This window comes from Sulfitobacter sabulilitoris (genome assembly GCF_005887615.1).
In the GTDB taxonomy this organism is placed as follows: Bacteria; Pseudomonadota; Alphaproteobacteria; order Rhodobacterales; family Rhodobacteraceae; genus Sulfitobacter_E; species Sulfitobacter_E sabulilitoris.
The window spans coordinates 394,663-452,333 of sequence record NZ_VANS01000001.1; the positions used below are offsets into that span (position 1 = coordinate 394,663).

Consider the following 57,671-nt stretch of genomic DNA (forward strand, 5'->3'; position numbering starts at 1 on the left):
CGCTGAAGACCGCCTGCGCCGCCGCGCGCGCCGCGATCCGGCTGGCGCCGCCGGTGCTGCGCAGTGCGTCGCTGATCGTCACCGAAATCCCCGGCGGGGCCGGCGACAAGGGCCGCGCGGCGATCGAGGCGCGCACCGACGCTTTGGGTCTGACGATGGAGCAGGTCACCCTGGTCGCGCACCGCACCGACGCGCTGGCCGCCGCGCTGCGTTCCGCCGCGTCCGATCTGACGCTGATCCTGACCGGCTCGGCCACCTCCGATATCGACGACGTCGCGCCGTCCGCCCTGCGCGCGGCCGGCGGCCGGGTGGAGCGGTTCGGGATGCCGGTCGACCCCGGTAACCTGCTGTTTCTGGGCGATCTCGGCGGGCGCGCGGTCATCGGCCTGCCGGGCTGTGCGCGGTCGCCCGCGCTGAACGGGGCCGATTGGGTGCTGGCGCGGGTGGCCTGCGGGATCGCGGTCACCGGCGACGACATCGCGGCGATGGGTGTGGGCGGGCTGTTGAAAGAGATCCCGACGCGCCCGCAACCGCGCCGCAAGCGCCCGGCGCCCTGAGCATCCTGCACTATCGTGCACCAACGTGAAGATGTTCAAGAATTGTGTTCTCAAGTCGCGGCGCGCGTGTTTAACTTCGGAACAATTCAGATCTGTCGAAATAGGGGAGGACAGCATGACACAGGTCAAGATGACCGTGAACGGAAAAGCCGCGTCCGGCGATGTGGAAGGGCGCACTCTGTTGTCGTCGTTCCTGCGGGAGCAGCTGAACCTGACCGGCACGCATGTCGGATGCGACACCAGCCAGTGCGGGGCCTGCGTGGTCCATGTGAACGGCGAGGCGGTCAAGGCCTGCACCATGCTGGCCGCCGAAGCCCAGGGCGCCGAAGTGACCACCATCGAGGCGATGGCGAATGCCGACGGGTCGCTCAGCGTGATCCAGCAGGCGTTCCAGGATCACCACGGGTTGCAGTGCGGCTTTTGCACGCCCGGCATGGTGATGTCGGCGGCAGCCCTGCTCAAGGAAAACCCCAAGCCGACGGAGCGCGAGGTGCGTGTCTATCTTGAGGGCAATATCTGCCGCTGCACGGGCTATCACAACATCGTCAAGGCGATCATGGCCGCCAGCGGCCAGGACGTGAGCCGCATCGCCGCCGAATAGATCATCGTAACACGTGGAATCGCCCCTTGCGGAGAGGAGCCGCAGGGGAAGCCCGGTTCCACCTTTAGGGAGGAGAGACAAATGCCAAAGGACGGAGGCATCGGTGCCAGCTCGAAGCGGCGCGAGGACGTGCGGTTCCTGACGGGGACCGGCAATTACACCGAAGACATCAACATCAACGGGCAGGCGCATGTGTTTTTCCTGCGCTCTGACGTGGCGCACGGCACGATAACGTCGATCGACACAAGCACCGCGGCGGACATGCCCGGCGTCGTGCAGATTTTTACCGGCGCGGATTTCGAGGCGGTGGGCGGTGTGCCCTGCGGCTGGCAGGTGACCGACAAGCACGGCGACCCGATGCAGGAGCCGCGCCACCCGGTGCTGGCGCATGGCAAGGTCCGCCACGTGGGCGAACCCATCGCCGCCGTCGTCGCCGAGACGCTGGCGCAGGCGCGCGACGCCGCCGAGGCGATCGAGGTCGATATCGCCGAATTGCCCGCGGTCGTGAACATGCGCGATGCGCTCAAGGACGGCGCGCCCAAGGTGCACGACGACCTGACAGGCAACCTGTGCTATGACTGGGGTTTCGTGGAGGAGAACAAGGAGGCCGTCGATCAGGCGTTCCGCGATGCGGCGCATGTGACCAAGCTTGAGCTGATCAACAACCGCCTCGTGGCCAACCCGATGGAACCGCGTGTGGCGGTGGGCGACTATGCCCGCGGCACCGGCGATCACACGCTCTATACCACCAGCCAGAACCCGCATGTCATCCGCCTGCTGATGGGCGCCTTCGTGCTGGGGATACCGGAGCATAAACTGCGCGTCGTCGCCCCGGACGTGGGTGGCGGTTTCGGCACCAAGATCTTTCACTACCAGGAAGAGGCGTTTGTCACCTTCGCGGCCAAGGCGTGCAACCGCGCGGTCAAGTGGACGTCGAGCCGCTCGGAGGCCTTCATGTCGGACGCGCATGGCCGCGATCACGTCAGCACCATCGAACTGGCGCTCGACAAGGACAACAACTTTACCGCGCTGCGCACCGATACCTATGCCAACATGGGCGCGTACCTCAGCACCTTTGCGCCGTCGGTTCCGACATGGCTGCACGGGACGCTGATGGCGGGCAACTACAAGACGCCGCTGATCTATGTGAACGTCAAGGCCGTGTTCACCAACACCGTGCCGGTCGATGCCTATCGCGGGGCTGGCCGCCCCGAGGCGACCTATCAGCTGGAGCGGGTGGTGGACAAGGCCGCGCGCGAGCTTGGGGTCGATCCCATCGCGCTGCGGCGGCAGAACTTCATCACCGAATTTCCTTATGCCACGCCGGTGGCGGTGGAATACGACACCGGCGATTACGTGGCGACGATGGACAAGCTCGAGGAGATCGGCGATTTCGGCGGCTTCGAGGCGCGCCGGGCCGAGAGCGCGAAGAACGGCAAGCTGCGCGGCCTGGGCGTGAACTGCTACATCGAGGCCTGCGGCATTGCGCCCTCGAACCTCGTGGGGCAGCTGGGCGCGCGGGCGGGCCTGTTCGAGAGTGCGACGGTGCGGGTGAACGCCACCGGCGGGCTGGTCGTGATGACCGGCAGCCACAGCCACGGGCAGGGCCACGAGACGTCATTCGCGCAGGTCGTGGCCGAGATGATCGGCATCGACGAGAGCATGATCGAGATCGTGCACGGCGACACCGCCAACACCCCGATGGGCATGGGCACCTATGGCTCGCGCTCCATCGCGGTGGGCGGATCGGCGATGGTGCGCGCGACCGAGAAGATCATCAACAAGGCCAAGAAGATCGCGAGCCACCTGCTGGAGGCTTCGGAAAGCGATATCGAGTTGAAGGACGGCGCGTTCAGCGTCGCCGGCACGGACAAATCCGTGGCCTGGGGCGATGTCACGCTGGCGGCCTACGTGCCGCACAACTATCCGCTCGAGGATATCGAGCCGGGGCTGGAGGAGACGGCGTTCTACGATCCGTCGAACTTCACCTACCCGTCGGGTGCCTATTCCTGCGAGGTGGAAGTGGACCCGGAGACCGGCAAGGTCAGCATCGAGCGGTTCTGTGCCGCCGACGACTTCGGTAACATCATCAACCCGATGATCGTGACCGGCCAGGTGCACGGCGGTCTGGCGCAGGGCATCGGACAGGCGTTGCTGGAAAATTGCGTCTATGACGACAACGGCCAGCTTCTGAGTGCGAGTTACATGGACTACGCCATGCCCCGGGCCGATGACCTGCCGTTCTACGATGTCGATCACAGTTGCCAGACCCCCTGCACGCATAACCCGCTGGGCGTGAAGGGCTGTGGCGAGGCCGGGGCCATCGGCAGCCCGCCCGCGGTGGTGAACGCGGTGGTCGATGCGCTGCAGCGCGGCGGCAAGGATGTGACCCACATCGACATGCCGTTGACACCGTCGCGCGTCTGGGCGGCGATGCAATGACCTGAGTGGGCGGACCGGGGGCCAGCCCCCGGACCCCCGGAGTATTTATGACCAAAAGAAGCATGGGGCCGCGAGGACCCTGACGCTTCGGGAAGGACCAGGATGTATAATTTCGATGTAGAGACCCCGACCAGCATCGCGGATGCCGTCAAGGCGCTGGGGCGCGAGGAAGCGCAGCCGCTGGGCGGTGGGCAGACGTTGATCCCCACGCTCAAGCAGCGGCTGGCGAGCCCGTCGGTGCTGGTGTCGCTGACCGGGATCGCGGAAATGAAGGGCGTGTGCATGACCGACGACGGGCAGCTGGCCATCGGTGGCGCGACACCGCATGCGGTCGTCGCGCGCGAAGCGGCGCGCCATTATCCGGGGCTGGCCGACCTGGCGAGCCATATCGGTGACCCGGCGGTGCGCAATCGCGGCACCATCGGCGGATCGCTGGCCAACAACGACCCTTCGGCCTGCTATCCGGCGGCGGCGCTGGGATCGGGGGCGACGATCATCACCGACAAGCGCGAGATCGCGGCGGACGATTATTTCCAGGGCATGTTCGCCACCGCGCTGGACGAAGGTGAGATCGTGACCGAGGTGCGGTTCCCGGTGCCTGAGGTGTCGCATTACCAGAAGTTCGTGCAACCGGCCTCGCGCTTTGCGCTGGTGGGTGTGTTCGTCGCCAGGTTCGGCGATGGGGTGCGGGTGGCCGTCACCGGCGCATCCAACGACGGCGTGTTTCGCTGGACCGAGGCGGAGACGGCGTTGTCGTCGAATTTTGCCGCCGACGCGGTGAATGGCCTCGCGCTTTCGGGGGCCGACATGATCAGCGACCTGCATGGATCGGGCGACTACCGCGCCCATCTGGTGGGGGTGATGACCAAGCGGGCCGTGGCCGCCGCCCGCTAGCCACACCGCTCTGACACGGATTGAAGCGCCGCGTGGTCCCGCCGGACTGCGCGGTTTTTCGCTCGCGGAGCGGCGCTTTGCTGCGCGGTGGGAACGGCCGTGACCTTGGGGGCGTTCTATGTCCGATAGCGCGATGCTAAAGGCAGCGCATGCAATGAAAGGTCAAGACCCATGAAATCCATCCTCAACGCAACGACCGCCCTGACGGTTTGTGTCAGCATCAGTATGCCCGCAACCGGCTTTGCACAGGAAGGCGCCGGGCAGTGCCAGTTCACCGAAGAGTTGCCGACCGTGCCCTGTGTCCTTGGCGATGGGCAGGTGATCGGATCGATCGAAGAGTGGATGACGGCCAAGGCCGGCGGCGCAGAGGCCCAGGCGGCCGCGCAAGCGCAGCAGGAAGCCGAAGCACAAGCAGCGGCTGACGCGCAAGCGCAGCAGGAGGCCGAGGCGCAGGCAGCGGCGGACGCGCAGGCGCAGCAGGAGGCCGAGGCGCAAGCAGCGGCGGACGCGCAAGCGCAGCAGGAAGCCGAAGCACAAGCAGCGGCGGACGCGCAAGCGCAGCAGGAAGCCGAGGCACAGGCAGCGGCGGATGCGCAAGCGCAGCAGGAGGCCGAAGCACAAGCAGCGGCTGACGCGCAGGCGCAGCAGGAAGCCGAAGCACAAGCAGCGGCGGACGCGCAGGCGCAGCAGGAAGCCGAAGCACAGGCAGCGGCTGACGCGCAGGCGCAGCAGGAGGCCGAGGCACAAGCAGCGGCGGACGCGCAAGCGCAGCAGGAAGCCGAGGCGCAGGCAGCGGCGGATGCGGATGCCGCCAAAGACGAGCGCAAGGCAGCCCGCAAAGCCGAGCGTCAGGCCGCGCGGCAAGCCGAGCGTGAAGCTGCCGCAGCCGCGGCAGCAGCGGCGGATTCATCCGGTGCAGACAACGTCGAAGTGACGACGGAAGAGGTGGCGGAGGAAGACGTCCGCACCTCGAACCAGGAATTTTCAACCGACGTGACCGGAAATGCTCCGTCGGCCTCTGCCGAAAGCGACGACAGCGGTGGCTTGAGCAAGTTCGAAAAAGCTCTACTGCTGGGCCTTGGGGCGGTGGCGGTCGGCACCGTTCTGAAGAACGGCGACCAGGTGATGAGCCGTTCGGGTGACCGCGTCGTGGTTGAGCGCGACGGCGAGCTTCGCGTGCTCAAGGACGATGATGCGCTGCTGCGCCAGCCCGGCAACGAGGTACGCACGGAGACCTTCAACGATGGCTCGACGCGCAGCACGGTGACGCGCGAGGATGGCAGTCAGATCGTGACGATCCGCGGCCGCGACGGGACGGTGCTGAGCCGGACACGGATCGGCACCGATGGCGAGGCGACGGTATTGTTCGACGATACGGTCGCCGCACAAGAGGTCGTGGTGTCGGAGTTGCCCCAGGTGGAGGAGCAGAGCTTTGCCGCGTCGGACCAGAGCGAGAACGCCCTGCGCGCCGCGCTGGCCGCGGAATTGAACCGCGACAACACGCGGCGGTTCTCGCTCAACCAGGTGCGTGACATCCGTCAGGTGCGCGCTCTGGCCCCCGAAATCGAACTGGATGCGATCCGCTTTGAGACCGGATCGGCGGCGATCCAGCCCGAACAGGCGCGGGCCCTGGCCGAGATCGGTGGCGCCATCCGCGAGATGATCGCGGAGGATCCGCGCACCGTGATCCTGGTCGAGGGACACACCGACGCCGTGGGCAGCGCGACCTACAACCTCGCGCTGTCGGACCGCCGGGCGGAGACCGTGGCGCTTGCCCTGACGGAGTATTTCGATGTGCCGCCGGAAAACCTGATTACGCAGGGGTACGGTGAAGGATCCCTGCGCATTCAGACCGAAGAGGCGGAGCAATTGAACCGTCGTGCCGTGGTGCGGAACATCACCGCCTTGCTGCGGTGACGCGGCCCCCCAGGGCCAAGACCTTGGTGCCATGACAAGAAAGCGCCCCCGCGATCATCGCGGGGGCGCTTTTGCATCTGGACTGTCACGATCACCGGCGCGGTGCTCTTGACCTGTCACTTGGAGGGCAGGGGCCCGATCAGCATGACCATCTGACGGCCTTCCATCTTTGGAAAGTTCTCTACCCGACCGACGTCCTTGGTGTCTTCGGCGACCCGCTCAAGCAATTCACGACCCAGGTTCTGGTGCGCCATCTCGCGCCCGCGAAACCGCAGCGTGATCTTGACCTTGTCGCCGTTCTCGAGAAACTTGAAGACGTTGCGCATCTTGACGTCATAGTCGTTGGTGTCCGTGTTGGGGCGGAACTTGACTTCTTTGATCTCGATGATCTTCTGTTTCTTGCGGGCTTCGGCTTCGCGCTTCTGGGTCTCGTACTTGAACTTGCCGAAATCCATGATCTTGCACACAGGCGGGTTCGCGTTGGGCGAGATTTCGACAAGGTCGAGGCCAGCCTCTTCGGCCATTTCCATGGCGCGGGCGGGCGTCACCACACCGACGTTATCGCCGTCGGCGCCGATCAGGCGGATTTCCGGGGACCGGATCTTGTCATTGACGCGCGGGCCGGTGTCACGTTGGGGCGGCGCGTTGTGGGGTCTGCGAGCGATGGCTGTAGTCCTTTGGTTGTTAATACTTTCCGAGCCGCCAAGCTAAACCCGCGCGAAAGGCACTTCAAGCCGCAAAATAGGCCGGTACTGGCTGGAAATGGCCGAATAATCCCTTGAACCTTTCCATTTTGACGCTCATTTGACACCACAAGGGAACACGCCGCCGAAATCGACGCGGCCAAGGTCTGAAGGGATCAAGGACATGAGAAATCTGATTTGGATTATCGTAGCGGCCGGTATCGCGGGCGGGGCATACCTGCTCTATACCGGTCAGACGGTTCAGGAAGCCACGCAGGAGGCGTCGGATGCCGTGAATGCACCCGAAGCGCTGGAAAGCGCGACCGAGGCCGCAGGCGACGCGGCGGATGCCACAGGCGAGGCGGTCAGCGACGCGGTGGATGCGGCCAGCGAAGCCGCCGACGCGGCAGCGGCAGCGGCAGGCGATGCGGCCAATGCCCTGTCCGAAACCGCCTCGGACGCGGCGGACGCCGTCGAAAGCATGGCGAGCGATGCAGCCGAAGCGGTGAGCGAAGCCGGCGCGGGTGCGATGAACCTGGCCGAGGATGCGGCTGAAGCGACCGGCGACGCGGCGACAGAGGCCGCGACCGCAGTGGAAGAGACCGCCGAGACCGCCGCCGACGCCACGACCGACGCCGCAACGGACACCGTGCAGGCCGTTGAAGGTGCTGCGACCGACGCGGCCGAGGCGACATCGGAGACCGTTGACGCGGCGGCGGAGGCGGTGGACGAGACGGCGACAGAGGCTGCCGAGGCGGCAGAAGGCGCGACGGAGACCGTGACCGAGGAGACCGCTGACGCCGTGGACGCCACTGCCGAGGCTGACGCAACGGTCGACGCGCAGGGCACAGAGGCGACGGCGGAAGTGACGGCAGATGCCAGCGCCGACGTCACCGCCGAGGAGGCGTTGACCGTGGAGAGCTTCGACATGGAAAAGGTCGCCGAAATGATCGAGAACTCCGATCTGGGCGCGATGGAGAAAACCCTTCTGGCCAACGGTTTGCAGGCCGCGCAAGACAATCCTGAACTGCTCGAAGCGTTCTTGACCCGCGCGCGCGAGGCCTTGGGTATGCCCGCCAACTGAGCGGATCACCGATCCGGCGGACATGTCCGCCAGAGAAGGCCGCGCCCCCTTGGGACGCGGCCTTTTTGCTGCTTGAAGGGCCAAGGATCACTGTCGGCGGAGGGCGCTGCTTTGCCTGCCGCGGATAGCGTGCCTGGCGGGTGTGATGTGGGTGCCGACGGATCAAAGGGCGGCGGCGCAGGTGCGGCGTGATCCCGACACGGCCGCGGTCACGACACCGGCATGGTCATGCCGGGCCGCGAGTTGCCCCCGACAAGGCCGATCAGCCGACGAATGCCTTTTCGACCACGTAGTGTTTCGGGTCGGAATTCGCGCCTTCCTCCAAGCCGAAGCCTTCGAGGATCTCCTTGATATCCTTGTTGAACCCCAACGATCCACAGACCATCGCGCGATCGGTGTCCGCCGCGATCCCGTCAAGCCCCAGGTCGGCAAAGACCGTGCCGTCTTGCAGCAGCGTGGTGATGCGGCCCATCTTGGGGCTCTGCTCGCGGGTGGTGGTCGGGTAATAGACCACCTTGCCGTCCACCATCTCGCCGATCAGCGGATCGCTTTCCAGCCCGGCGATCAAGCGGCGGCCATATTCCAGTTCGGCGACGTCGCGGCAGGTATGGGTCATGATGATCTGGTCGAACTTCTCGTATGTCTCGGGCTCGCGCAGCAGCGATGCGAAGGGCGCAAAGCCGGTGCCGGTGGCGAACAGCCACAGCCGCTTGCCGGGCAGCAGCGCGTCATGCACCAGCGTGCCCACAGGCTTGGGTCGCAGAATGATCTGGTCGCCGGGTTGGATATGCTGCAACCGGCTTGTCAGCGGGCCGTCCTGGACCTTGATCGAATAGAACTCAAGCTCGTCGTCCCAGGCGGGCGACGCGATGGAATAGGCGCGCAGCAGCGGCTTTTGCTTGCCCGTCTTCGGGTCCGGATCGCCCATCAGGCCGATCATCACGAATTCGCCCGACCGGAACCGCAAGGACGCGGGCCGCGTCACCCGAAAGGAAAACAGCTGATCCGTCCAATGCTGGACAGAGGTCACGGTCTGCGCATCGGGCAGGGTGGCGACTTTGGTGGCGGCGGCTTGGGTCACGGGTGTCTGCTCGGTCATATGGATATCATCGCGCGGGTCTGCGCCCGCGGCTCCTTCTTAGGCAATGAGGGGGATGTGCGAAAGGGGGCAATCAGCCGCGCAGACGCTGCTGGTAGTCATGCGCTTGCCAGTCGCTGCGCGCCAGCCATTGCTCCTGCGGTTGGCGGGCAGCGAGGTCATCGGCGATCTCGACTTCGTCGAAGCCCGACCGCCGGGCCATCGCGTATTGATCGGCGATGACATGACCGCGCGCGCGCAGACGCCCGGTATAGCCGCGCAGACGCAACTGGCGGGCAATCGTGAAACCGCGGCCGTCGGCGGCAGAGGGGAAATCGATGCGGATCATCCGCACCCCCGCGCACAGCGGAATATCGGCGGGCGCCGCATCGGAGGGCACATCCAGCGCCATCGCATCATTGGCGGCCTCGAGCGATGTATAGCCCTGGGTCCAGTCGTCGGGGCCAAAGCCCGCATCGGTGACAATTACGCTCATGAATCTGCTCCTGTTCGCACCATTTTGCCGTTCACGAAATGGATGCCGCATTCTTCCTTGGATTGATCGCGCCAGCGGCCCGCGCGGGCGTCTTCGCCGGGGGCGACCGGAGACGTGCAGGGCGCGCAGCCGATCGAGGGATAGCCCTGCGCCACCAGCGGGTGCCGCGGCAGGCGGTTTTCGGTCATATAGGCCTGTACGTCCTGCGGTGCCCAGCGGGCCAGCGGATTGACCTTGATCCGGCCGGTGCCGTCCTCGACTTCGAAGAATTCCAGCGCGGCGCGGGTGCCGGACTGAAACCGCTTGCGGCCGGTGATCCAGCCATCGAAATCCGCCAGCGCCGCGTCGAGCGGTGCGGATTTTCGCAGCGCGCAGCAGGCATCCGGGTCGCGCTGGTGCAGGGTGCCCGCAGGGTCCTGATCGGCGATGTCGGCCGCGCGCAGGATATGCACCCGCCGCAGCCCCAGCCGTTCGGCCAATTCCTGCTGATAGACCAGCGTTTCGGCAAACAGCATCTGCGTATCGATGAACAGCACCGGCAAATCGCGGTTCACCATCGCCGCCAGATGCAGCAGCGCCACGCTTTCCGCGCCGAAGCTGGACACCAGCGCCAGGTTGGGCACCGCGCGAAGCGCCAGCCGCAGGACATCGGTCGCGCCGTGGTGGCGCATCTGGTCGTTCAGCGCCGCGACACGGTCGCGCAGCGCTGTGGTGGCGGCGGAGCCGCCGGCGGAGGAGGAGTTTTCAGCCAGAAGACGGCCGGGTTCGTCAAGCGGCATCGGCTTTGGCCTCGGCTGGATAGAGGGCGGATTTGAACGGGGAGAGGCCCAGCCTGCGATAGGTCTGCAGGAAGGTTTCCGATGGTTCCGTGCGCAGGTCGAGATAGGCCAGAACCAGCCGTTCGATGGCGGGAATGATCTCGTCCGCGGAAAAGCCCGGGCCTGCGCGTTCGCCGATGGCCGCATCCTGCGTTCCGTCGCCGCCCAGCGTGATCTGGTAGTTTTCCACGCCCGCCCGGTCGAGCCCGAGGATGCCGATATGGCCCACATGGTGGTGGCCACAGGCGTTGATGCAGCCCGAGATCTTGATCTTGAGCGGACCGACGTCGTGTTCCAGCTTGAGCTCGTCGAAGCGGGTCGCGATTTCCTGCGCGATTGGAATCGACCGGGCCGTGGCCAGCGCGCAGTAGTCCATGCCGGGGCAGGCGATGATGTCGCTGATCAGACCGATGTTGGCGGTGGCCAGTCCCGCGTCTTTCAGCGCGGCGTGCAGGGCGGGCAGGTCGCCGCGGTGCACATGCGGCAGGATCACGTTCTGTTCGTGGCTGATGCGCAGTTCATCGTGACCGTAGTCGCGGGCCAGGCTGGCCATCAGCCGCATTTGATCGGACGAGGCGTCGCCGGGTGTCGCCCCATGCGCCTTGAGCGAAATGGACACGATCGCATACCCCGGCGCGCGATGATCGCTGAGGTTGGTGTCCGCCCAGCTGCGAAAGATGGGATCGTTGCTGTAGGCGGCTTCAAACGGCGCGAGCGAGGCCGACTTGAATGCAGGGGCCGCGAAATCGGCTTCGATCGCCGCCAGCAATTGCTGATCGACACCCGAGAACTGCGGGCGGATCAGGGCGAAGCGCTCTTCGACCCGCGCGCGGATGTCGTCGAGCCCGTTTTCATGCACGGTGATCTTGATGCGCGCCTTGTACTTGTTGTCGCGGCGGCCCAGCAGGTTATAGACCGACACGATGGATTCAAGATAGGGCAGCAGGTCTTCGCGCGGCAGGAAGTCGCGCAACACCTTGCCGATCATCGGCGTACGGCCCAGGCCACCGCCGACGATGACCTCGAAGCCGGCTACGCCGTCACGCTCCACCATTCGCAGGCCGATGTCGTGCGCCTTGGTCACAGCGCGGTCGTTCGGGCTGCCGGTGACGGCGACCTTGAACTTGCGTGGCAGGAACTGGAATTCGGGGTGGTCTGTGGACCACTGGCGGATAAGCTCGGCCACCGGGCGCGGGTCGGCGATCTCGTCCGCGGCGGCACCGGCGAAATGGTCGGCCGTTACGTTGCGGATGGTGTTGCCGGAGGTCTGGATCGCATGCATTCCCACGTCCGCAAGCGCGTCGAGCATGTCGGGCACGTCGCGCAGCAGCGGCCAGTTGTACTGGATGTTCTGGCGGGTGGTGAAATGGCCGTAGCCCTTGTCCCACCGGTCGGCGATATCGGCCAGCGCGGTCATCTGGCGGCTGTCGAGCGTGCCATAGGGGATGGCGACGCGCAGCATGTAGGCATGCAGTTGCAGGTACAGACCGTTCATCAGGCGCAGCGGCTTGAATTCGTCCTCGGTCAGCGAGCCGTCGATGCGGCGTTCGACCTGGGCGCGGAACTGGGCGTTGCGTTCGGTCACAAATTCGGTGTCAAACTCGGTATAGCGGTACATGTCGGCTCCTTGATGCCCCTGGGCCGCGGGGGCCGGGGCGGATCGGGGATTGGGTGTGTCAGCGGCTGCGGATCAAAGCGGCGCGATGTCGTCTTCCTGCTTGCCGTGGCGATAGTTGCTGGGCCCGCGGGCGCGAAATGCCTCGCGGAAATGCGCAGGCGCGGGGCCACCGGCCTGCGGCACCACATCGGCGAGATAGGCGCCCACGACGCGGTTGATCTGCTGCGCGGCCTCGATCAGGCGCAGATCGGCATCAGCCTCGTCGGTCAGCACCTCGGCGTGATCCAGCTCACGGGTCCAGCCGCTCGCGGTCTGATAAATCACATCGCCCAGCAACAGATCGTTGGCGGTCACGACTTTGGGAGTGAATTCTCTGGCCATTATGCAAGCTCCTCGATGGGCAGGTCGGTCAATGCGGGGACGGCGGCGCGCGGGGCAAGGCCGTAGAATGTGAGTGCGGGGCCGGCCATCGCGGCGGCCTCGAGCGCGGCGGGCAGGGCGTCGAGCGTGGTGTCGAGAATGCGCTGTTCGGGGCGCGAGGCGTTTTCGATCACCGTGACGGGCGTGTGCCGGTCGGCACCGTGCATGATCAGCCGCCCCTGAATGAACCGGGCGGATTTCTTGCCCATGTAGATCGCCGCGACCTCGCCGGGGCGGGCCAACGCGCGCCAGTCGTGATCGGCGAAGCCCTTGGTGTCGTGACCCGTGAGAAAGCGCACCGAGGAATTGCGATCGCGTTTGGTCAGGCTTTGACCGATCGCGGCCACCGCGGCGGAGGCGGAGGTGATGCCGGGCACGATGTCCCACGAGATCTGATGCGCGTCCACCGCGTCGATCTCTTCGTCCAGGCGGCCAAAGACCGTGGCGTCGCCCGATTTCAGCCGCACCACCTGCGCACCGGTGCGGGCGTGTTCGACGATCAGCGCGTTGATGTCGGCCTGGGTCATCGAGGGGCCGAAGCCTTCCTTGCCCGCGTCGATCATCACCGCCTCGCGGCGGGCGAGTTCCAGAATGGGCTGGCTGATCAGGCGGTCGTAGATCACGACGTCGGCCTCATCCAGCACACGGCGCGCCTTGAGCGTCAGAAGCTCCGGGTCGCCTGGGCCCGCGCCGACGAAATGCACATGGCCGGGCCGCGCACCGCGGGTCAGGTGATCGTCGAGCAGCGCATCCAGTGCGGGACGCACGGCATCGGCACCCTGCGCCACGGCGCGGGGGCCGGCGGCGAAATAGAAGTCGCGCCAGAAATCGCGGCGCGGGCGGCCGAAGGGCAGCGCATCGGCCATCTTGCGGAATCCCTTGCCGATGCGGGCCAGCGTGCCCAGCGTGGCGGGCAGGCGCTGCTCCAGGTCGGCCTTGATCGCGCGGGCCAGCACGGGGGCCGCCCCTTCGGTGCCGATGGCGATGGTCACGGGGTCGCGATCGACGATGGCGGGGGTGATGAACTGGCTGTCGTCGAGGTTGTCCACGATGTTGACCAGCGCCCCGTCGGCGCGTGCAATGGCGGCGGTACGGGCGTCTTCGGCGGCGTCCTCGTCGGCGGCATAAAAAAGTGCGGCGCAGAGCGCATCGCCCGGGGCCATCGCGCGCGGGATCAGCGCAAGCTTGCCCTGCGCGGCCCATGTCCGGATGTCCTGGGCCGCATCGGGCGCAAAGACGGTCAGATGGGCAGTCGTCTTCATCAGCAGGCGCAGCTTGGCACTGGCAGCGTCGCCCCCGCCCGACAGCACGACGCGGCGCCCGGCGAGTGCGACGAAGATTGGGAAATGATCCATTGTTGAAACCGCCTGCTGTTCGTTTGACTTGACCCCCAATATAGGAAATATTCCCGATATGTCGCCAGATGCCGGATTGAATAAGGACGCATGTTCCGTTTATACGTCAAACCGGAACATAAGACTGCACAGGGCAAGGAAATCGGAATGAGCGTTCGAATTGACGAGACAGACAGGAAGATCCTGGCGGAGCTGCAGCGCGACGCCAGCCAGTCGCTGGACGACATCGCGACCCGCGTGGGCAGTTCCAAGACCCCGGTATGGAACCGGATTCGCAAGCTGCGCGATGCCGGGGTGATCGGACAGCATACCGTGATGCTGGATGCCGACATGCTGGGCTTCGAGGCATGCTTTTTCGTGCTGATCCGCACGTCCGAACATGAGGCCGCGTGGCAGCAGGCGTTCCTGAAGGCCCTGCAAGACCGCCCCGAGGTGCAGGAGGCGCACCGCCTTGCGGGCGATATCGACTATATACTCAAGGTGCGGGTCAAGAACGCGCGCGCCTATGACGCATTCTACCAGGCGCTGATTTCAGAGGTGAAGGTGTTCAACGTCACGGCGCTTTTGTCGATGGAGCAGTTGAAATCCACCACGATGCTGCCGCTGTGAGGTGATCCGCCGGCGCGGCTCGCGCCGCACGACATGCTGGCGGCGGCGGCACCGCGATACGCCGCGGCAGCGGTCGCGCGGCGGTCTACGCCGTGACGATCAGCCGGTCGAGCTTGTGAAAGTGGTAGCTTGCCGCGTAGCGCGGCGGTTCGGCCAGCGCGAGCCCCGGCAGGCGGTCGAACAGCATCGGCAGGGCGATCTGCATCTCGAGCCGCGCCAGCGGTGCGCCGACGCAGAAATGCAATCCGCCGCCAAAGGCCGCGTGGGCCTTGACCGGGCGCTGCGGGTCAAAGCGGTCGGGCTGGGCGAACACCCCCGGGTCTCGCCCCGCGGCCCCCAGCAGCAACGCAATCTGCTCGCCCTGCCGCAGGGTGCGGCCCGCGATCTCGATATCCTCGTAGGCATAGCGTGTGAACAGGTGCAGGGGCGGATCGTAGCGCAGCAACTCCTCGACCGTCGCGGCCACCGCATCGGGCGCGAGGGCGGCCCGCGGCGTGTCATGCTCAAGCATGGTCTTCACCGCGTTGCCGAGGCTGTGCACCGTCGCTTCGTGGCCCGCGTTCAGCAACAACACGCAGGTGCCTGTCAGTTCCGCCGCGGTGAGCGTTTCGCCGTCCTGCTCCGCTGCGATCAGTTCCGAGATCAGATCGTCGCGCGGATCGTTCCGGCGGCTGCCGATGTACCGGGTCAGGAAATCGGTGAAGTCGCGCGCGGCCGCATTGGCCGCGTCCTCGGTCGCACGGCTGCGGGGCGTCTGGTACATCGCGACCATCGCGTTGGACCAGCGCAGCAGGTCTGGGGCCATCGCTTCGGGCACACCCAGAAGGCGGGCGATGATGCGCACGGGCACTTGGGTGCAATAGGCGGGGATCAGGTCGAAGGGGCTTTGCGGCAGGGCTGTCAGCAGATCGTCGCAGACGGCGCGGATGTCGGGGGCAAGCGCCTTGATCCGGCGCGAGGTGAAGGCGCGCAGCACCAGGCCGCGCAGGCGCGTGTGGGTGGGTGGCTCAAGCTCGAGCATCGAGTGCCGTTCGAGCGCGTCCCAGTCGGCCAGGTGGACGGGCGCGCGACGGTCCTGATCGCGGGGCACCTCGCGGCCCAGGCGGCGGTCGCGCAACAGCGCCTGCACCGTCGCCGCATCGAACGCGGCGAGCATCCCGTAGTCCTGCCAAAGGTGGACCGGCCCGCGCGCGCGGGCGGCCCGGTAAAAGGCGTAGGGGTCTTGCACGAAGGCGGGGTCGAGCGGAGATTGGCGTACTGTCGTCATGCCCGACTTAAAGCCGGCAGGCTCTGGTCAATGCAAGGGGCACTTTGTAAGGTTTTGCCATGAAACGGAATGTCATCAAGAGCGGTCTTGTGCAGCGCAGCGCGATCGTGCTGGCGTTTCTGGCGACGGTGGCGACAATCAGTGCGGGCGTCTGGCGGCATGGCTACCTGCAGGCGCTGGGGCAGGTGGCGCAGCAGGGGCGCGCGGCGCTCGACCTCAACAGCGACCGACTGGTGGGCCAGGTGCAGCGCGCGCGCGAACTGGCCGTGCTGATGGCCGATCACCCGATGATGCCCGCGCTGGCGGCGGGGCGGCAAGGCGACCGGGCGGCGCAGTTGTTTCTGGAGGTCGCGGACAAGACCGCCGCGCTGGACGTCATGTTCGTCAACCGCGCGGGCCGGGTGCAGGCCGCCGCCCGGGCCGCCGCTGGGGCCGACCTGGGCGATCAGGATTATATCCGCCGCGCGATGCAGGGGGCGCTGGGGTGGGGCCACGGCGTGGACCGCCCGCTTGCGCCGCGCGCCTTTTACGCGGCGGCGCCCGCCTTTGACGCGGCGGGCCGGGTGCAGGGCGCGGTGGTCGTGGCCGTCGACATGACCAGCATCGAAGACAGTTGGCGCGGCAGCAATCCGGCGGTGTTCTTCACCGATGAGCGGGGCGCGGTCTTTGTGTCGAACCGGTCCGAACTGGTGTTCTGGGAGCGGCCGGAAAACGGGCCGGGGCTGGTCCCGCCCGAGGGGGCCGCGCCCGCGTTCGACAGCTACCGCACCGGCCCGCACGAGGTCTGGCAACTGGGCTGGGGGCCGTACCTGCCGCAGAACGCGCTGCACCTGACGCGGGCCTTGCCGGTGATCGGGCTGACCGGCGAGGTGCTGATCGATGTGGCGCCGGCGCGGGCGCTGGCCACCAGCCAGGCCGCCGCGGTCGCCGCGCTGTGCCTGGCGTTCGGGGCGCTGCTGTTTCTCGCGACGGAACGGCGGCGCACCCTGGCCGCGGCGAACGCCCAGCTTGAGGCGCGCGTGGCCGAACGCACCGCCGCGCTGTCCGATACCAACGCACAATTGCGCCGCGAGGCCACCGAACGCGAAGAGGCGCAGACCGCCCTCGCGCGCGCGCAGGCCGATCTGGTGCAGGCCGGCAAGCTGAGCGCCCTGGGGCAGATGAGTGCGGGCATCAGCCACGAACTCAACCAACCGTTGATGGCGATCCGGTCGTTTGCGGAAAACGCGGTGCAATACCTTGACCGCGACCAGCCCGACCGCGCCGCCGAGAACCTGGGCCGCATTTCCGACATGGCGCGCCGGATGGGGCGGATCATCAAGAACCTGCGCGCCTTTGCGCGCAACGACCATGAACCGCAGACCCGCGTCGATGCCGCGGCCGTGCTGCGCAGTGCGCTGGACCTGACGGCCAGCCGGATCGACCGGGCCGACGTCACCGTGGCCTACGATCCGCCACCCGGCCCCGTCTGGGTGCGCGGGGGCGACGTGCGGCTGGGGCAGGTGTTCGTCAACCTGATCGCCAACGCCGCCGACGCGATGGAGGGGCGCGCGACGCGGACCCTGCGGATCACGATCGAGGATGGCGCGCGCCCGGCCATTCATTTCGCCGACACCGGCCCCGGCATCGACATGCCCGACAAGATGTTCGAGCCGTTCTATTCCACCAAGTCGGTGGGCAGCGGCGATGGCATGGGGCTTGGACTGTCGATCAGCTATGGCATCGTGCAAAGCTTCGGCGGCGAGATCAAGGGCAGCAATACCGGCGAGGGCGCGTTGTTCACCGTCCGGCTGGATCCGATGCCCGCCAAGCCCGGAGAGGTGCGCGCCGCATGAGCCGCCGTGTGTTGCTGGTCGATGACGATGCCGCCGTCCGCGAGGCGCTGGTCCAGACGCTCGAGCTGGCGGATCTCGATCCGATCGCGGTGGGGTCCTTCGTGGCGGCCAAGGACCACATCACCCGCGGCTTCGACGGTGTGATCCTGTCCGATATCCGGATGCCGGGGCGCGACGGCTTTCACCTGCTGGGCTATGCGCGCGACGCCGATCCGGACTTGCCGGTGATCTTGCTGACGGGCGAAGGCGACATCCCGATGGCGGTTCAGGCCATGGGGCAGGGGGCGTTCGATTTCCTGGAAAAACCCTGTGCGCCGGGCGCCTTGCTGGCGGTTCTGGAACGGGCGCTGAAGACCCGCGCGCTGGTGCTCGACAACCGCCGCCTGCGCGCGCTGGTCCAAAGCGGCGATCCGGCGGCGCGGTTGTTGCACGGCACCTCCGATCTGGCCGAGGGCCTGCGGGCGCGGGTGCGCCGCGCGGCGCGCACCCAGGCCGAAGTGCTGGTGACGGGCGCGCCGGGGACCGGGATTTCCAAGGTGGCCGAGGTGATCCACCTCAGCTCCCAAAGCTCCGGCGGCCCCTTTGTGAAACGCGCGGGCGCGGGGCTGGCGCCCGCCGCGCTGCAGGACGCGCTGACCGCCGCGCGCATGGGCAGCCTCTTCATCGACGAGATCACGCAGTTGCCGGCACAAAGCCAGCTTACCCTGACCGAGGCGCTGGACGGCGCGCGCGAGACACGGCTGATCGCCGGATCGACGCGCGATCTGTCCGCGCTGGTCGAGACTGGCGAGATGAGTGCGGAGTTGTATTACCGGCTGGAAGTGATGCAGGTGCGGATTCCGTCGCTGTCCGAGCGGCCCGAGGATATTCCGGTGCTGTTCCAGCATTATGTCGCACAGGCCAGCGAACAGGCGGGACTGCGCCCGCCCGAAATTGCGCCGCAGGTCGTGGCGGGGTTGCTGGCGCGCGACTGGCCCGGCAACGCCCGCGCCCTGATGTCCGAGGCGATGCGCTTTGCGCTGGGTCTGGGAGAGGAGCGCGAGAGCGACGCGTCGCTCGGGTTGGCCGACCAGATGGCGCAGGTCGAGCAATCGCTGCTGGAAGCGGCCCTGCGCCGCGCCGGGGGTCAGGCGACGGCGGCGGCCGAGGCGCTGCGATTGCCGCGCAAGACCTTCTACGACAAGCTGGCGCGCTACGGGATTCGGGCAGAGGATTACCGGCGCTCGTGATTTGTGCGGAAATCCGCACAGGCTTGCCCGCAAGTGTGCGGATTATCGCACACGGAGCCGCGGGATTGCCGGCCTCCGCAAGCGGAGTGGGGCGCAATGGATTGAAAAGACGTCGATTAATCCGATCCGCCGGGTATCCGTTCACAATGTCTTGTCGGCGGGCTGACGCTGGTGTCATATGTCCAGCAGCGCCTTTGCACCGCAGGGGCCGACCGCAAACTTGCATCAGCAAGACCAAAAGTTTCTGGGAGGAAACCACATGAAATTTCTGACAGCCGCCGCAATGGCGCTGACGCTGACCGTCAGCGCCACAGCAGTATCCGCCGCATGCGACGATGGTGAAATCGTCATCAAGTTCAGCCACGTGACCAACACCGACCGTCACCCCAAGGGCATCGCCGCCTCGCTGCTTCAGGGGCGCGTGAACACCGAGATGGACGGCAAGGCCTGCATGGAAGTGTTCCCCAACTCGACACTCTACAACGATGATCAGGTGCTCGAGGCGCTGCTGCAGGGCGACGTGCAGATGGCCGCGCCGTCGCTGTCCAAGTTCGAGCAGTTCACCAAGGTGTTCCGCATCTTCGACCTGCCGTTCATGTTCAACGACATCAACGCCGTGGACGCGTTCCAGAACTCCGAAACCGGGCAGGCGATGAAGGAATCGATGGTGCGCCGCGGGTTGCTGGGCCTGCAGTTCTGGCACAACGGCGTGACCCAGATCTCGGCCAACAAGCCGCTGATCTCTCCTGAGGATGCCGCGGGCCTGAAGTTCCGGGTGCAGCCCTCCGAAGTGCTGAAGGCGAACATGGAAGCGCTTGGCGCGAGCCCGCAGCCGATGGCCTTTTCCGAAGTCTACGGCGCCCTGCAGACGGGCGTTGTCGACGGTCAGGAAAACACCTGGTCGAACATCTACGGCCAGAAGTTCTTTGAAGTGCAGGACGGCATCACCGAGACCAACCACGGTGTGATCGACTACCTCGTCGTGACCAACGTCGACTGGTGGGAAGGGCTTGACGCCGACGTGCGCGACCAGCTCGCCACCATTCTGCAGGAAGTGACCGAACAGCGGAACGCGGAATCCTTCCAGGTCAACGAGGAAGCCAAGGAAGCGATCATCGCCGCCGGTGGCACGGTGCGCAAGCTGACGCCCGAGCAGCGTCAGGCCTGGGTCGACGCGATGAAACCGGTCTGGAACCAGTTCATCGACGACGTGGGCCAGGAAAACATCGACGCCGCACAGGCGATCAACGCGTCAATGTAAGCCACGGACCCGGCGGCATCCCTCGGGGGGTGCCGCCGACCTCGCCCGAGCCTGTGTGCCCGGGCATTTTTTCGGCCCGATCCAGGACATCCGACCAAGCGGTCGTGCTCAACGACCGCGCGGGTGTCCAACGACGGGCCGACCGCTTGTGCGGGACCATTCCTGCAACACCAGACTCGGGGGACGCACATGTCGGTGCATCAAAAAGACCAGTCCGCGTTCGGTCGTTTCGTGACCGAGCTTGAGGAAACCTTTATCGCGCTGCTCCTCGGCGCCATGACGATCATCACTTTCATCAACGTCGTGCTGCGCTACGGCTTCAACACCGGGTTGATCTGGGGGCTGGAAGCGGTGACGTTTCTGTTCGCGTGGCTCGTGCTGTTCGGCGTCAGCTACGCGGTCAAGATCACGGCCAACCTTGGCGTGGATGCGGTGATCAACCTGTTCGGGCCCCGCGTCCGACGCGTTCTGGCCCTGGTGGCAGCGGCGGTTTGCCTGATCTACGCCTTCATGTTGCTCAAGGGCGCCTGGGACTATTGGGCGCCCTTCGCGGGCTTCGATGTGACCAGCGGGCGCTGGTTCCCCACCGGGTTCACGCCCACGCGCGACCAGGCCTGGTACGAGGTCGTCGATATTCCGTTTCCCGAATTTCTGCGGTGGATCGAACCCATCGTCAACGAGGGGGAGCATTACGAGAAACTGCCGCGCTTCATTCCCTATGCGATCCTGCCGCTGGGCATGGCGTTGCTGCTGCTGCGGTTCATTCAGGCCACGCTGCGCCTGATCCGGGGCGAGGCCGACAGCCTGATCGTGAGCCACGAGGCCGAAGACGCCGTCGAGGACGTCAAACACATGAATGCCGAGGGCTAAGACATGGAAGTCGCAATTCTTTTCGCCATGGTGGTAGGCCTGATGCTGATCGGTGTTCCGATCGCCGTATCGCTTGGCATGTCCTCCATCATGTTCCTTCTGGTGCTCAGCGATACCTCGCTGGCCTCCATCGCGCAGACGCTGTTCCAGGCGATGGCGGGGCATTACACGCTACTGGCGATCCCGTTCTTCATCCTTGCCTCCAGCTTCATGTCGACGGGCGGTGTGGCCAAACGGATCATCCGCTTTTCCATCGCCCTCGTCGGGCACCTGCCGGGCGGTCTGGCGATTGCGGGCGTGTTCGCCTGCATGATGTTCGCGGCGCTGTCGGGGTCCAGCCCGGCCACGGTCGTCGCCATCGGTTCCATCGTGATCGCGGGGATGCGGTCGGTGGGCTATTCCAAGGAATTCGCCGCCGGTGTCATTGCCAACGCAGGCACGCTCGGCATCCTCATTCCGCCCTCGATCGTGATGGTGGTCTATGCCAGCGCCACGGACGTGTCGGTGGGCCGGATGTTCCTGGCCGGCGTCATTCCCGGCTTGTTGGCGGGCACCATGCTGATGGTCACGATCTACGCCATGGCCAAGATATACGACCTGCCCAAGGGCGAATGGCTTGGCTGGGGCGAGGTCTGGGCCAGCGGGCGCGAGGCGGGTTGGGGCCTGTTCCTGATCGTCATCATCCTGGGCGGCATCTATGGCGGGATCTTTACCCCGACCGAAGCCGCCGCCGTCGCCGCCGTCTATGCGTTCTTCATCGCGAGCTTCGTCTATCGCGACATGGGGCCGCTGCATGTGAAGGGCGACGAGACGCATAACCTGCCGCTGATCAAAAAGCCCATCGCGCTGATTTCGGTGTTTTTCCACCGCGACACCCGCGACACCCTGTTCGAGGCGGGCAAGCTGACCGTCACGCTGATGTTCATCATCGCCAACGCGCTGATCCTCAAGCACGTCCTGACCGACGAACAGATCCCGCAACAGATCGCGGCGATGATGCTGGACGCGGGGTTCGGGCCCATCGTGTTCCTGGTGATCGTCAACGTGATCCTGCTGATCGGCGGGCAGTTCATGGAACCGTCGGGCCTGTTGGTGATCGTGGCGCCGCTGGTCTTTCCCATCGCGATCGAACTGGGGATCGACCCCATTCACCTGGGCATCATCATGGTCGTCAACATGGAAATCGGGATGATCACGCCGCCGGTCGGTCTGAACCTCTTCGTGACCTCGGGGGTTGCCAACATGCCGATGATGTCGGTCGTGCGCGCGGCGCTGCCGTTCCTGGCCGTCTTGTTCGTGTTCCTGATCCTCGTGACATACGTCCCGATCATCAGTACATGGCTGCCCACCTTGATGATGGGGCCGGAAATCATCGTCAGGTGACACCCTGACCGGGCTGCGCGCGCGCCGCGCACCCCCCAAGGGTAGATACCCATGAAAAAGGCGACACACCGATCGGATGTGTCGCTTTTTTGCATGCGCCCCGGCGCAGGCAGATCTTGTGCCCATAGGGCGGGTCAGGCGCGCGCCAGGGCCGCTATGATCGGTGTGAAATCCGCCGCCGTCAGGCTGGCGCCGCCGACCAGCGCGCCGTCCACGTTCGACGTGGCAAAGATCTCGGCGGCGTTGTCGGGTTTGACCGATCCGCCATAGAGCAGCCGCACCGCGGCACCGGTCGCCGCGCCGAACCTGTCGCCAAGCTGGGCGCGCAGGGCATCGTGCACCTCGGCGATCTGGGCGGTGCTTGGCACCTTGCCGGTGCCGATGGCCCAGATCGGTTCATAGGCGACCACAAGGCGCTGACCGGTGGCGCCGTTGGGCAGCGAATAGGCCAGTTGCTCCGAGATGACAGCCAGCGCGGTGCCGCCCTCGCGGTCCTCCAGGCTTTCGCCGACACAGACGATCGCGGTCAGATCCGCCGCCCAGGCCGCCCGGACCTTGTTGGCCACATCCGCGTTCGTCTCGCCGTAGCCCTCGCGCCGTTCCGAATGGCCGAGGATGACATGCGTCGCGCCCGCGTCGGCAACCATCGGCGCCGAGATATCGCCGGTATAGGCACCCGACGCGGCCTCGTGGCAGGTCTGCGCACCAATCACGATACCTGTGCCCAGGGCCTGCGTCGCGGCCGGGTGGAGCAGGGTGGCCGGCGGACAGATCAACACCTCGGGGCCGTCTTCGGTGGCCGCGCCCGCCAGATCGCCCAACACGGACAGATCCGCGCGGGTGCCGTTCATCTTCCAGTTGCCTGCTGCCAGTTTGCGCCGCATGAGTGTCCCCAGGGTTGTCTTCGATGTGGTCTGTGACCTGTCCTAGCACCGGGCCGCCGCTGCGTCTATCGGCGCGGACCATGTTGACGCCGAAGCCGCCAGCGCCCAGATAGGCGGCATCGACCTGTCAGAAAGACCCTTGATATGATCCCCCGACTGGACGCCGCCGCGATAGCCGCCCAAGACCCCGCCACGCTGGCGCAACTGGCCGAGGCCGCGACCGGGGTCGGGTTTTTCACCGTGCACGGCACGGCGCTGTCCGGCGCGCGGGTAGAGCAGGCGATCGAAACCTACCGCGCTTTCTTTCATCTGGACGAGGCGCAAAAACGCGCCGTGGACATGGCCGCGACCGGCGCCAACCGGGGCTGGGGGCGCGCCGGGTCGGAACAGGTCGATCCGCAGGTCAATCCCGACTACAAGCAGTATTTCGATTGCGGGTTCCAGGTGCCGCGTGATGATCCGCGCAGCGCCCTGCCGGTCTATGCGCCCAACCTGTGGCCCGACGAGCCGGCGCGGTTCGCCGCGATCATCGGGGCCTATTACACCGACGCCTGCGCCGTGGCGATGGATGTGCTGCGCGGCATCGCGGGGGCCATCGGTGCGCCGCGCGACCATTTCGACCAAGCCTTTGACACGCCGATGGCGCTGCTGCGCGGCAATTTCTATCCCGCGCGCCCCGCTTGGGCGACGGACCGCGATTTCGGGATCGCAACCCACACCGATTATGGCTGTCTGACGCTGTTGGCGATGGATGGATCGCCGGGGCTGGAGGTACGCACGCGTGGCGGCGGGTGGATCCCCGTCAGCGCCCCGCCGGGCGAATTCGTCATCAACTTTGGTGAAATGATGGAGATGTGGACGGGCGGGCGTGTGCGCGCTACTCCGCACCGCGTGATCGGCACCGACGCCGAGCGGATTTCCGTGCCGTTGTTCTTCAATCCCAACGTGGACACGAACGTGGCGCGCATGGGGTCGGGCGAGGAGATCCGCGCGGGCGATCACCTGCAGCGCCGGTTCAGCGAAACCTATGTACACCTGAAAACGGGCTGACGGTCATCTGGCGGGCCGGGTGGCGCACATGCGCCCGGCGCGTCAGCCGAACTTGATCGATTCACCGCATCCGCAGGCTTCGGTCACGTTGGGGTTGTTGAACTTGAACCCGGATTCCAGCAGCGATGTTTCATAGTCGATCTGCGTTCCGAAAAGGAACATCTGCGCCATCGGCGCGATCATCACCCGCGCGCCATCCTGTTCCACGACCTCGTCGTTCGGATCCGCGTCGGTGACGTATTCCATCGTGTATTCCATGCCGGCGCAACCGCCCTTCTTCACGCCGATCCGCAGCCCCGCATGACCCGCGGACTGCATTAGTTTGGCCACTTGCGCGGCCGCCTTGGGGGTGAGGGTGACAGCTTGTTTACCGGGGATACCGAACATGGGCGTTCTCCTTATACCGCCAATCTAATTGCCCGGCGGCGGGCTCTCAAGGGGGGCACGTCAAAAAGCGGGTGCATGCACGAGGCAGCGGTCACAAGGGGTTGGTCAGGCCATGATCGAACCGTGCCCGCCGGGGACCGGAAGGGCCAAGGTCAAACCACGGTTGCGCAAGACACGCGGCCCGCCAAAAGCCCGCCGCCCGTGCAGGTGTCCGGGCAGGCATCGCGGCTGGCAGCACTCCGCGCCGCACCCGCCGCAGTCACATGAACCCCAGTTCCAGCCGCGCCTCGTCCGACATCATGTCCATGCCCCAGGGCGGCTCCCAGGTAAGATCCACATCGACCTGTTTCACCCCGGCGATCGGCTCGACCGCGTCGGCGACCCAACCGGGCATTTCACCCGCCACGGGGCAGCCCGGAGCGGTCAGCGACATGATGATCCTGACTTCGTTCTCCGGGGTGATGTCGATGGTGTAGATCAGACCCAATTCATAGATATTTACCGGAATTTCAGGGTCATAGACCGTACGGCACGCTTCGACCACCTGTTCGTAGAGGGGGTGGTCGGTGGACGAAGGCGCAATCAACGGCGCCCCTTCGAGCGGTTCGGGGGAATGGGTCATTCGGGCCTCTGGCTTTGTTCCTGAGCATTTATATAGGTTTTATGTGCCGGGGCGTCTAGGGGGGCGGGTAAACGCACATGTGGCAAGCTGTGACCGTGGGCGCCGCACAGCTCGCCCAACGCGCGCATTCGCCACCCCGGCGATGCGATCCGCGCCCCGCGCGGGGCCGCCATTTGCCGGCATAGGCCATTTCGCGCCGATCCCGATGCTGCGCTGCAATCTGGCGCGCGGAAAATTATCCACAGGATAAGCCGCATCCTTGCCGCGATAATTCATCTGACGGGGTCGTCGGGTCCGGTTCAATGCCGCATTGCGGCGCGAGGGCGGTCGGTCGCTTCGGGCGACTCCTCGCCATGCGGGACGCGAAGGTGCCTCGAATCTGCTATTGTCGGTTGAAATTCAGCCCTGGGGAGGAGCGACTGATGAACCAGCATGCCACCTTTGACACATGGACCGCCGCCGCCGCGTATGATGCCTACATGGGGCGCTGGAGCCGGCTGATCGCGCAAAGTTTCGTGGACTGGCTGGATGTGCCCGTGGGTGCGCATTGGCTTGAGGTCGGATGCGGGACCGGCGCCTTGACCCAGGAGGTCGTCAGCCGGTGCGCGCCCGCGTCGCTCATGGCGGTGGACCCTATGGCGGAATTCGTGGCCTGCGCCTCGACCCGTATCCCCGACAGTTGCGCGGAGTTCCGGGTGGCCGCGGCCCCCGACCTTCCGGTGCAGACAGGGACGGCGGATGTGGCGACGGCGGGGTTGGTGTTGAACGATGTGGCGGACCCGGTGGCGGCGCTCAAGGCGATGGCCCGCGCGGTGCGGCCCGGCGGAACGGTGTCCTTTTATGTCTGGGACTACGCGGGCGGCGGCATGGGCATGATCGACGCCTTCTGGTCAACCGCGTCCCTGCTGGACCCGGCGGCGGATATCCTCGACGAGGCGGTGCGCTATGGCCAGTGCAGCCAGTCGGGGTTGCTGCGCCTTTGCGCCCAGGCCGGGCTGGAGGCCGAGGCAACCGCGATCGAGACCACCACGGAGTTTTCGGATTTCAACGATTTCTGGGCGGGTTTCCGGCATGGTGACGGCGCGGCGCCGGGCTATTGCGACAGCCTCACGCGCGATCAGCGGATGGCATTGAAAACCCGGCTCGAGACCGAAGTGGGCGAACATGGCGCGGTGCGTCTGCCGGCGCGGGCCTGGGCGCTCAAGGCGCAGGTCGCGGCCTAGCCCGCGCGGCGCCGCCGCACCGGCTGCGGTTTCACGCGGGCCTCGATCTCGTCGTACAGCTTGCCGACGATATCCTTGCCGGTGGCCTTTTCGATCCCCTCGAAACCGGGAGAGGAATTGACCTCAAGCACCTTTGGCCCGTCCGAGGACCGAAGCAGGTCGACCCCCGCCTTGCCCAGGCCAAAGGCGCGGGCGGCACGCAGGGCGGTGTCGCGCTCGGCCTTGGTGATGCGCACGACCTGCGCCGATCCGCCCCGGTGCAGGTTCGAGCGAAAGTCGCCCTCGGCCCCGGTCCGTTTCATCGCCGCGACAACCTTGTTCGCGATCACCAGGCAACGGATGTCCTCGCCCGCCGCTTCCTTGACGAAATCCTGCACCAGGAAGTTCGCCTTGAGCCCGCGAAAGGCGTCGATCACCGATTCCGCCGCCTTTTTCGTCTCGGCCAGCACGACGCCCTTGCCTTGTGTCGATTCCAGCAGTTTTACGATCAAGGGCGCGGTTCCGACCAGCGCCATCAGGTTGCTGGTGTCCTTGGGGCTGGCGGCGAAGGCCGTGGTGGGCATGCCGATCTTCTTGGAGGCCAGCACCTGGTGTGCGTGCAGCTTGTCGCGGCTGGCGGTGATGCCCGCGCTGCCGTTGACGCAATAGGTGCCGATGGTTTCGAACTGGCGGATCACGGCGCAGCCATAGGGTGTGACCGATGCGCCGATGCGCGGGATCACCGCGTCGTAGCGGGGCAGCCGCTTGCCGTCGTAATGCACTTCCGGCGCCATCGAATTGATCGCCATGTAGCAGCGCGTGGTGTCGATCACCTCGACCGTGTGGCCGCGCGCCTCGCCGACTTCGACCAGGCGTTTGGTCGAATAGTTATGCGCCTCGCGGCTGAGCACGGCGATGCGCAGGGCGCGTTCGGGCGCGCGCCGCCGGACCACGGGCGTGTGATAGACGTCATAGCTGAGTTCGGGCTGAAGCCGCTTTTCGGTGGGCGAGATCGAGATGTGGTCATTGAGCGCCTGTCGCCCCAGCAGCATCCGGCTGGTCATGCCCGCGCGGTTGGTCAGCGTCACGTCGATGGGCCAGCTGTGCCCGCCCACGTCGAGCGCGCTTGAGATGACATAGCGCAGTTCCGCCTCGCCGTTGGAGGAGGTGACTTCGCGCCGGTCGATGATCGGTGCGGAACAGGCGATCGTGATGTCCTCGCGCCCGGCGATGGGGTGCACCAGAAAACGGACCTTGGGCTTGGCGGAGGAGCCGAAGACCTCGATGTCGCTGGCGTGCAGCGCAGAGGTGCGCGCGCCGGTGTCCACCTTGGCCTTGAGCGCGGGCAATCCCAGTTCGGGCAGTGAAATCCACTCTTCCCAACCGAATGTCAGCTTGTCCATGACGGCACGACTCCTCTCTGGATGGCATGAAGACGTGCACCTAGCGCGCTGATGGCGCGATCTCAAGGTCTATCGGCGCGTGGGCGTCACGTGTCGGGCAGATGCCGCCGATCGGTTTCGGGCAGCATCCGCCGCCCGGTGTCCTCCTCGATCCGGCGGGCTTCTTCGATCAGGCGTTCGCGCATCTTGCATTCGATGTCCCATCCCGTCGCGGGGTTTGCGGTGGGCAGTTCAAAGCGCACCTTCTGGCCAAAGACGTCGTGGCCGACCACGCGCACATCCGCCTTGTCCAGCGGGCCGGTGTCCTCGCCGTCCTCGGTTTCGATGATCTGAAGGAAAACCTTGCGCAGCGCCTCTGTGTCGGCGGTCTGGGCCAGTGTCAGCACGATGGGCCGGATCATCCGCACGTCCTCGATGGACCAGTTTTCAAAGGCGTCCTTGACGAAATAACTGACCGGCACGACAAAGCGGTTGCCGTTCCAGATCAGCAGCTGGACGTAGGTGAAGTGAATCCGCTCCACCGTGCAGAAATGCCCTTCGAAGATCAGCTGATCGCCGATCCGTGCGGAGCGGTTCAACGCGATCTGCACCGAGGCGAGGATATTGCCCAGCACCTCGCGGGCGGCAAAGCCGAGGATGATGGTCAGGGCCCCCGCCGAGGCCAGCAGCGACAGGCCAAGCGACTGGAACGTGTTGGCCGAGCTGAGCACGATGCCGCTGCCCAGCAGCAGCGCGATCACGATCACGAACTTGCGCGCCGCCGAAACGGTCGTCGCGATGTTGCGCAGGTGAATGTTTTCCGGCTCTGCCAGATCGTTGGGGTTGGTGGCGCTGATGCGGTCGAAAATCTCGTCGATCACCAGCACCACGGCCAGCGTCGCCGCCGCCACGTAGCCGATCACCACCAGCGGGCTGACGATGCTGTCGACCACGCCCGACACCACCAGGACGTTGCGGGTGCTGTAGCCGACAAAGACCGTCGTGGCCGCCAGCGTCGCGGGCCATTTCATCGCCCGGACCAGCGATCTGCTCCAACGCGACGTGGCGTGGCGCCCCGCGCGGCTGACAATGCCATGCACCGCGACCGCCAGCGCCACCGCCGCCGCCAGCATCAGCGGCACGAAAAGAACCTCCCACAGGTACATGCCCCAGAACGCGCGGTTGCGCGCCCAGGCGGGCAGCGATTGTTCCAGCCGGGTGGGCCCGTAGCGGGCAAAGAGGGCGGGCACGTTGTCGACGCTCTGGCGCGAGAACAACCAGACCGGCGGCGCATCGCCGGGCTTGACGCGGTTGACCCGCAGCGGCACGCCGTGATCGCCCAGATCCAGAAGGTCCAGCCGGATGGACCGGCGCGCGCGGCCCGTGGCGTCGGTGTCCGACGGGCCCGCCAGCCAGCCGTCGGGCCGGTCCGACAGGCTGTCCCAGGGGATGACGACCTTGCGGTCCATGACGACGAACAACTGCTCGGCCAGCCGCGCGCCCCGTGCGGCCTGATCGCCGACGTCGATATCGGTCAGGTCCAGGGCCTGCGCCGCCGCCGCGAAATCCGATTGGCGCGCGTGGTGCAGGAAACTTTCCACCGTGCTCATCGGGGTGGACAGATCGACCGTGCCGGGGCGCGCGGGCAGGCCGGTGTTCAGGCTGTCGGTCGTGAAATAGGGCTCCTGTGCCGCCGCCATCGCGGTCTGGAACAGCAGTGCCACCGCCACCTGCGCGGCCAGCGCCATCAGGCCCTGAAACCGCTGCCTGACCTGTCGCCCGTCGATCATGCCGATGCCCCACCTTGCAAACCCGATCTCAGGCATTCCCCGCGAACCTGTCAAAGTCAAGTCCGCGCCAGGGTCGAGAGGTTGGCGCGGCGATGGATTGCCTTGCTGTCCGGCTGACACTATAGCGGCGCGCATGACGCAGTTTTCCTTTGATCTCGGGGCCACGGACGGGCGCGCGCGCTCCGGCGTGATCCACACGCCGCGCGGCGATATCCGCACCCCGGCCTTCATGCCCGTCGGCACGGCCGCGACGGTCAAGGCGATGATGCCCGAAAGCGTCGCCGCGACCGGTGCGGATATCGTTCTGGGCAACACCTACCACCTGATGCTGCGCCCCACGGCGGAGCGGATCGACCGGTTGGGCGGGCTGCACAAATTCATGAACTGGCACAAACCCATTCTGACCGACAGCGGCGGGTTCCAGGTGATGAGCCTTGCGGGCCTGCGCAAGCTGACCGAACGCGGCGTGACCTTCAAAAGCCATATCGACGGGTCCAGGCACGACCTGACGCCCGAGCGGTCGATGGAGATCCAGCGGCTTCTGGGCAGCGATATCGTGATGTGTTTCGACGAGTGCCCGGCCTTGCCCGCAAGCGAAGCGGAGGTGGCGCGCAGCATGGAATTGTCGATGCGGTGGGCGGCACGGTCCAGGGATGCCTTTGGCGACCGTCCGGGCCATGCCCTCTTCGGGATCCAGCAGGGCGGCGTCACCCGCGATTTGCGCGCGCAGAGCGCCGAGGCGCTGACCGGGATCGGGTTCGACGGCTACGCGGTGGGCGGCCTGGCCGTGGGCGAGGGGCAGGAGGCGATGTTCGGCGTGCTGGACTATGCCCCCGACATGCTGCCGCGCGACAAGCCGCGCTATCTGATGGGGGTGGGCAAGCCCGACGACATCGTGGGCGCGGCGGCGCGCGGGATCGACATGATGGATTGCGTGCTGCCTTCGCGGTCGGGGCGCACGGGCCAGGCGTTCACGCGGCACGGCGTGGTCAATATCAAGAACGCGCGTCACCAGGATGATCCGCGCCCGCTGGACGAAGCCTGCGGCTGTCCCGCGTGCTCCAATTACTCGCGCGCCTATCTGCACCACGTGTTCCGCGCCAAGGAAATGATCAGCGGCATGCTGCTGACATGGCACAACCTGCACTACTACCAGGACCTGATGGCGGGGATGCGCGCGGCAATCGGCGCGGGCAGTTTCGACGGCTGGCAGGCGGATTTCCACGCCGACCGCGCCGCGGGTGATATCGAGCCACTTTGAAAAAGCCTTTTGCCAGTGTGATTTGGAGATCGGCCAAGGCTCGTGTACCATGTGCGACAGGGTCCGACCGGGCGATTTTTTTCATGCCGGGTGGGCAGCGCGCGGTTAAGGCGCTGTTCATGCCGCGCTGGTATCGAACGCGGGGCCCGCGATTGGAATGAACTGTGTCGTGGCACGACTCCCGCCTTGTACTTGGCGGATGGCTTGGCCATTGTGAGATCCACATAGAAAACGGAAGGTTGAATTTCGCCGGGTCGCCCCCACTTTATTCTTCCAGAACCGGAGACGGCCAGGAGTTGCCTTATGCAAGGGACCGGCGCCGTTTTGCCAAGATAAGGAATGAGCATGCAAGACCCCCTCAACGCATCCTACCCCGTGCTTCCGCTGCGCGATATCGTGGTGTTTCCGCACATGATCGTGCCGCTGTTCGTCGGCCGCGACAAATCCGTGCGCGCCCTCGAGGAGGTGATGGCCGACGACAAGCAGATCCTGCTGTCGAGCCAGATCGACCCGGGTGTGGATGACCCCGATTCCGACGGGATCTACAAGGCCGGTGTGCTGGCCAACGTGCTGCAATTGCTGAAATTGCCCGATGGCACCGTCAAGGTGCTGGTCGAGGGGCAGGCACGGGTGCGCATCACCGAATACCTTGAAAACGACAATTTCTTCGAGGCGCGGGCAGAGTACCTGACCGAAATGCCGGGCGATCTGGCCACCACCGAGGCGCTGTTGCGGTCGGTGGCGGACGAATTCGCGCGCTATGCCAAGGTCAAGAAGAACGTCCCCGAAGAAGCCCTTGCCGCCGTGAGCGAGTCGACCGAGCCGGCCAAGCTGGCCGATCTGGTCGCCGGCCACCTGGGCATCGAGGTCGAGCAGAAGCAGGACCTGCTGGAGACGCTGAGCGTGAGCGAGCGGCTTGAGAAGGTCTATGGCCTGATGCAGGGCGAGATGTCGGTGCTGCAGGTCGAGAAGAAGATCAAGACCCGCGTCAAGAGCCAGATGGAGCGCACCCAGCGCGAATACTACCTGAACGAGCAGATGAAGGCCATTCAGCAGGAACTGGGCGACGGCGAGGACGGCAAGAACGAAGTGGCCGAACTTGAGGCCAAGATCGCCGAGACCAAGCTGAGCAAGGAAGCGCGCGACAAGGCGGATGCAGAGCTCAAAAAGCTCAAGAACATGAGCCCGATGAGCGCCGAGGCGACGGTGGTTCGCAACTATCTCGACTGGATGCTGTCGATCCCGTGGGGCAAGAAAACCCGCGTCAAGAAAGACCTGGGCCGGGCGCAGAAGGTGCTGGACGACGATCACTATGGCCTCGAAAAGGTCAAGGAGCGTATCGTCGAATACCTTGCCGTGCAGCAGCGGTCCTCCAAGATGAAGGGCCCGATCATGTGCCTTGTCGGCCCGCCCGGCGTGGGCAAGACATCGCTTGGCAAATCGGTCGCCAAGGCGACGGGTCGCGAATTCATCCGCATCAGCCTTGGCGGCGTGCGCGACGAAAGCGAGATTCGCGGCCACCGCCGGACCTACATCGGTTCGATGCCCGGCAAGATCATCCAGGCGCTGAAAAAGGCCAAGACGACGAACCCGCTGATCCTGCTCGATGAAATCGACAAGATGGGGCAGGATTTCCGGGGCGACCCGGCGTCGGCCATGCTCGAGGTGCTCGATCCGGAACAGAACTCCACCTTTGTGGATCACTACCTGGAGGTCGAATACGACCTGTCGAACGTGATGTTCCTGACGACGTCGAACAGCTACAACATGCCTGGGCCGCTTCTCGACCGGATGGAGATCATTCCGCTCGCGGGTTACACGGAAGATGAAAAGCGCGAGATCGCCAAGCAGCACCTGATCGCGAAGCAGTTCAAGAACCACGGCCTGAAAGCCAAGGAATTCGAACTGACGGATGAGGCGCTGACCGACATCATCCGCTACTATACCCGCGAAGCCGGTGTGCGGAACCTGGAGCGCGAAATCGCCAAGGTGGCGCGCAAGGCGCTGACCAGGATCGTCAAGAAGGAAGCGACCAGCGTCAAGGTGACGCCCGACAACCTTCACGAGTTTCTGGGCGTGCGCAAGCACCGCTACGGGCTGGCCGAGCAGGAGGATCAGATCGGTGTCGTCACCGGGCTGGCCTATACGTCGGTGGGTGGCGAGCTGTTGTCGATCGAGGCGCTGCGCCTGCCGGGCAAGGGCCGGATGAAGACCACCGGCAAGCTGGGTGACGTGATGAAGGAAAGCATCGATGCCGCGTCAAGCTATGTGCGGTCGATCAGCCCCAAGATCGGCGTGAAGCCGCCGCAGTTCGACAAGATCGACATCCACGTGCACGTGCCCGACGGTGCGACGCCCAAGGATGGCCCAAGCGCCGGTTTGGCGATGGTGACATCGATCGTGTCGGTTCTGACGCAGATCCCGGTGCGGCGCGACATCGCCATGACGGGCGAGGTATCGTTGCGCGGCAACGCGATGCCCATCGGCGGGCTCAAGGAAAAGCTGCTTGCGGCCCTGCGCGGGGGTATCACCACCGTGCTGATCCCGGCGGAGAACGAAAAGGACTTGCCGGAGATTCCCGACAACGTGAAGGAAGGGTTGAACATCATTCCCGTCAGCCACGTATCCGAAGTGCTGGAGCGCGCGTTGGTGCGCAAGCCCGAGCCCATCGAATGGGATCAGGAGGCCGAGGAGGCCGCGGCGGCGGCGCTGCAGTCAAAGTCGGGAACGAACGACGCGGCCACCGCGCACTGACCGGTTGCCGACAGGCCATGAAACACGCGGCGCGCCCGGCCAACGGACGCGCCGTTTTTCGTGTGCAGGCGGGGCAGGGGCACCCGGTGCCGCATCGGACTGGTTTTTCGTGAATTTTGTGCCTATGCTCGGCGCATAAGCAAAAAAATCAGTCCAACGAGGCGAGCATGAGCAGATCAACACCCCCCAAAGCCGCAGCCGCCGGCAAGACGCGCAAACCTGCCGCAACATCGGCGCCCAAGTCGGCACCGCGCGCAAAACCCGCCAAATCGACCGCCGGCACGGGAGCGGCGACAACAGCCCCCGCGCCGGTGACGGCCAGCACGGCCACCCCGGCCAATCCCACCGCGCCTTCGGTCGTCAATTCGGCTGAAACCGTCGTTCTGGGCCCGATCCTGCGCAAGAAAGAACTGATCGACCGCGTCGTCGAACGCTCGGGCATCAAGAAGAAAGACGCCAAGCCCGTGGTCGAGGCGATGCTGGCCGAATTGGGCGAGGCGCTGGCCGAGAACCGCGAACTCGTGCTGCCACCCTTCGGCAAGTTCAAGATCAAACGCGAAAAGACGATGCCGAACGGCCGCGCGATGGTCGTCAAGGTCCGTCAGAGCGCGCCGTCTCAGGCCAAGCTGCCGGACGCGGCGGAGTAGGGCGCGAGCGGCGCAATTTTTGGCGCGACCCCTCTTGCAAGGCGGCGTCGAATTGGGTAGGTCGCACCCCACGGGTGATTAGCTCAGTGGTAGAGCGCTTCGTTCACATCGAAGATGTCAGGAGTTCAAATCTCTTATCACCCACCATTCCCTTTCTGTTTGACCTGATGGCGATCAGCGCGACCGTCGGTGGCACGGATCGCGGCCTACGATCGTGATGATGCAAAAGGCGTTGCCATCGGCCCGCCGCTGACACTGCGCCAGTCGCAAGGCAAGCGCGGCCCCGGCACCCCCCTATAAAGCGGATCAGGCCGCTTCGGCGAAAGATGCGCGTCGTCGGTCCGCCCTGACGACCGGTCACGTCCCTCGGGTCGATGCCGCGCCCTGCCGACTGTACAACGAACCGGAAAAACCATAGCGTTTTGAGATTGGTTTTCGGCTTCGGTTTTCATGGTGCATTTCAACTGCCGCGAGGGGCGCGCTATATGGCTTCCGACATTCCTCAAACAGACAAGGCACTGCACGACAGGATCCGCGCGCTCGAGGCGGACTTGGCGGACCAGCGCGCACAGGCCAAGGCGGCGGCAGACATCCTGCAGGCGATCAACACGACGCAGGACGATATCAGCCGCGTATTCGACGCCATACTCGGACACGCGGCCACCCTGTGCGGTGCGCCGATGGCCAGCCTCAACATCGTTCAGGACGATCGCAAACACGCGCTGATGGCTGCCCATTGGGGCGACAAGCTGCGGCATCTTGCGGTGGGCAGGACGGTCTGGCAACTGGACAGCCCCATTTCCACATCCACCTCGATGCGCGAGGGCAGGGTCGTGCAGGTCGACGATCTCGCCGCGACGCGGCTCTATGGCGAGGGCGACGCCGTCCGCACCAAGGTTGTGGACCTTGAAGGCGTCCGGACTTTCTTGGCCGTGCCGTTGATGAAGGGCGATATCTGCCTTGGCAACATCGCCTTGTACCGGCGCGAGGTGAAGCCCTTTACCGACGATCAGATCGCATTGGTCGAAACCTTCGCGGCACAGGCTGTCATCGCCCTGGACAACGCGCGCCAGGTCCGCGAGATCCAGAACCGCCTGAAGCGCGAGGCGGCAACGTCGGATGTGCTCAAGGTCATCAGCCGGACCCAGAACGACGAGGCGCCGGTGTTCCGCGCGATCCTCGAAAAGGCACAGGAGATCTGCAACGCGCCGATGGCGGGCCTGGTCCTCGCCACGGCGCAGGATGACGCGCTGACGCTGGCCGCGCAGGTGGGCATCTTTCCCGAAGTGATCGCGTTGTTCGAAACCGGCCAGATGAAGGTCGATCCCACTCTGTCCTACTCCGCCAAATGTATCGTCGAAGGCAAGCTCATTGCGTTTGACGACATGGGCCAAAGCGATCTTTACAAGGCCGGAAGCCCCATCGTGCGGCCCATGGTGGACACGTCCGGCATCCGCAGCGTGCTGTTTGTGCCGTTGATCAAGGACAGTGCCGCGATTGGCCTGATCACCCTGTTTCGCCACGACGTGGACCCGTTCACGGATACCGAAATCGCCCTTGTCGAAACCTTTGCCGCGCAGGCGGTCATCGCCATCGAGAACGTGCGCCAGTTCCGCGAGGTCCAGACCCGTCTGGAGCGGGAGGCGGCGACAAAGGAAATCCTGTCGGTCATCAGCCAGAGCCACGAGGATGAAACCCCAGTCTTTCGGGCCATTCTGGACCGGGCCGAGCGGTTGTGCCGGGCGCAGGGCAGCGGCCTGCAACTGGTCAACGAGGCGGGCACGCATCTCAGGATGATGGAGTTCAAGGGGGAGGATCACGGGTCTTTCCCGGTCGGATTCACCTTTGATTTGAACGAGCCCTTGGGCATGTGCATCGCGGTCAGAGACGCGCGGGTCGTGCAGATCGAGGATATGAAAGACACGGATCTCTACCGGGAGGGACATCCGGGCCGGGTTGCACTGGTGGATGTGGAAGGGGTGCGCACGCATCTCAACGTGCCCTTGGTGAAACGCGGCGTGGCCTTTGGAAACATCTCACTCAGTCGCAGGGAGGTTGATCCGTTCACGGCAGACGAGATCGCGCTGGTCGAATCCTTTGCCGCGCAGGCGGTCATCGCCATCGAGAACGCGCGCCAGTTCCGCGAAGTGCAGCAGGCGCTCGCGCGGCAGACCGCGACATCGGAGATCCTGCGCGTCATCAGCAGTTCGCCGACGGACGTGCAACCGGTGTTCGACGTCATCGTCAAGACGGCCGCGGTGCTCTTGGGCTGCGACAAGGCGCTCGTTCACCTGACGGACGGGACGTTTTATTGGCTGGCGGCAAGTGCGACGACCGGTGGCGAGTTGAATACGGCGGCCGTGATCGACACGATCAGCCGCACCACAGCTCTGCGGACACCCCAGGGCACACCCAAGTTCGTGCTGGACGCCAGCCTGAACTTCCCCTCGCGCGCCATCCTCTCCAAGACGATGCTGCATCTGCCGGACTGGTCGGTCGCCGACCTGCCCAGGCACGAGGAACATCGACGGCAGCAGTTCGGCATCAACGCGGCGCTGTACCTGCCCTTGATGCGCGGCAAGACCTGCGTCGGGTTGTTGTCGCTGACGCAAAAGACCGCCCGCGCCTTTACGGAAGCCGAGATCGCGCTGGCTCGGTCCTTTCGTGACCAGGCGATGATTGCCCTCGAAAACACGCGGCTGTTCACAGAGACGCAGGAGGCGTTGAGATACCAGACGGCGACGTCCGAGGTGCTCGACGTGATCTCGCGGTCGCCAAACGAGTTGATGCCGGTGCTGGACGCCATTCTGGCGGTCGCGGCGCGCATCTGCCAGCCGCAATACGCCTATGTGGCGCTGCTGGACCCCGCCGATGGCCGTTACCACATGGTGACATCGTTGAACGTGGACGCCGAATTCTTCGCCTATCTTCAGGCGCACCCGATGGAGCCCGTGCATGGCACCTGCACCGGGCGCGCGGCGCTGCTGGGTCAAACGGTCTATATCGAAGACACGATCAACGACGACAGCTATGAATGGAAAGAGGCCGCGCGCCGTGGCGGGTTCCAGTCGACGCTTGGCGTTCCGCTGATCAAGGACGGGATCACGGTGGGGGTCATCTCACTTGCTCACGGGCAGCCACGTGCCTTCGCGGCAAAGCAGATCGCGCTGGTCGAAACCTTTGCGGCGCAGGCGGTGATCGCCATCAGCAACGCGCGCCTGTTCGACGAGGTGCAGCGCCGCACCGCCGAGGTGACAGAGGCGCTCGAGCAGCAGAAAGCCGCGTCCGAGATACTCAGCGTCATCAGCCGCTCGGTCGAAGACACCCAGCCGGTGTTCGAAAAGATCCTCGAAAGCTGCCAGCACCTGTTTGGCGGCGAAGAACTGGACGTGCTCGTGATCGACGATCAGGGCCTGTTGCAGGTTGCGGCCTATTTGGGCAGACACGAGAAGGAGTTGCTCGAGACCTTTCCCGCCCCATGGGAGATCACACCCGCAGGCGAAGCGATCCGCAGCCGGAAGGTCGCGAATTATGCCGACTGCGCCAACAATCCCGACACCCCGCGCGTGCTGCGGAAAATGGCGCGGATCGCCAGCTATCACTCGGTCGCCTTCGCGCCGATGGTCTGGGAGGGCAGGTCGATCGGCGTTGTTGGCGTGGCACGATCCGCCGAACCCTTTACCGACAAGGAACTGCGCATCATGCAGGGCTTTGCCGACCAGGCCGTGATCGCGATCCAGAACGCGCGGTTGTTCAACGAAACGCAAAGATCGCTTTCGCGCCAGACCGCAAGCGCCGACGTGTTGCGCGTGATCAGTGAATCCCCGAACGATGTGACGCCCGTGTTCGAGAAAATCGTGCAAGCTGCGGTCGATCTGATGTCCTGCGACATGGCCGTGGCCGCCACCAGGGACGAAACCGCATGGTGGCAAGTCGCCGTGGCGACCCAAGAAGGACTGAGGACAGATTTCTCGCAAACCCGCCATCCGCTGGGCCACGACCACAGCCCCCCGGCCAGGGTCATGTCGTCAAGGCAGATGCTGCATGTGCCGGACTGGACGTCGGCGGACCTCGATCCGAAAAGCCGGGAGGTTCACCTGAACAGCGGGATCATGTCGTCGCTGACGTTCCCGCTTGCGCGCGGAACCGACTGCTACGGTTGTCTGGGCTTCACGCGCCAGACCAAGGGCGGATTCACCCAAGAGGAAATCGATATTGCCCGATCGTTTTGCGATCAGGCGATGATCGCGATCGGAAACGCACGTCTGTTCAACGAAACCCAGACCGCTTTGGTGCGTCAGACCGCAAGCGCGGACATCCTGGGGGTGATCAGCGGTGCGCAGCATGATGCGACGCCGGTGTTCTACGCGATTGCCGAGGCCGGGGTCCGCCTCGTGCGGTGCGACGGTGTCGTCGTGCTGGTGCGCGACGGCGATCACTTCGTCCCGTCGGCGGGATTTTCGGTGGAGGACGGGCAGCTTGACGCCCTGAGTTCCGACAGGGTCAGGATAGAGCCGAGCAAGAATTTTCCGTCGCAGGTCTTTGCCAACCGGCAGATGATCCATATCCCTGACTGGTCCAAGGCGGCGCTTCCGGAGCATGAAACAAAAACCGGTGAAAAATTCAAGCTCAAGTCCTGCCTTTACCTGCCGCTTTTGCGCGACGCCGAGTGCGTCGGCGTTCTGATCTTCTCGCGCACGGAATACACACGCGCGTTTTCGACAGATGAAATCGAACTGGCCCATTCGTTTTGCGATCAGGCCGTCATCGCGATTGAAAACGTGCGCCTGTTTCAACAGGCGCAGGACGCCCGCGCCGCCGCCGAAAAGGCCAACGAGGCGAAAAGCGCGTTCCTTGCGACCATGAGCCATGAAATCCGCACGCCGATGAACGCCGTCATCGGGATGAGCGGCTTGTTGATGGATACGCCGCTGGACCCCGAACAGCTTGATTATGCGCAAACCATCCGCACCAGCAGCGACGCCTTGCTGGGCATCATCAACGAGATCCTCGACTTCTCCAAGATCGAAGCCGGTCAGATGGATATCGAACATCAGCCATTCGATCTGCGCGAGTGTGTTGAATCCGCCCTCGACCTGGTCAGCACCCGCGCGGCGGAAAAACACCTGGATCTCGCCTATGTCTATGACGACAGCGTGCCCGCCGCGATCAACACGGATTTGACGCGGTTGCGGCAGATATTGCTGAACCTTCTATCGAACGCGGTGAAGTTCACCGAGCAGGGCGAGGTCGTGCTGTCCATTTCCGCAACGCCGGCGCCAGAGGGCGGATTGGACCTTGCGTTTTCGGTGCGCGACACGGGAATCGGACTGTCGCCCGATGGCATGAAACGCCTGTTCCAGTCGTTCAGCCAGGCGGACAGTTCGACCACGCGGAAATACGGCGGGACCGGGTTGGGGCTCGCGATCTCCAAACGTCTGGCCGAACTGATGGGGGGCACGATGACGGCCGCAAGCCGGGGCCCGGGCACGGGCTCGACCTTCAGCTTCACCATCCGCGCCGACGTGTCCGACCTGCCGCAGGCGCGGGCCCGCGATCTGGTCGGGGAACAGGCGGAATTGCGCGGCAAGCGCATCCTCGTGGTGGATGACAATGACACCAATCGCAAGATACTGAAGCTGCAGACCGGCAAATGGGGTACGCACACCCGCGAAACCGGCTCCGCAATCGAGGCCTTGGCGTGGCTCAAGGACGGTGCCACCTTCGATCTGGCGATCCTCGACATGCACATGCCCGAAATGGACGGCCACGCCCTTGCCGTTGAAATCCGCAAGATCAACCCATCGCTGCCGCTGATCCTGTTCAGCTCTCTCGGGCGACGCGACGAAGAAACGGGCAGCGGTCTTTTCACGGCCGCTCTGGCCAAGCCGCTGCGGCAATCGCAGTTGTTCGACACGCTGGTGTCGGTCTTTGCCCCAATGGCCGCGCAGAGGCCCGCAGCGCCATCGCCGGCGGAGACGCAGACCGACACCGACCTGGCAAGACGCCATCCGCTGCGCATCCTGCTGGCCGAAGACAACCTGGTGAACCAGAAACTGGCCCTGCGACTTCTCGAACAGATGGGCTATCGCGCCGATCTGGCCAGCAACGGGCTGGAGGCGCTGGAAAGCATCGAACGCCAAACCTACGACGTGGTGTTGATGGACGTCCAGATGCCCGAAATGGACGGGCTGGAGGCGTCGCGGCGCATCACCGCGGACAGGCCCGCCGACGCGCGCCCCCGGATCATCGCCATGACCGCCAACGCCATGCAGGGCGACCGCGAGATGTGTCTAGCGGCGGGCATGGACGACTATATCGCCAAACCCATTCGGGTTCCGAAACTGATCGAGGCGCTTGGACAAGTGCCAATCCGCACAAGGAACACGGCATGACACAGGCACCGATCGATCTGCGCGTCTACGATGACCTCAGGCAGGCCGCGGGCGCTGACTTTGTCGGGGAACTGGTCACGACATTTCTGGACGAAGCGCCGGGCATGATCGCAGAGTTGCGCCGGGCGTTGCAGGCCGGGGACCCAGACGGGTTCCGCCGTGCCGCGCATTCGCTCAAGTCGAATGCAAACGTCTTTGGCGCACATGCTCTGGCGGCCCCCGCCAGAGATCTGGAACTGACCGCGGGCGCGCAAGCCACGCCGCAGGTTCTTGCCCTGCTCGACAGGGTGGATGCCGAATTTTCGCGCGCGGCCGCAGCGCTGGAGGGCTTGCACCATGACTGAGGCCGGCGCGGATCTGCTGATCGTCGATGACAACCGGGTCAATCGCCTGCTGTTGGCGCGCAGTGTCGAGCTTTTGGGGTACAGGGCGAGCATGGCCGAAAACGGACGCGCCGCGATGGACATGCTGCGCGAGCGCCGGTTCGATCTGATGCTTCTGGATATCGAGATGCCCGAGATGGACGGCTTCGAAGTGCTCGAAGCCATCAAGCTGGCGCCCGCCTTGCAGGACCTGCCGGTCATCGTGACCTCCTCTGTCGAAGGTGTGGACAACATCGTGCGCTGCATCGATCTGGGGGCGGACGACTATCTGCCCAAACCGGTCAATCCCGTTCTTCTCAAGGCGCGCCTGTCCTCCAGTCTCGAGAAAAAGCGCCTGAGGGACGAGCAAGCCACCCTGCTGAAACGCTTTGCCACCAACGAGGTCGTGCAGGATCTGCAGAAAACCGGCTTCAGGTTGGGCGGGCGGCGGGTACATGCCACGATCCTGTTTTGCGACATCCGGGGTTTCACGGCCATATCCGAACGCCAGTCGCCCGAAGACACGATCGAACTGCTCAACATCTATTACACCCTGATGTTCGAGGCGATCGACCACCACAGCGGGATCGTCACGCTGATGATCGGCGACGGTTTGATGGTCTTGTTCGGTGCCCCGAAACCGCTAGAAAACCCGGCGGCCAGCGCCGTGGCCGCGGCGCAGGACATGCTGGCGATCGTCGAGCAGTTCAATCTTGAGCAGGCCGCGGCGGCGAAACCGGAAATCCGGCTGGGCATCGGCATCGCGACAGGCGAGGTCGTCGCCGGGTTCGCCGGAACCAAGCAGCGGGCCACCTATACTTGCATCGGCGACAAGGTGAACCTTGCATCGCGGCTTGAACAGCACACGAAACGGGTATCCCGCCCGATCCTGATCGATGACGCGACACGCGCCGCCGTGGGCCCCGAACACCCATGCGAGTCCCTGGGGGCCGTGGATTTCGATGGGTTTTCCAGATCCGTGGCGGTCTTTGCGGTCGGGTCGCAATAACGGCCCCGGACGGGGCGATCCGCTGGGGGACAACGACGGGCCGCAATTGGCCAGATCCCGCGGCGCCGGGGGTTGCACATGGGGTCCGCGCGGGCGCGCGCGACCGGGGGCTTGTCTAACGTGCCATCAGCCCCGGCAGCCAGGTGCCAAGCGCCGGCTGCCAGACGATCATCGCCAGAACGAACAGCTTGATCAGCAGAAACGGCATCACCGCGGCATAGATCTGCCGCATGCCGATGTCAGGCGGCGCGACGCCGCGCATCACAAAGAGCAGCAGGCCGAAGGGTGGCGTCAGCAAACCGATCTCCATCGTGAGCAGGTACACGACGCCAAGCACGAGATCGTTGATCCCCATGGCATCGGCCAGCGGCACGAAGACCGGCACCGTGACCATCAGCATCGACACCTGATCGATGAAGCAGCCCAGAAACAGCAGGATGGCGATCATGCCCAGCAGCACCATCAGCGGCGTGGGGTCCACGGCGTTGATCGCCCGGATCAAACCGCCGGTCGCGCCGGAAAAGGACAGCACTTGCGCAAAGGTCTGGCTGGCGGCGATGATGAACAGGATCATCACCGACAGTTTCAGCGTTTCGACCAGTGCGCGGGCGATCTTCTCAAGGCTGAGCGCGCGGTAGCCCGCACCGATCAACAGTGCCGTGACCGAGCCCAGTGCCGCGCTTTCGGTCGGTGTGGCCAACCCGGCCAGCAAGCTGCCGATCACGACGGCAAAGAGCACCGACAACGGCAGCACATAGATCACGAAAGGCGTCCAGCGCTCGCGCAGGCTCATCTGGCGCAGATCCTCGGGCGGGGCGACGGCTGGGTCCAGCAGGCTGCGACCGACGACATAGACGACGAACAACACCGCCAGCATCAGGGCCGGGATCACCCCCGCGATCAGAAGGCCCGAGATCGAAATGCCCGCAAGGCTGCCCACCAGCACCGCAAGGGCCGAGGGCGGGATCAGCATCGCGATGGCCCCCGAGGCCATGATCGGCCCCATCGCCATCGACGGGTGATAACCGCGTTTCAGCATCCCCGGCAGCAGGGTTGAGCCGAGCATGGCGGTATTGGCGATGGTCGAACCGGACAGGGCCGCGAAGATCGTGCCGCCGAAGATCGTGACCACCGACATGCGGCCGGGGATGCGCGTCACCACCCGCTCGATCGCGTCTATCGCCCGGTGGGCGACACCCGTCTGGAACAGCAGCTCCCCCATGAGGATGAACAGCGGGATCGGCGCGAGTTGGAAATTGGCGATGGACTGCGCCGAATTGCGCGCCAGTTGCAGAACGCCTCGGTCGCCGCCCAGCACCGTGTAGGCCCCCACCGTCGTGACGGCGATAAAGGCGAAGGCGACCGGCAGGCCCATGAGCAGCAGGACGCCCAAGGCCCCCAGCATAAGCGAGAGTGAAACCACCCAATCCATCGTTACATCCTTAAAGTCCGGTAAGTGTGGGCGCGGCCGGGCCAGGCCGCAGGGCCTTGCGCAGGAAGATCACGGCACACAGAAGCATCGACAGCGGCACCACCGTCAGCGTCCACCATTCGGGAAAGGTAAAGGAGGTGCGGATCATCGCACCACGCGCGATCGACGCAAGCATCGCCTGCGCGCCGAACCACGCCAGCACCAGCGCCGAGACCGCCCCCACCAGATTGGTCGCGACATGCAGCACGCGCCGGGCGCGTGGACCGACCGATTGCGTCATCAGGTCAACCTTGACGTGCGCATCCAGCGCCAGAACCCAGGGCGCGCCCATGAAAGTCGCGATCAGCAATGCGTATTCGATGGCGTCCAGCGTGCCATACAGCACCGGCAGGCCAAGACTGCGCAGCGCGACGTTGGCGGCAATCGCAACCGCGATCGCCGCCAACAGCCCCGCCGAAATCATCGCCAGCCCCCACAAGAGCAGGTCGAATGTCCGTGTCAGCATCATCATGCCTGTCCCGTCCGATGTGTCAGTCTGTCGTCAGGCAGGACTTGAGCTCTTCGGCCAATGCGGCGTCAACCTCCGCCACGGCGGCCCAACCTTCGGCCTGCGCAGTCGCAAGCCAGGTCTGCCCCGCATCGCCGTCAAAGGTGATGGTTTCGATCCCGGCGTCGGCCTGCGCCGCGAATTCGGCCTCGTTGCGCGCGATGTTCTCGGCGTTCTGCGCCTCGATCCATGCGGCACCTTCCTCCAGCTTGGCGCGTTGTGCGTCGTCCAGATCGTTCCAGACATCCAGATTGACGAGGAAGTTCACATCGACCTGGTAGAAACCGGGATCGACCCGGTATTTCGTCTGTTCGTGCCAGCCGAGGTCAAGCACGCCCTGGCTTGGCCAGCCATACCCGTCGATCGACCCGTTTTCGAGCGCGGAGTAGACCTCGCCCGGGGCGGTGCGCACCAGTGTGGCCCCCAGTTTGGAGAACATCGCGCGGTAGACCGGCGTCGTGCGGATCGTCAGCCCGGTAAGGTCCGGCGTATCGATCGGTTTGGTCAGATACAGGTGAAAAGGCATGTTGTCGCCCGTGCGGGCCAGAAACTTGACGTTCATCTGGTCCTGGTGGATGCGGTCCACGACCTCGAAACATCCGTTGGCGCGCTGGTCCTGAATGCTGTTTTGCGCCAGGTGCAGCGCATCGCCCGCAGGCACGAGGTTGGTGTAGAAGGCCGAGGTGTTGTTGGCGATATCGACCACGCCCGATTGCACGGCATTGCCAAGCTCGAAGGGAGGCACCGCCTCCGGCCCGCCGATCAAGTCGATCTGGACGATCCCTTCGCCGGTGTCGTTGATCCAGTTCACGAAGGCTTCGAAATCGCGCGAGAACGTGGTGCCAAGCGCAAAGGCCGACACCCCCCGCAGGGTGACTTCTTCGGCCCAGGCCGCGTTGGCGGCACAGGTGGTCGCGGCCAGAAGGGCGGCGGTCAGGGTGGTTTTGATCTTCATGGTCACTCTCCCTAGGGGTTGTTTTTATTCGTTTTTGTCTTGTCATGCAGCGCTTGCGCCGTGTTGGGGCTGCGCAGTGGATCGGGGCGTGCATGGGTCGCAATATATCTGCAACTGCATATATCCGTAGCGATCACATTTCGCTGCGTCAATGAAGGTTTTACATCAACGTCGCACCGAGTTGAAATTTTTGCAGGTGGCGCTAAGGCTGAATCTACCCCAAGGCGAGCTTGCGCCGCAAGGACACCCCACACGCGTCCCGGGCCATCCGCTCGCCGCGCGGTCGCGGGCCCAGGTGCCGCGATCCGCGTCATTGCTTTTCATTCGCGCGCAGACTTGCGATAAGGCAAAAAACACGTGTGCAGCCGCCGGGCCATGACCCCGGCCGCGCGGGCGTGAAACATTGGATCGAGTGAGACGAGGTAGTTGTGATGGTGTCAGGATTTCACCGGATGTGCGGGTTGCTTTTGCCGGGGGTCATCTGTGCGATGGTCTTTGTCATCGGGCTTGGCGCACCCGCGGCGATGGCGCAGTTTTCGACCGGGTCGTCGGACGCCGCCGCCGCTGAACCGACCGCCACGGGCGAGGACAGCGGCCCGCTTGCCACGCTGCTCGACATTTTGCGCGACGATGCCGCGCGCGCCAAACTGATCGAAGAGCTGGAGGCGACCGTGGACGCCCCCGCCGATGCAGCGGCGGAGGGTGCCGCGGAAGCCGCGGCGCGCGGTGCCGACGAACAGATTTCGATCGGGCGCCGGATCGCCACCGTCACACAGGAAATCGGCGAGAACACGGTCGCAACCCTCACAGATGTCTGGACCGGGCTGACCTCGGGCAGCGGGTCGGGCGTGTTTTCGGGGCTCAGCGGCGACGAGATCGGCATTCTGATCAATGCGCTGCCCGGGCTTCTGCTGGTGATCGTCATCACCGTCGCGGTCTTTGTCGTGCTGCGCCGCATGGCGCAAAGCTATTACCGGCGACTGGGCCAGAAGGCCGAGAATTCTGGGGTGCTGCGGTCGGTATCGCTGTTCATGATGTCCAATGTCGTCGATCTGCTGATCGTGGTGCTGGCCTGGGGGCTGGGCTATGCCGTGACCATTCTGGCGGTCGGCGAATTCGGCCAGATCGGTATTCGCCAGTCGATGTATCTCAACGCATTCCTGCTGGTCGAGCTGACCAAGGTGCTGATCCGCGCGGTGCTGTCGCCCTCGGCCTCGGGTCTGCGGATCGTTCAGGCGACGGATTATGCCGCGCGCGCGATGTACCGCTACCTGTCCTTTGTGGTCAGCGTTCTGGGCTACGGGCAACTGCTGGTCGTGCCCATCGTCAACCAAAGCGCGTCGGTGGCGGCGGGCAACGGAGTGTCGGCGCTGTTGTCGGTCTTTGTCTTGCTGTACCTGATCTATATCGTCCTGCGCCGCCGCCGCGAGGTGACCAACTGGTTGTCGGACGCCGCACACCCGGGCACGCCCGACGCCACGCACGAGACGGACGTGGAACCCGCCGCCGACGACATGGTCGATGACACCGAGGCGCAAAGTTGGTCCAACCGGGTGCTGGCGGGCGTCGCACAGGTCTGGCACTGGGCCGTGCTGGTCTATCTGTCGGTGATGTTCATCGTCGTCATGACCCAGCCGGCGAACGTGACGCTGGACGCGCTGTTGGGATCGGCCAAGATTCTGGCCGCGATCATTCTTGCCTCGCTGGTGTCGGGGTGGCTGGCGCGGGCCGTGCAGCGCGGCGTGTCGCTGCCCGACGATGTCAACCAGAAGCTGCCGCTGCTGCAACCGCGCATCAACCGCTTCGTGCCGCGCGCCTTCGGGCTGTTGCGGCTGGCGATCCTGCTGGTGGTGTTCATGTTCACGCTGGATGTGATCGGCGCCATCGACATGCGCGGCTGGCTGGAAAGCCAGGTTGGCCTTCAGGTCACGACGACGATCATATCGCTGGCGCTGATCCTGACGGTGGCCTTCGGGCTGTGGCTGGCGCTGACGTCCTTCGTGGATTTCAAGCTGAACCCCGAATACGGCCATGCGCCCACCTCGCGCGAGACCACGCTGCTGACGCTCTTGCGCAACGCGGCGACCATCGCGCTGATCATCCTGACGCTGATGTTCTGCCTCAGCGAGATCGGCCTCGATATCGGGCCCTTGCTGGCCTCTGCCGGTGTGCTTGGCCTCGCCATCGGCTTTGGCGCGCAGAAGATGGTGCAGGACATCATCACCGGCGTGTTCATCCAGTTCGAGAACGCAATCAACGTGGGCGATGTGATCACCGTCGCCGGCACCACGGGCACGGTCGAAAAACTGTCGGTCCGTTCGGTGTCGCTGCGCGATGTGCACGGCGTGTTCCACATGATCCCGTTCTCCTCGGTCGACATGGTCAGCAACTTCATGCGCGAATTCTCCTATTCGGTCTGTGACATGGGCGTGGCCTACCGCGAGAGCGTCGAAGAGGTGAAAGAGGCCATGCACGACGCCTTCGACATGCTGTTGGAACAAGAGGGCATGGACAGCGACATCGTCGCGCCGCTGGAATGGTTCGGCGTCAACAGCTTTGGCGACAGCGCCGTGGTGGTGCGGACCCGCATCAAGACGGTCCCAGGCAAGCAATGGGGCATCGGACGCGCCTACAACGGCTGCCTCAAGATCATCTTTGACGAGCGCAACATCGAAATCCCGTTCCCGCAGCAGACCGTCTGGCTGGGCGAGGCCAAGGACGGCACGACCCAGCCGCTGCGGATCGAAAAAGCGTCGGAGGCGGCGACCGCTGCGGATGACGCGGATGCGTCGGCAAAACCGGACGCAAAGACCGCCGCCCGGACCCGGGACTATGACAGCGAGGGGCTGGACGAGGCGGCACAGGACGACGGTGGCGATGGCAAGGCGTGATCCCGCGCGGTCGTCTGGCCTGTGCCATCCACCGCTTTGCGTGATGCGCCGCGTTATCGGCGCATTGCGGGGCGGGCAGGGCGGTGCATGTCACCTTGAGGACGGCGTTCAGTCGTGGCTTGCAATAGGGGCTTGATGCCCGTCACCGCTTTGCGTTAAACGCTGCCCAGCGGGTCGTTAGCTCAGTTGGTAGAGCGCTTCGTTTACACCGAAGATGTCGGGAGTTCGAGCCTCTCACGACCCACCAACCAACGGTTTGATCTAAGCAGACTGACATGATGCCGCTCTGTGCTTGCGAAGTGCGCTGAAGTTCAGTGCCCCCAGTCGAGCATTTTGCGGGCGAATTTGTCTGCAAGGAATGGGTCATTCGATTTGCGGGCACTCGCCATCCGGGAAAGGGGCGCGAAGCGGACGGTCGGTGCAACTTGCGCCGACGACGGCTGTGCGCAGAGGGTCGCTGACCTGCTCCCCGAGGCTTCCTCGTTCATAACCGGAATTTGCGCGTCAACCTGTGGACCGGATTGCCCAACGCGCCATTCCCTGATCCAGGCCGCGGAGGGAGAATATTGCCGAATTAGCAAAGGCTTATCAACAGCCAAACCCAAGTCGCGTCCTTGCGGCACGTATACTTCGCCCGCGCCGATGTTGTCGGTTGCGGGCATTTTTTCCCTATGATCCAAAAAAATCAGGTCAGACAGCAACGCTCAGCCGTTTTCCCTCCCAGCCGCATCGACGACACCATGCTGAAACAAGTTTCCTGGCCGATCCGTGGTGGCAGGTGACTTCGATCGGCAGGTCGCAGAAATCCAGATCCGCCGCGCAGTCTAAACCGCTCTTGGCATACCCGTCACTGAGACCTTGGGATACCTCAGTTCGGGTACATGGGCGGGACGGTCGTTCAGGGATTTGTGCAACAAAGCCGAGGGCAGATCGAAATAGAAGATACTTCCTTCTCCCACTACGCTTGTAACCCCTATGTCGCCGTCGTGTTTCTTGACGATTTCCCGTGATATGGCCAACCCAAGCCCCGTGCCGCCATGCTTCCTGGAATCCGTTGAATCCACCTGGGTGAATTTCTCGAAAATCCGTTCGAGATCACCTTGCTGTATTCCGCATCCACTGTCCTCGACCGTCACACGCACCGACCCGTTGTTCTCAAAAACAGAAACAACTATTTTCCCGCCGCGGGGTGAAAATTTCACTGCGTTTGACAGCAAGTTGCGCACGACTTGGCCAATTCGGATCGGATCCGCGTCCGCAACAAGTGCATCGTTGTCGCATGTAAAGACAAATTCGATGTCTTGATCCGGCCCGTAGGTTTCGAGCGTGTCAATTTCATCATTGACGACGGCAACCAGGTCTGTCGGTGATTTGTGAATTTCCAGGTTTCCAGAATTGATCTTTTCGAAATCCAAGAGGTCGTTCACGAGCAAATGCAAGGTCGCCGTATTCCTTGCCGCCATTGCCACCAATCTATCCGCCGCGCCAGGCATGTCCGCGACACGCCCCGACTTGAGCATGTCGAGCGAACCCTTGATTGATGTCAACGGAGTTCTCAATTCGTGGCTGACGGTAGACAGGAATTCGCTTTTGCTCTTGTCGGCCGCCGTCGCACGCAACCGCTCTATCTCCAGTTCCGCATTCTGAATCCTGAGACGGCGAAACAAGAGCCAAATGCCGGCCAATGGTGCCGAAAGGGCAAAGACGATCATGCCCGTCATGATCACCGCAACGAGTGTATATTCGGCCCTTACGGCTGCGCTCTTTTCAGTCTGATCCAGATAGGTCTCCGCGATCGCCACCAGTCGGTCGCCATTGTACACGGGAATGTAGGTTTCGCTGTAAAGGTCGGGCCGATCTTGCTTCGATCGACCGTCCTCCACGATGGTCAAGGTCCGGCCGGACGCGACCACATTCGCTGCATGAGGGTTGTGCGCGTCAAGATCCGCAGTTGCTTCGGACCCTTCGCCCGAAATGTACCGAAGCTGGCCTTCGGGGCTGAAGATCTTGAACCGAAAAACTCCACTGATGCTGATCAGGTCTTCGAACAGTTTCCATTCTTCCGATTTCAGAGGCAATCCTTCGGCCACGGCTTCAATTTGGGGAGCATGTCTGACGGCAAACTCGGCCCACTCGACGGACCTGATCGCGGCATTGTGTTCCACTGCACGAACAGTAAGGAACGACATGACCCATACGGTCGCAGCACCCAAAAATATTAGAAAAGCCAGCATGGGAACGATCTTGAACCCTATGTGCTTGCCATCGGTTGCTGCCGTCATGTCCTGTTCCTCACTCTGAAAGGATTTTCGTTCTTGTATCAGTGGTCTATTTTCATTTTCTCAAATTGGGCTCCCAAGCTCAGCTCGGAACCCAGAAGGCCCCTCAGATGGCTTAACCGCGTCAGTTGCCGCGGCTTTCGATGGGTCGGTTCTCAATAATCTGTCTTATCAGGTCTAACTTGAGCAAAAATAAGGCGAATATAGAAGGTGGTGTCGTCGCACGGCTGTTTCGGGCCAGATCAAGGGCCAAGGCACGATGATACTTCTCAAGCGGCTGGGGTCCGATCCGCACCGGCAGTTGCAATTCCTTGGCAAGTTGAGGTTCTGGTCCATGCTGGCCGCTCACCACCCCGTTTCAAGCCTTATCCGCGGCGTGGCCTGAGAGGATGAAAAAGAGAGGGGCAAAGTGACGCCTGATCGTGAGACACATCGGTCATGACGCATTGTTTTGTATCGGGCACCCTAATCGGGCCGGAGGGACAGAGATCCTTTGTTTTCAATAATTTTTCCGCAAAATCAGCCATTTCGGCCTTGTGTTCCACGTCATCGAAGCTGACCCGCGAGGTGCGCATTCTTGCACGAAGTGTTTACGGGGGCAGGGAACCTGCGTGAACCACGATACCTTTCACAGCTGGTGCAAAAGGGCTTGTAGAAAGCGCTCGCTGGCATAGTTGTCGCTAACTTGAGTGACGGCCGCTTCGTCTAAACCGAAGATGTCGGGAATTCGAGCCTCTCACGATCCACCAATCCCCACGTCCCGTCCCAGCGCAAAAGGCCGGCCCCAGCCGATGGCCCGACCGACGCGCGTCTGCTGACGCAGGCCCGGATCGACGCATTCGGTTCGGGCCTTGCGCGGTCCGTGCCCGATCAGGCCGCGACGCAGGTCGAATTGCCGCAATTTTGACCTTTTCCCATCACCGAAAAGCCAACCCTAACCGATATCAAGAATTTTAATAAATATGGGCAAAGAACAAAATACCTATGGCTTCAACGTTTTGGGCGCGAACGGATAGCGGGTCCGCCAACAACCCCGCCCTCAACCTGACGGGTGATCCCGCAGTGGAAATCACCTTTGTGCCGTCCGGCATGTCGGGCGACCTGATCCTCGAAGGCTCAGGCACCGCCACTGACCCTGACACGCAGGTTCAGATCGGCGGACAAACCTATGATTTCACGTATGAACTTGGGGGGTTCCTGCCGACGCGCAAATCGGACGGCGCGCAACAGGTCCCAGACCGGTTCGAAGGCAACCCCGTCTATATCGTCACGGTGCAGGACTATCCCGCGGCAGGCGAGACGACGCGCCTTGCGTTTCTGCCCGATGACCTCGCGACCCAGTCCGAGATGGACGCCTTCGGCAACGGCGCGATCGATGTGCAGGGTGTCGACACGACATCGCCGGGGGCGGTCTGCTTTGCCGGTGGAACCCGTATTCTGACCCCGCAAGGCGAGATGTGTGTTGACGACCTCAAGGCCGGTGATCTGGTCATGACGCTGGACCACGGGCCGCAACCGATCCTGTGGGTGTCGCAGTCGGCGCATTCCTGGCCCGACAGCCCCGAAAAAGAGCTGCCGGTGCTCATTTCTTCCGGCGCGTTCGGCCAGGGCGCGCCCCGAAACGATCTGGTCGTGTCACCACAGCACAAAATTCTCGTGACGCGATGCAACGATGCCGCGAGTTCGGAGGCGGTCGAGGCCCTTGTTCCGGCCAAGGGCCTGACGTCCCTTCCCGGGATCCGCATCATGAAAGGCAAACGCAGCGTGGTCTATTTCCACATCCTTCTGGAGAACCATGAGATCGTGATGGCCGAAGGCCTGCCGAGCGAAAGCTTTTTCCCCGGCTCGACTGCGCTGAACATGCTGTTGGACCACCAGGTGAGGGACATCCTTTCGCTTGTTCCGGGCTTGGCGGCGGACCGGGAAAACGGCTACGGGCCGCGGGCCCGCGATTATCTGACATTCAGCCAGACCAAGGCCCTGGTGCGGATTTGCAAGAAAAGCGGCGATGATCTGTCGGCGCGGCACACCCGGTGCGGCCACGCGGCCGCGGCGTGACGGGCCGCCGTTGACGGCCCTGTCACTGTGCCGATGGCGGGCTGCAAACATTGGTTCTTGTGCGCTGGCGATAAATGAGATGGGGCGATAGTTCACCAAGCCCTCGTTCGGCGATGCCAGTTCAAATGTGGCGACGTCCGCCCCTGCCGCTCACCGCCAAGACAGCCCGTCCCGCGCCCTGGTCGCAAAACCCTGCCGGCCAGGACTGCGCTGCGGCGACCCTGTGAAATACGCCGATTCGGGCCGGTGTGTCCGGGTCGGGACGGTGCGCTTGCCAGCGCATTGGTGCCGGGGCGGTGTGGCACCGGTCGGTTTTCCCGGCCAGTGCGGTCTGCCATGTCGAGGGGGTGCAAGAAACCGGTTGAACAGGGTCACACCCTGCGTTAGCCGACCGGTTCTCCTTTAACGGGTATTTCAAAAGGGCAATTACGATGTTTGGCAACGAGCGGCCATTTGTGCGCAAAGGCGTTTTCATTGCGGGTGACGGGGTGCAAAACCATGTCTGATGCCGAGAAATCAGCCGCCCTGAACTCGCTTCTCGCGGTGCTCGAAACGCTGCCGGGTGGGCAATCCGTACCATCGGGCCTGCTGATCGCTTCGGGCCTTGTGGAGCATCTGGCCTATGAAAACGCCGAGGTCCTGGCTCCGCAGGACAGTGCCGAACTGATCCTGATCGCGGCCAAGCTGGATCGCGCGGCCCGGCGGATCCAACCTGGGTAAGCGCGCTTTGCCGCCACTGTCCCGCGGCCGCTCTTGTCTCCTCGTGCGGTGCGGCTATCCTTGGCGGCGATCCGCGTCCGAACAGGAGACCCCGAGATGAGTTGGAACCCGGCCCTTGACCCCGATTGCCCCACCGGCGACGCGGTGGACGCGATCGAAACCGTCATCGTGCCCCGTGCCCGCGATCTGGGCGGTTTCGAGGTCCGGCGCGCGCTGCCCGCGCCGCAGCGGCAGATGGTCGGCCCCTTCATCTTTTTCGACCAGATGGGTCCGGCGGAATTCGTCACCGGCAGCGGCATCGACGTGCGCCCGCATCCGCATATCGGGTTGGCGACCGTCACCTATCTCTACAAGGGCAAGATCCACCACCGCGACAGCCTGGGCACCGATCAGTGGATCGAACCGGGGGCGGTCAACTGGATGGTGGCGGGCCACGGCATCACCCATTCCGAACGGACCGATGGCGAGGTCCGCACCCGGCCGCACAGCCTGTTCGGCCTGCAGACCTGGGTCGCGTTGCCCAAGGACGCCGAGGACGATCCGGCGGCGTTCGAACATGCGCCGAAAGAGAGCCTGCCGCTGCTCGAGGCGGAGGGCAAGCAGCTTCGCCTGATCCTCGGCACGGCCTATGGCGCGCGCGCGCCGGTCAAGACCCCGTCGGAGATGTTCTATGCCGATGCGCTCCTGGACGCGGGCGCGTCGCTGCCCTTGCCGGACGATCACGAAGACCGCGGCGTCTATGTGCTCGACGGGTCGGTCATCGTCGCGGGCGAGGCGTTCGGAGCGGGGCGGATGATGGTCTTTCGCCCCGGCGACCGGATCAGCCTGCGCGCCGGCGACACAGGTGCACGGGTGATGCTGCTGGGCGGCGCCACGCTTGAGGGGCCGCGCCACATCTGGTGGAATTTCGTGGCCTCGTCGCGCGACAGGATCGACGCGGCCAAGGAGGCCTGGCGGGCGGGCGACTGGGCGCACGGGCGGTTCAGGCTGCCGCCGGGCGACGACGCCGAGCATATTCCGCTGCCCGAGGCGTGACCGGGCCCATGTGGCCTTGTCGCGGAACCGGGGCATGAAGGACGCGCTGCGCGTGGCGGCGCTGTCACCGGTCCTGATCGCGCAGGCAGCACAGGTCATGGCGCGCGCCGAACGCCTGCCCGAAGCGGCGGGGCCGCGATCGGGCAGCTTGGGGCAGGGCGCGCCGCTGCGCCTGTTGATCGTGGGAGATTCGTCGGCCGCCGGTGTGGGCGTGGACCACCAGCACCAGGCGCTGAGCGGTCAGCTTGTCGCGGTATTGAGCCAGACCCGCCACGTGAGTTGGCAGCTTGTCGCCCGCACCGGCGCCACGACGCGCAGCACCCTTGCCACGCTTGACCGGATGCCTGCCCGACCGTTTGACGTGGCGGTCGTGGCGCTGGGGGTCAACGACGTTCTGTGGCAGACGCCGCAACGGATCTGGCGGCAGCGGCAAGCGCGGCTGGCAGAGGTGTTGACCACGAAATTCGGGACTTCCAGGCTGTTTCGGACGGCGGTGCCGCCCTTGGGTGACTTTCCCCTCTTGCCGCGTCCGCTGGCGACGGTTCTGGGCCGTCACGCCGCGCGCCTCGACGCGGCGCTTCTCGCCGACTGCATGCGCGACCCACGATCGGTGCATCTCGGCCTTTCGCTGCCGCTGACCCCCGACTGGATGGCCCGCGACGGGTTTCATCCCAACGCGGCGCTCTATGCGTTGTGGGGGGCGGAAATGGCCCGCCTGATCCTGCGGCCGCCCGAGGTCTGATCGCCGTGCGGTGCATTTCGGCGCGCCCCAAAGGCGCTGGTCGAAAAAAACCACGCCATCCGCCCGCATCCTGCTTGACGGGGGCAGGGACGCGCCATAAGACGTCCCAACGCGTCGGGGCGATGACCCGATGCGCGCAGTGGGCGGTTGTAGCTCAGTTGGTTAGAGTGCCGGCCTGTCACGCCGGAGGTCGCGGGTTCGAGCCCCGTCAACCGCGCCACCGCTGCCCCCTTTTTGGGGATCATCACCGGGCCTTTCGGTCCATCGCGCGGTTGTAGCTCAGTTGGTTAGAGTGCCGGCCTGTCACGCCGGAGGTCGCGGGTTCGAGCCCCGTCAACCGCGCCACTTTTCCCACTCGATCGCAGCTCACTTGCCCGTCTCGGGCCGAAACCGTCTCAGGCGCGAACAGATGCACATGGCATCCTGCCGGCATGTGGGGCGTCAGGGCGCCGCGCCATAGCTGTAGCCCAGCCGCTGCTCCAACCGCAGGTCAAGCTGGCGGCGCATGAAATCGATTCCCTTGGGGCCGATCCTGCGCGGGGTCGGCGGGCGCGCGTCGATGGCGGGGCTGAACTTGGCCCCCAGCCGTCTGGTCACCGGGCGAAACCGGTCTTCGCGCAGACGCTGCCCCAGGACCACGCGCATCGCGTCGATCACCGCTTCCGGCTCGGCCTGCGCGGTTTCCATGCGCAACAGCACCATGGAGCAATCCCGTTCGAGATAGCTGAGCAGCCCATAAAGCTTGGCCAGCCGCAGGGCGAAGAGATTGGAAAACGCCGCGCCGGTTTCCGGGTCGCGGTCCAGCAAGAGGGGCCCGCCGGGCACGCCTGCGCGCCACGCGGGTTTGAAATATCGCGGATGATCGAAAACGCTGTCCCATTGCGCCCGGATGAAGCGGTCAAAACGCAGGCCCTGCATCGCGGGCGAGGTGTGCCACGGCTTTGCATGCATCGAACAGGCCCAGCTTTCCGCGTCGCGCACCATGCAGATCACCGCCAGGTCCTGCGGCACCGGCTGCGCGCCGGGAAAGCCGTGTTTCCAGCCCAGTGCCTCACTGTGTTTGAGGTCCGTGTTGCGCGCGATCAGACGCTTGACGAAATTGGTCCCCGACGACCGCTCTCCGATCACCTGATAGCGCGTGATCCTGACGCGGGAGCGCGGCTTGGCGTGAAATCCGATTTCGGCGAAATCGTCTGGGATCAAGGAAGAGGTCAGTGGTCTGGTCCTGCGGCATTGGGCACGGGCGAAGGCGACTGCATATCGGGAAAAACAGAAGCTTGCGTTAAATTATCGATTCTCTTGTAGCAGTCGATTGTCTAGGGTGCGAGCCAGAGCAGAAAAGACACGCAAGAACCAACAGGGCGATCGAGATGCAGGCAGTGGCCGTTGTGACGATGGTGCGCGATGACGCGTTTTTCCTCAAGGCCTGGCTGCGCCACTACGGCGGCCTGTTCGGGCGCGAAAACTGCTATGTCATCAACCACGGTCGCGGGGCCGAGGTGGCGGATCTGGCGCAGGGCTGCAATATCGTCGGCTTGCCCGGTGATGCCCACAAGAACTTCGACGTCAAACGCTGGAGCCTGCTCAACAACCTCGTGAACGGGCTGCGGCGCTATTATGCGCATGTGATCGTCGGCGATGTGGATGAACTGGTGGTCGTGGACCCCGCCTCGGGCAAGACGTTGCGCGATCTGCTGGAGGACACGCCCGAGGGCCGGGTGCTGACGCCGCTGGGGCTGGAGGTGATCCACCGCGTCGATCTGGAAGAGACGCCGGTCGCCGACACCATCCTTGGGCCGCGCCGTCACGTGCGTCCGGCGCCGCATTATTCCAAACCCTGCATCGTCTCGACGCCGACCAAGATCGCGCGCGGCGGACATTTCACCCAGTACCCCAAGCTGCACGCGCCGGACGATCTGTATCTCTTGCATCTGAAATTCTGCGATTTCGGCGCATATGTCGATGCGATGGACCGGCGCAACCGGGTCACGCAAGACGTGGGCGTGGATGCCAAGAGCGCGGCCATCGGCCGCCACTGGTTCGCCGAGGCGCGGGGCGAGGATCGGGCCGTCTTTGGCGCCTTTGCCGCGCTCGAGATGCAGGACGGGTTCGACCTGCGCCTGCTGCGGCGCAAGATGCACCGCACGTGGAAGCCGCGCGGCGAAACCGGCTTTTACCAGTTTGACCGCCCGGATTACAAAACCCAGTACCTGTTGCCGGAGCGGTTCACCGGATTGGTTTGATACCGGCCCGCAACCCTATATATCCAAAAGAAAATCTCCCACCACCTGGGCTGTCCGGTCGGGGTGCAGATCGACAAAGAAATGCCCTCCGGGCATCGCGGCGCTGCGCATGTCGGCCAGCCGGTCGGCCCAGGTTGCGGGCACGTCGAAGTGCCGTGCCATTGCGCCGCCTTCACCATAAAGCACCAGCGCGGGGCAGGCGACGCGCCGCCCCTGGTCGGCCTTGTCGAGCGCCACGTCATGGCTCAGCGTCGCGCGGTAATCGGCGCACATGCCGCGGATCGTGTCGGGATCGCGCCAGGCCGCGCGGTAGGCCGCCAGCGGCCCGTCGCCGAAATCGGCAAGGCTGCCCGTGTCCCAGCCCAGCAGACAGCTTTCGAAATAGGTATCGGGGTCGTGGCCGATCATCTTTTCGGCAAAGGGCGCGGGCTGCGCGAGGAAGAACCAGTGGTAATAGGCCTGCGCGACCTCTGCCTTGAGCGGGTGAAGCACCGTGTACGTGGGCACGATATCCATCACCGTCAGGCTGCGCACCGCGTCTGGCGCATCCAGCGCCAGCCGGTGCGCGGTGCGCGCGCCCCGGTCGTGGCCCACCAGATGAAACTGA

General features: G+C 64.6%; 47 protein-coding genes and 4 tRNA genes (2 of these 51 only partly in view). 31 read left to right on the plus strand and 20 right to left on the minus strand.

The window, feature by feature from the left end; translation table 11 throughout:
* The 5 genes from FDT80_RS01830 to FDT80_RS01850 all read left to right on the plus strand — a co-directional run.
* Nucleotides 1-557 carry the 3' portion of a molybdopterin-binding protein gene (locus FDT80_RS01830; protein WP_138660530.1) on the plus strand. Its footprint begins 445 nt before the window's first position, so the window shows 557 of its 1,002 coding nt (coding positions 446-1,002); the start codon falls outside the window, past its left edge; it ends in the stop codon at nt 555-557.
* 115 nt (nt 558-672) lie between these two features.
* A complete protein-coding gene (locus FDT80_RS01835) occupies nt 673-1,158 on the plus strand; it encodes a (2Fe-2S)-binding protein (RefSeq protein WP_138660531.1) in 486 nt (161 codons plus the stop codon).
* A gap of 81 nt (nt 1,159-1,239) precedes the next feature.
* Nucleotides 1,240-3,600: a xanthine dehydrogenase family protein molybdopterin-binding subunit gene (locus tag FDT80_RS01840; protein WP_138660532.1), complete on the plus strand. Its 2,361-nt coding sequence runs from the start codon at nt 1,240-1,242 to the stop codon at nt 3,598-3,600.
* Between the two features lie 102 nt (nt 3,601-3,702).
* Nucleotides 3,703-4,494, plus strand: coding sequence for an FAD binding domain-containing protein (locus FDT80_RS01845; RefSeq protein ID WP_138660533.1), 792 nt, complete (start codon nt 3,703-3,705; stop codon nt 4,492-4,494).
* Nucleotides 4,495-4,665: 171 nt separating this feature from the next.
* Nucleotides 4,666-6,411 (plus strand): OmpA family protein, encoded by a 1,746-nt coding sequence (locus tag FDT80_RS01850; RefSeq protein WP_138660534.1) that lies wholly within the window; start codon nt 4,666-4,668, stop codon nt 6,409-6,411.
* 116 nt (nt 6,412-6,527) lie between these two features.
* Here FDT80_RS01850 and infC read toward each other — a convergent pair whose 3' ends face one another.
* Nucleotides 6,528-7,100: a translation initiation factor IF-3 gene (gene infC, locus FDT80_RS01855; RefSeq protein ID WP_138660535.1), complete on the minus strand. Its 573-nt coding sequence runs from the start codon at nt 7,098-7,100 to the stop codon at nt 6,528-6,530.
* 178 nt (nt 7,101-7,278) lie between these two features.
* Between infC and FDT80_RS18810 the strand changes: the two genes are divergently transcribed.
* Entirely contained in the window at nt 7,279-8,178 is a 900-nt protein-coding gene (locus FDT80_RS18810; RefSeq protein WP_170311749.1) for a translation initiation factor 3, read from the plus strand.
* 262 nt (nt 8,179-8,440) lie between these two features.
* On the opposite strand, the gene FDT80_RS01865 is transcribed toward FDT80_RS18810, so the two are convergent.
* The 6 genes from FDT80_RS01865 to cysG all read right to left on the minus strand — a co-directional run bounded on the left by FDT80_RS01865 (nt 8,441) and on the right by cysG (nt 13,963).
* Nucleotides 8,441-9,277 (minus strand): ferredoxin--NADP reductase, encoded by an 837-nt coding sequence (locus tag FDT80_RS01865; RefSeq protein WP_138660537.1) that lies wholly within the window; start codon nt 9,275-9,277, stop codon nt 8,441-8,443.
* 73 nt (nt 9,278-9,350) lie between these two features.
* The gene (locus FDT80_RS01870) at nt 9,351-9,752 is read right to left on the minus strand and encodes a DUF934 domain-containing protein (RefSeq protein WP_138660538.1); all 402 of its coding nucleotides are present in this window, start codon (nt 9,750-9,752) and stop codon (nt 9,351-9,353) included.
* A complete protein-coding gene (locus tag FDT80_RS01875) occupies nt 9,749-10,531 on the minus strand; it encodes a phosphoadenylyl-sulfate reductase (protein ID WP_138660539.1) in 783 nt (260 codons plus the stop codon). The genes FDT80_RS01870 and FDT80_RS01875 overlap by 4 nt, the downstream gene beginning before the upstream one ends.
* A complete protein-coding gene (locus FDT80_RS01880; protein WP_138660540.1) occupies nt 10,521-12,188 on the minus strand; it encodes a nitrite/sulfite reductase in 1,668 nt (555 codons plus the stop codon). Before FDT80_RS01880 ends, FDT80_RS01875 begins: the two co-directional genes overlap by 11 nt.
* A 72-nt stretch (nt 12,189-12,260) precedes the next feature.
* Entirely contained in the window at nt 12,261-12,569 is a 309-nt protein-coding gene (locus FDT80_RS01885) for a DUF2849 domain-containing protein (protein WP_138660541.1), read from the minus strand.
* A complete protein-coding gene (cysG, locus tag FDT80_RS01890; RefSeq protein WP_138660542.1) occupies nt 12,569-13,963 on the minus strand; it encodes a siroheme synthase CysG in 1,395 nt (464 codons plus the stop codon). The genes FDT80_RS01885 and cysG overlap by 1 nt, the downstream gene beginning before the upstream one ends.
* A 147-nt stretch (nt 13,964-14,110) precedes the next feature.
* Between cysG and FDT80_RS01895 the strand changes: the two genes are divergently transcribed.
* Nucleotides 14,111-14,572 (plus strand): Lrp/AsnC family transcriptional regulator, encoded by a 462-nt coding sequence (locus tag FDT80_RS01895; RefSeq protein ID WP_138660543.1) that lies wholly within the window; start codon nt 14,111-14,113, stop codon nt 14,570-14,572.
* Nucleotides 14,573-14,657: 85 nt separating this feature from the next.
* On the opposite strand, the gene FDT80_RS01900 is transcribed toward FDT80_RS01895, so the two are convergent.
* The gene (locus FDT80_RS01900; RefSeq protein WP_138660544.1) at nt 14,658-15,839 is read right to left on the minus strand and encodes a cytochrome P450; all 1,182 of its coding nucleotides are present in this window, start codon (nt 15,837-15,839) and stop codon (nt 14,658-14,660) included.
* A 59-nt stretch (nt 15,840-15,898) separates the two neighbouring features.
* On the opposite strand from FDT80_RS01900, the gene FDT80_RS01905 reads away from it, so the two are divergent.
* The 5 genes from FDT80_RS01905 to FDT80_RS01925 all read left to right on the plus strand — a co-directional run bounded on the left by FDT80_RS01905 (nt 15,899) and on the right by FDT80_RS01925 (nt 22,417).
* A complete protein-coding gene (locus tag FDT80_RS01905; RefSeq protein ID WP_138660545.1) occupies nt 15,899-17,674 on the plus strand; it encodes a sensor histidine kinase in 1,776 nt (591 codons plus the stop codon).
* Nucleotides 17,671-18,903: a sigma-54-dependent transcriptional regulator gene (locus FDT80_RS01910; RefSeq protein WP_138660546.1), complete on the plus strand. Its 1,233-nt coding sequence runs from the start codon at nt 17,671-17,673 to the stop codon at nt 18,901-18,903. The genes FDT80_RS01905 and FDT80_RS01910 overlap by 4 nt, the downstream gene beginning before the upstream one ends.
* A 259-nt stretch (nt 18,904-19,162) precedes the next feature.
* The gene (locus tag FDT80_RS01915; protein ID WP_138660547.1) at nt 19,163-20,164 is read left to right on the plus strand and encodes a DctP family TRAP transporter solute-binding subunit; all 1,002 of its coding nucleotides are present in this window, start codon (nt 19,163-19,165) and stop codon (nt 20,162-20,164) included.
* A gap of 189 nt (nt 20,165-20,353) precedes the next feature.
* Nucleotides 20,354-21,034, plus strand: a complete 681-nt coding sequence (locus tag FDT80_RS01920) for a TRAP transporter small permease (RefSeq protein ID WP_138660548.1) — start codon at nt 20,354-20,356, stop codon at nt 21,032-21,034.
* 3 nt (nt 21,035-21,037) lie between these two features.
* The gene (locus tag FDT80_RS01925) at nt 21,038-22,417 is read left to right on the plus strand and encodes a TRAP transporter large permease (RefSeq protein ID WP_138660549.1); all 1,380 of its coding nucleotides are present in this window, start codon (nt 21,038-21,040) and stop codon (nt 22,415-22,417) included.
* Between the two features lie 134 nt (nt 22,418-22,551).
* Here the strand turns inward: FDT80_RS01925 and tpiA are convergent, their stop codons facing one another.
* Nucleotides 22,552-23,301, minus strand: coding sequence for a triose-phosphate isomerase (gene tpiA / locus FDT80_RS01930; RefSeq protein ID WP_138660550.1), 750 nt, complete (start codon nt 23,299-23,301; stop codon nt 22,552-22,554).
* Nucleotides 23,302-23,445: 144 nt separating this feature from the next.
* Between tpiA and FDT80_RS01935 the strand changes: the two genes are divergently transcribed.
* A complete protein-coding gene (locus FDT80_RS01935; RefSeq protein ID WP_138660551.1) occupies nt 23,446-24,351 on the plus strand; it encodes an isopenicillin N synthase family dioxygenase in 906 nt (301 codons plus the stop codon).
* A 42-nt stretch (nt 24,352-24,393) separates the two neighbouring features.
* On the opposite strand, the gene FDT80_RS01940 is transcribed toward FDT80_RS01935, so the two are convergent.
* Both FDT80_RS01940 and FDT80_RS01945 read right to left on the minus strand, forming a co-directional pair.
* Nucleotides 24,394-24,738, minus strand: coding sequence for a HesB/IscA family protein (locus tag FDT80_RS01940; RefSeq protein WP_138660552.1), 345 nt, complete (start codon nt 24,736-24,738; stop codon nt 24,394-24,396).
* 259 nt (nt 24,739-24,997) lie between these two features.
* Nucleotides 24,998-25,360, minus strand: coding sequence for an SUF system Fe-S cluster assembly protein (locus FDT80_RS01945; protein WP_138660553.1), 363 nt, complete (start codon nt 25,358-25,360; stop codon nt 24,998-25,000).
* 422 nt (nt 25,361-25,782) lie between these two features.
* Here FDT80_RS01945 and FDT80_RS01950 point away from each other — a divergent pair, with 422 nt between their 5' ends.
* Nucleotides 25,783-26,583, plus strand: coding sequence for a class I SAM-dependent methyltransferase (locus FDT80_RS01950; RefSeq protein WP_138660554.1), 801 nt, complete (start codon nt 25,783-25,785; stop codon nt 26,581-26,583).
* On the opposite strand, the gene rimK is transcribed toward FDT80_RS01950, so the two are convergent.
* Together rimK and FDT80_RS01960 are read right to left on the minus strand one after the other, a co-directional pair.
* A complete protein-coding gene (gene rimK / locus FDT80_RS01955; protein ID WP_138660555.1) occupies nt 26,580-27,965 on the minus strand; it encodes a 30S ribosomal protein S6--L-glutamate ligase in 1,386 nt (461 codons plus the stop codon). The two genes, FDT80_RS01950 and rimK, sit on opposite strands and share 4 nt — an antisense overlap.
* Before the next feature lie 86 nt (nt 27,966-28,051).
* Nucleotides 28,052-29,770 (minus strand): mechanosensitive ion channel family protein, encoded by a 1,719-nt coding sequence (locus FDT80_RS01960; protein ID WP_170311761.1) that lies wholly within the window; start codon nt 29,768-29,770, stop codon nt 28,052-28,054.
* Between the two features lie 97 nt (nt 29,771-29,867).
* On the opposite strand from FDT80_RS01960, the gene tgt reads away from it, so the two are divergent.
* From tgt to FDT80_RS01995, 7 genes are all read left to right on the plus strand, one after another.
* Nucleotides 29,868-30,995: a tRNA guanosine(34) transglycosylase Tgt gene (gene tgt / locus FDT80_RS01965; protein WP_138660557.1), complete on the plus strand. Its 1,128-nt coding sequence runs from the start codon at nt 29,868-29,870 to the stop codon at nt 30,993-30,995.
* 345 nt (nt 30,996-31,340) lie between these two features.
* Nucleotides 31,341-33,749, plus strand: coding sequence for an endopeptidase La (gene lon / locus FDT80_RS01970; RefSeq protein WP_138660558.1), 2,409 nt, complete (start codon nt 31,341-31,343; stop codon nt 33,747-33,749).
* Between the two features lie 167 nt (nt 33,750-33,916).
* The gene (locus FDT80_RS01975; protein ID WP_138660559.1) at nt 33,917-34,396 is read left to right on the plus strand and encodes an HU family DNA-binding protein; all 480 of its coding nucleotides are present in this window, start codon (nt 33,917-33,919) and stop codon (nt 34,394-34,396) included.
* Nucleotides 34,397-34,468: 72 nt separating this feature from the next.
* Nucleotides 34,469-34,543, plus strand: a tRNA-Val gene (locus tag FDT80_RS01980).
* Between the two features lie 338 nt (nt 34,544-34,881).
* Nucleotides 34,882-40,791 carry a GAF domain-containing protein gene (locus FDT80_RS01985; protein WP_170311762.1) on the plus strand — a complete coding sequence of 1,970 codons (5,910 nt, stop codon included), beginning with the start codon at nt 34,882-34,884 and terminating at the stop codon, nt 40,789-40,791.
* Nucleotides 40,788-41,135: an Hpt domain-containing protein gene (locus tag FDT80_RS01990; protein WP_138660561.1), complete on the plus strand. Its 348-nt coding sequence runs from the start codon at nt 40,788-40,790 to the stop codon at nt 41,133-41,135. Before FDT80_RS01985 ends, FDT80_RS01990 begins: the two co-directional genes overlap by 4 nt.
* Nucleotides 41,128-42,162 (plus strand): adenylate/guanylate cyclase domain-containing protein, encoded by a 1,035-nt coding sequence (locus tag FDT80_RS01995; protein ID WP_138660562.1) that lies wholly within the window; start codon nt 41,128-41,130, stop codon nt 42,160-42,162. Before FDT80_RS01990 ends, FDT80_RS01995 begins: the two co-directional genes overlap by 8 nt.
* Nucleotides 42,163-42,277: 115 nt before the next feature.
* On the opposite strand, the gene FDT80_RS02000 is transcribed toward FDT80_RS01995, so the two are convergent.
* Genes FDT80_RS02000 through dctP form a run of 3 tightly spaced genes read right to left on the minus strand, consistent with a single transcriptional unit; the run spans nt 42,278 to nt 45,096 of the window.
* A complete protein-coding gene (locus tag FDT80_RS02000; RefSeq protein ID WP_138660563.1) occupies nt 42,278-43,594 on the minus strand; it encodes a TRAP transporter large permease in 1,317 nt (438 codons plus the stop codon).
* Nucleotides 43,595-43,604: 10 nt separating this feature from the next.
* Nucleotides 43,605-44,105 carry a TRAP transporter small permease gene (locus FDT80_RS02005; protein WP_138660564.1) on the minus strand — a complete coding sequence of 167 codons (501 nt, stop codon included), beginning with the start codon at nt 44,103-44,105 and terminating at the stop codon, nt 43,605-43,607.
* 19 nt (nt 44,106-44,124) lie between these two features.
* Entirely contained in the window at nt 44,125-45,096 is a 972-nt protein-coding gene (gene dctP, locus FDT80_RS02010) for a TRAP transporter substrate-binding protein DctP (RefSeq protein ID WP_138660565.1), read from the minus strand.
* Nucleotides 45,097-45,548: 452 nt separating this feature from the next.
* Between dctP and FDT80_RS02015 the strand changes: the two genes are divergently transcribed.
* Nucleotides 45,549-47,987 (plus strand): mechanosensitive ion channel domain-containing protein, encoded by a 2,439-nt coding sequence (locus tag FDT80_RS02015; RefSeq protein WP_246039805.1) that lies wholly within the window; start codon nt 45,549-45,551, stop codon nt 47,985-47,987.
* A gap of 171 nt (nt 47,988-48,158) precedes the next feature.
* Nucleotides 48,159-48,234 (plus strand) — tRNA-Val (locus FDT80_RS02020).
* A 64-nt stretch (nt 48,235-48,298) separates the two neighbouring features.
* Here FDT80_RS02020 and FDT80_RS02025 read toward each other — a convergent pair.
* Nucleotides 48,299-48,688, minus strand: a complete 390-nt coding sequence (locus FDT80_RS02025) for a hypothetical protein (protein ID WP_138660567.1) — start codon at nt 48,686-48,688, stop codon at nt 48,299-48,301.
* Between the two features lie 123 nt (nt 48,689-48,811).
* Nucleotides 48,812-50,269: a sensor histidine kinase gene (locus tag FDT80_RS02030; protein ID WP_138660568.1), complete on the minus strand. Its 1,458-nt coding sequence runs from the start codon at nt 50,267-50,269 to the stop codon at nt 48,812-48,814.
* A gap of 256 nt (nt 50,270-50,525) precedes the next feature.
* On the opposite strand from FDT80_RS02030, the gene FDT80_RS19155 reads away from it, so the two are divergent.
* The 7 genes from FDT80_RS19155 to FDT80_RS02060 all read left to right on the plus strand — a co-directional run bounded on the left by FDT80_RS19155 (nt 50,526) and on the right by FDT80_RS02060 (nt 55,166).
* On the plus strand, nt 50,526-50,651 hold the full coding sequence (locus tag FDT80_RS19155; RefSeq protein WP_281278381.1) for a hypothetical protein: 126 nt from the start codon (nt 50,526-50,528) through the stop codon (nt 50,649-50,651).
* Between the two features lie 599 nt (nt 50,652-51,250).
* Nucleotides 51,251-52,324 (plus strand): Hint domain-containing protein, encoded by a 1,074-nt coding sequence (locus FDT80_RS02035; protein WP_138660569.1) that lies wholly within the window; start codon nt 51,251-51,253, stop codon nt 52,322-52,324.
* A gap of 498 nt (nt 52,325-52,822) precedes the next feature.
* Nucleotides 52,823-53,044 carry a hypothetical protein gene (locus FDT80_RS02040; protein WP_138660570.1) on the plus strand — a complete coding sequence of 74 codons (222 nt, stop codon included), beginning with the start codon at nt 52,823-52,825 and terminating at the stop codon, nt 53,042-53,044.
* Between the two features lie 96 nt (nt 53,045-53,140).
* Nucleotides 53,141-54,079 (plus strand): pirin family protein, encoded by a 939-nt coding sequence (locus tag FDT80_RS02045; RefSeq protein ID WP_138660571.1) that lies wholly within the window; start codon nt 53,141-53,143, stop codon nt 54,077-54,079.
* A 34-nt stretch (nt 54,080-54,113) separates the two neighbouring features.
* Complete coding sequence (locus FDT80_RS02050) at nt 54,114-54,821, plus strand: SGNH/GDSL hydrolase family protein (RefSeq protein ID WP_138660572.1); 708 nt, start codon at nt 54,114-54,116, stop codon at nt 54,819-54,821.
* A gap of 143 nt (nt 54,822-54,964) precedes the next feature.
* A tRNA-Asp gene (locus tag FDT80_RS02055) sits at nt 54,965-55,041 on the plus strand.
* A gap of 48 nt (nt 55,042-55,089) precedes the next feature.
* A tRNA-Asp gene (locus FDT80_RS02060) sits at nt 55,090-55,166 on the plus strand.
* Nucleotides 55,167-55,262: 96 nt separating this feature from the next.
* Here the strand turns inward: FDT80_RS02060 and FDT80_RS02065 are convergent.
* Nucleotides 55,263-56,024 (minus strand): sulfotransferase family protein, encoded by a 762-nt coding sequence (locus FDT80_RS02065; RefSeq protein WP_138660573.1) that lies wholly within the window; start codon nt 56,022-56,024, stop codon nt 55,263-55,265.
* Nucleotides 56,025-56,191: 167 nt separating this feature from the next.
* On the opposite strand from FDT80_RS02065, the gene FDT80_RS02070 reads away from it, so the two are divergent.
* Entirely contained in the window at nt 56,192-57,064 is an 873-nt protein-coding gene (locus tag FDT80_RS02070) for a glycosyltransferase family 2 protein (RefSeq protein ID WP_138660574.1), read from the plus strand.
* Between the two features lie 15 nt (nt 57,065-57,079).
* On the opposite strand, the gene FDT80_RS02075 is transcribed toward FDT80_RS02070, so the two are convergent.
* A protein-coding gene (locus FDT80_RS02075) for an alpha/beta fold hydrolase (RefSeq protein ID WP_138660575.1) crosses the window boundary here: on the minus strand, nt 57,080-57,671 show its 3' portion. The gene runs 278 nt beyond the window's last position; 592 of the gene's 870 nt are visible here — the last part of the coding sequence; its start codon lies off the right edge, out of view — the gene reads right to left on this strand; its stop codon occupies nt 57,080-57,082.

Bases quoted from the DNA above. Each gene is read 5' to 3' on its own strand.
- FDT80_RS19155 (WP_281278381.1), top strand. From the start codon at position 50,526: ATGATACTTCTCAAGCGGCTGGGGTCCGATCCGCACCGGCAGTTGCAA.
- FDT80_RS01885 (WP_138660541.1), bottom strand. From the start codon at position 12,569: ATGGCCAGAGAATTCACTCCCAAAGTCGTGACCGCCAACGATCTGTTG.
- FDT80_RS01950 (WP_138660554.1), top strand. From the start codon at position 25,783: ATGAACCAGCATGCCACCTTTGACACATGGACCGCCGCCGCCGCGTAT.
- rimK (WP_138660555.1), bottom strand. From the start codon at position 27,965: ATGGACAAGCTGACATTCGGTTGGGAAGAGTGGATTTCACTGCCCGAA.
- FDT80_RS18810 (WP_170311749.1), top strand. From the start codon at position 7,279: ATGAGAAATCTGATTTGGATTATCGTAGCGGCCGGTATCGCGGGCGGG.
- tpiA (WP_138660550.1), bottom strand. From the start codon at position 23,301: ATGCGGCGCAAACTGGCAGCAGGCAACTGGAAGATGAACGGCACCCGC.
- FDT80_RS01975 (WP_138660559.1), top strand. From the start codon at position 33,917: ATGAGCAGATCAACACCCCCCAAAGCCGCAGCCGCCGGCAAGACGCGC.
- FDT80_RS01850 (WP_138660534.1), top strand. From the start codon at position 4,666: ATGAAATCCATCCTCAACGCAACGACCGCCCTGACGGTTTGTGTCAGC.
- FDT80_RS02035 (WP_138660569.1), top strand. From the start codon at position 51,251: ATGGCTTCAACGTTTTGGGCGCGAACGGATAGCGGGTCCGCCAACAAC.
- FDT80_RS01920 (WP_138660548.1), top strand. From the start codon at position 20,354: ATGTCGGTGCATCAAAAAGACCAGTCCGCGTTCGGTCGTTTCGTGACC.
- FDT80_RS01870 (WP_138660538.1), bottom strand. From the start codon at position 9,752: ATGAGCGTAATTGTCACCGATGCGGGCTTTGGCCCCGACGACTGGACC.
- FDT80_RS01945 (WP_138660553.1), bottom strand. From the start codon at position 25,360: ATGACCCATTCCCCCGAACCGCTCGAAGGGGCGCCGTTGATTGCGCCT.
- FDT80_RS01910 (WP_138660546.1), top strand. From the start codon at position 17,671: ATGAGCCGCCGTGTGTTGCTGGTCGATGACGATGCCGCCGTCCGCGAG.
- FDT80_RS01865 (WP_138660537.1), bottom strand. From the start codon at position 9,277: ATGACCGAGCAGACACCCGTGACCCAAGCCGCCGCCACCAAAGTCGCC.
- FDT80_RS02000 (WP_138660563.1), bottom strand. From the start codon at position 43,594: ATGGATTGGGTGGTTTCACTCTCGCTTATGCTGGGGGCCTTGGGCGTC.
- FDT80_RS01960 (WP_170311761.1), bottom strand. From the start codon at position 29,770: ATGCCTGAGATCGGGTTTGCAAGGTGGGGCATCGGCATGATCGACGGG.
- FDT80_RS01895 (WP_138660543.1), top strand. From the start codon at position 14,111: ATGAGCGTTCGAATTGACGAGACAGACAGGAAGATCCTGGCGGAGCTG.
- FDT80_RS01905 (WP_138660545.1), top strand. From the start codon at position 15,899: ATGAAACGGAATGTCATCAAGAGCGGTCTTGTGCAGCGCAGCGCGATC.
- FDT80_RS01880 (WP_138660540.1), bottom strand. From the start codon at position 12,188: ATGTACCGCTATACCGAGTTTGACACCGAATTTGTGACCGAACGCAAC.
- FDT80_RS01925 (WP_138660549.1), top strand. From the start codon at position 21,038: ATGGAAGTCGCAATTCTTTTCGCCATGGTGGTAGGCCTGATGCTGATC.
- FDT80_RS01875 (WP_138660539.1), bottom strand. From the start codon at position 10,531: ATGCCGCTTGACGAACCCGGCCGTCTTCTGGCTGAAAACTCCTCCTCC.
- dctP (WP_138660565.1), bottom strand. From the start codon at position 45,096: ATGAAGATCAAAACCACCCTGACCGCCGCCCTTCTGGCCGCGACCACC.
- FDT80_RS01940 (WP_138660552.1), bottom strand. From the start codon at position 24,738: ATGTTCGGTATCCCCGGTAAACAAGCTGTCACCCTCACCCCCAAGGCG.
- FDT80_RS01840 (WP_138660532.1), top strand. From the start codon at position 1,240: ATGCCAAAGGACGGAGGCATCGGTGCCAGCTCGAAGCGGCGCGAGGAC.
- FDT80_RS01935 (WP_138660551.1), top strand. From the start codon at position 23,446: ATGATCCCCCGACTGGACGCCGCCGCGATAGCCGCCCAAGACCCCGCC.
- cysG (WP_138660542.1), bottom strand. From the start codon at position 13,963: ATGGATCATTTCCCAATCTTCGTCGCACTCGCCGGGCGCCGCGTCGTG.
- FDT80_RS02030 (WP_138660568.1), bottom strand. From the start codon at position 50,269: ATGACGGCAGCAACCGATGGCAAGCACATAGGGTTCAAGATCGTTCCC.
- FDT80_RS02070 (WP_138660574.1), top strand. From the start codon at position 56,192: ATGCAGGCAGTGGCCGTTGTGACGATGGTGCGCGATGACGCGTTTTTC.
- FDT80_RS02015 (WP_246039805.1), top strand. From the start codon at position 45,549: ATGTGCGGGTTGCTTTTGCCGGGGGTCATCTGTGCGATGGTCTTTGTC.
- tgt (WP_138660557.1), top strand. From the start codon at position 29,868: ATGACGCAGTTTTCCTTTGATCTCGGGGCCACGGACGGGCGCGCGCGC.
- FDT80_RS02040 (WP_138660570.1), top strand. From the start codon at position 52,823: ATGTCTGATGCCGAGAAATCAGCCGCCCTGAACTCGCTTCTCGCGGTG.
- FDT80_RS02005 (WP_138660564.1), bottom strand. From the start codon at position 44,105: ATGATGATGCTGACACGGACATTCGACCTGCTCTTGTGGGGGCTGGCG.
- FDT80_RS01990 (WP_138660561.1), top strand. From the start codon at position 40,788: ATGACACAGGCACCGATCGATCTGCGCGTCTACGATGACCTCAGGCAG.
- FDT80_RS02050 (WP_138660572.1), top strand. From the start codon at position 54,114: ATGAAGGACGCGCTGCGCGTGGCGGCGCTGTCACCGGTCCTGATCGCG.
- FDT80_RS01900 (WP_138660544.1), bottom strand. From the start codon at position 15,839: ATGACGACAGTACGCCAATCTCCGCTCGACCCCGCCTTCGTGCAAGAC.
- FDT80_RS01915 (WP_138660547.1), top strand. From the start codon at position 19,163: ATGAAATTTCTGACAGCCGCCGCAATGGCGCTGACGCTGACCGTCAGC.
- FDT80_RS01985 (WP_170311762.1), top strand. From the start codon at position 34,882: ATGGCTTCCGACATTCCTCAAACAGACAAGGCACTGCACGACAGGATC.
- FDT80_RS01835 (WP_138660531.1), top strand. From the start codon at position 673: ATGACACAGGTCAAGATGACCGTGAACGGAAAAGCCGCGTCCGGCGAT.
- lon (WP_138660558.1), top strand. From the start codon at position 31,341: ATGCAAGACCCCCTCAACGCATCCTACCCCGTGCTTCCGCTGCGCGAT.
- FDT80_RS01995 (WP_138660562.1), top strand. From the start codon at position 41,128: ATGACTGAGGCCGGCGCGGATCTGCTGATCGTCGATGACAACCGGGTC.
- FDT80_RS01845 (WP_138660533.1), top strand. From the start codon at position 3,703: ATGTATAATTTCGATGTAGAGACCCCGACCAGCATCGCGGATGCCGTC.
- FDT80_RS02045 (WP_138660571.1), top strand. From the start codon at position 53,141: ATGAGTTGGAACCCGGCCCTTGACCCCGATTGCCCCACCGGCGACGCG.